The sequence below is a fragment of the Spirosoma harenae genome, assembly GCF_054776975.1.
This window is the reverse complement of sequence record NZ_BAAHBD010000004.1, coordinates 57,672-115,342: the sequence shown is the minus strand read 5'-3', so window position 1 is coordinate 115,342 and position 57,671 is coordinate 57,672. Positions and strand designations below refer to the sequence as shown.

Below are 57,671 nucleotides of genomic sequence, written 5' to 3'. Positions count from 1 at the left end.
CCGCGATCTTTTTCTGAAATTATAGTGATGTCTTTCTTATAAGCTTCCAGCACAGCCAAGGTTTGATCGGTTGAGCCACCGTCCATGACGATATATTCCAGCTTTGGATAGTGCTGGGATAAAACCGACTCAACTGTTTGCTGAATGAATTGGCCCTGATTGTAGGAAGGAGTAATAACCGTTATCGCCGGAAGTTCCATGCGAATTACAAAACAGGTTCAGAAGGAACAGAATCCGGTTGATCGACCGGTTTAGCCTCCGCTTTGAGTTTTTCAAGGTCTTTCCGCATGTATGCCATCTCCTGCGTAAGATCCCGAATCTGATTCTGCAATTTGGAGATAACCACGGATAAGTGAACCAGAAAGACTAATATGGCAAACAAAGCAGCCATAAAGACCAGCGAAGGCGGGTAAAACACGCCCAACATGGCCGAAATCTGCTCTAACCCATGTCGCCAGACCGAAAACAGAATCAGCACGAACGTGCAGAGTATCCATATAATCGAGTATTCTTCACGCAGCCGTCCCCGGATAATAAGCCGGAAGATCGTCAGCATGAACAACGTCGCGCCGATGATGCTGATAATCTGGATGGTAAACGGAATGGATTCCATATTAACAAGGGATAGGGCTTGGGTCTTTTCGACCCCGCAGCCGAATATAGACGAACAGTATTCCCAGCGTCACTTTCAGCATGTAATAGAGCGCCTGGGTCGATCCAATGGACGAAACACCTCCCTGCCGCTCCTTCATCTGCACAGGTACCTCCTTAATACGTAATTGATTCAATCCAAATTGTACAATCGCTTCTGGTTCAGGATATTCATCGGGATAATACTGATCGACAAGGCACAGTGTCTTACGATTAAATGCCCGATAACCCGACGTACTATCGTAAACCGTCTGACCAATTAACCAGCGATTCAGTCGACGGAAATAATTGATACCGATTCGTCGAATAGCTGTAGATTGAAAACCAGATTTTTCAATAAATCGTGAGCCAATCACTACATCCGCTTCATCAGCGAATAGAGGTTCCAGTATCTTAACTAATTCGTCAGCAGGATGTTGGCCATCTCCATCCATTTGTATGGCAATGTCGTAATTATTCCGATACGCATACCGATATCCGGCCTGCATAGCCCCCCCAATCCCTAAATTAATTGGCAGATTAAGATACTGACAATCATCTATTTGCTTAAGGCAAGCCAGCGTTCCATCCGTTGAGCAGTCATTAACGACCAATACATCCAGCGGCAATTCATACCGGTTTTTAACCCGACGAATATCCGCTACTACCGACGTAATAGACGCTTCCTCGTTATAGCAGGGAATAATGACCAGAATGCGTTTTTGTGTTGATCGTGTCATTAGTCGGTGCGTTCGTAAATTCGAATTGAACCCATATTATTAATCAATTTGGCACAGCGAACTTCAACAGCTTGCGGCTCCCGGTCAAAGATCAGGTATTTTACGTCCAGTTTCTTAAATCGAGGAGAGCACGGGTCCATTGCCACAACATAGCCATCCTCGAAATTCTGCTGGATAACAACACTATCTTTTCCGTCGATGTAGGTTTGATACACTGTATGGGCATAGCGATTGTAGGCAGAATCTCGTTTCGCCACCGGATCAAGAACTTTCATGATATTTCGAGCCGGTAACGTTTTCACGCCCGAGAGTAGATTAACTCCGGTAGCCGTTACCAGATAAGATATATACTGACTACCAAAAACAACCCATCGCTTATTCGGGTCACGTTTGTCGATGTCCTGAACCGTCTTGTAAAGCGCGTGTTCGGTGATTGGGGCCAGTCCAACTTCTACGGGATTGAACTTTAGATTAGGCAACAAAAACAGAGTAATCGCTCCGGCGAAAATGGCATCCCTATATTTAATGTCTAGATTCATCAGCAACAACGCGTTTATACCGGTGAAAAAGACGACGGGCATAAACATCTGATAGGATTTGAATAAGCCATCAGAGTCGTTTAGATTGACATAGGCCGTATAAGTAACGTAGCCAAGTACAACTGCTACGCCTAATGCTTTGGCCGGGAATCCTGTCAGTAACTTATTCTGATGCAGGTAAGCGAGATAAATAATCGCCAACATCACCTCCGCAATTCCCATCGGCACTTGCGTACGTCGTGTAGGACTCATGCTCATCAGCGTTCCTTCAGCCAGCCATTTTGGCCAACCATATTCAATCCAGGAAAACTGCGCCAGAATCCAGAGGGACAGCAAGGCCAGCATCCAGTCAACACGGCGTTTGGCAATAAAATAGACTAGCAAGCTCCCCGCGATGATTGGCGTGAAGGTCAAATAGTGCGATAACTCACAGATATTCAGCCAGCTTTTCGGATACTTATCAGGCGAAATCAGCCACGAATAATAATCGGAAAACCAGTTTGCAATGAAGCCTGTCCCCCCCGATTCTGACCGACGGCCTGGGTATACTGTGTGCATCATCGCGTCAATTGTAGGCTTCAAATCTTGGTAGGATGTGTAGAAAAGTGCTCCAACCAAAACGACAGCGCCTGCTCCGATTCCAACCGACGTTAATTGCCTGGCAGTGAACGTAAACTGCGATTTGTTCCGCAAGCAATAGGTGACAAACAGAATTAGAAATGTGTAGCCCAGCGGAACCTGATAGGGCGGATATACCAGAATCGCCGAGCTAAATAATGCCCAGGCTAATAATAACCCCCAACCGATTGTACCAATTATTTTTTGCTTGCCGAACAAGATATAAGCCCCACTCACAAATAAGAGCGAGAACATCCCGATTGCCGTATCACAGCCGCCGTTCCAGAACTGCGATGCGGATGATAAATAGAGCCATACGCTTCCGAAAACGGATAGTAAAAAGTTATTGCCTGTCAGCAGCATGAATAAGAGAAACGACAGGAGCAAAACGGAGAAATAGCAGAAATTCGATTGCCACGCAATAGCCTGTTCAGGCCCTAAAAAGAAATGGCCCCAGAGGAAAGGCTTAAAAATCATTAAGGCATGCTTCGCGGGAGCGCCTAACAAAGCGATATTTTCTCCGCCAAGTGTTTCGTTGGCAACTGGATAGCCTTTGTTAATGTTCGACAGCGTGTTCGGGACCCAAACCGCGTATTCATCCATTCGGATTTGCCGGGGCGTACCTGCTATAATTCCTCGTTTCAGGTCCGATCCGTCCGGAATAAGCTGATTCCAGATGGCAACGGATAGGGTATGAATTTTTAAAAGAGATAGTACTATAAAAAGACCCGCTACAATCCCGATATATAATTTAGTTGGCCGGTCGAATCGGATCAGTTCAAAACCTCTTTCTGAAGAACCTGCTTCCTGGCGTGACTCGGTAGGCGCAGTGGACTCAGGTCGCTGCTGAGACACCTTCTGAGGAGATGGCTCCAAGACATCCGTCGTAGGAACTTTCGGTTTAGCTACGGGTGAAGCAGGACGCTTTTTGCTCGACTTTGACATAAAATACAGGCAGATAGCTGCCAGCAAGAAATGGATATATGGGTTATAGAAGCACTAGGAATCAATCAAAATTAGGGATATCCCCTATCTGGTCCAAACAAGAGTTGTCAGATAACGATACGTTAAAGTCAACTCGTATGTGGCTCTTGACAAAAACCGGGCCGAAAATTTGGCTCTCGTTTAACTTTTAGGACCGGTTATTGCTAGGCTACCTTCCGAGCCATCATTTTTTCTAAATTTGATCGCTTGATACTTCCCATGATGCATCTTTTGAAGCGAATTCTTCCGCTACTATTAGGGCTGATTTTACTGGCTTATGTTCTTAAAGGAATATCGTTTGAAGACATTGGAACTCAGTTCAAACAAGCCGACTACTGGTGGATTCTACTAACGGGATTCCTAACGACGCTTACCTTCTTTGTGCGCGGTATGCGCTCCACCCAACCATTATTGGCTTTAGGGTATCACCCAACGACGTTCCGCGTAACCATTGCCCTGCTGGCCGGTACTATCGCCGGAATGATTGTTCCGGGATCGGGTGAACTAACTCGCTGCGCTACCTTACAACGTACAGATGGTATTGCTTTCTCCCATGCGGTAGGTGCTGTGCTTGCCGAACGTGTTCTCGATTTCTTTGTCCTGATTGGAGTCTGTTTATTGACCTTTACGCTCGAATATGTACGTCTGCAAACGTATTTCAGTGGCTACGCGCTCAATGTACCTTCAGGACTCGGGTGGATACTGCTTAGTGTAGGTGTATTGGCTGCTGGTCTGATCTACTGGTTTTTTATGCGTACGGATTGGTCGGCACCCAGATGGCAGCATCCTTTTATTCAGAAAGTTATTGGCTTTATCAGGGGGCTACGTCAGGGATTATTATCGCTAAAGAAATTACCGAATCCTGCACTATTTATATTCCTGACTGTTCTAAATCAGGTGATGGCCTGGCTAATGACGTATTCGCTCATGATGTCCCTCGAAAGTACGCGCGAACTACCGATCTTATCCGTATTAACTATCGAAACAGTTTCTTTAGTCGCCGGTGTGCTTATACCCACTCAGGGAGGCATTGGCAGTTATCACCTGCTCGTTAGTCGAGTATTGACGCTCTATGGTTTCTCAATACATAATGCAACCGTACTGGCTACATTTCTACATGCTGTAGGCTTTTTTTTCAATCTGCTCATCAGCAGTATTGGCTTCCTGATTGCTTCTTTACTAGTTACCCGCAAGCCTATAACCGTTCAAAAGTCAGCGACAGACGTATAAGTTTATCCTATTCTGTTGTAGCTTAGCTAGTTGAAACGATTAACCAAAACCACTGAATGACATCTCATCAACTCTTACTGGCCGCTGGCTTGTTTACGCTTCCGTATGCAGGCATGGCACAGGACAAATTCGCCAATACCATTACGGCATCTGATCTTGAAAAAAACCTTCGTGTGCTGGCCGCTGACGATATGGAAGGCCGCGAAACCGGAACTCGAGGACAACGTAAAGCAGCTGAATACATCGCGAATCAGTTTGCAGCAGAAGGATTAAAACCAATTGTCAAAACAGATGACGGCAAAGAAGCCTATCAACAGGTATTTACACTATATCGAAAAACCTGGGGTGATTTCTACGTCAATGCGGGAGGTAAACGCTTTGAAGCGCAGAAAGACTTCATGCCGAATGGCCTTTTTTACGTACCTGCCGAAACGTCGTACGAAACGATATTTGTCGGATACGGCATTGGCGAGTCGAATTATGATGATTATGCAGGGCGCGACGTAAAAGGCAAAGCCGTTGTCATGTTGGATGACGAGCCCGCAACAGCTGACGGCAAAAAATTGGTAAGCGGCAGTAGCGAAGCTTCGAAATGGGGAGGACCGAATGGCTGGCGCGCGAAAAGTACGTTAGCCAAAGAAAAAGGTGCCGCGCAAGTGTTTATCGTTTCAGCTGAATCGGCAGATGCGTTTAAGCAGTTGCTCGCTCAGCGTGGTGCTTTACAGGCGCGAATGAATCGACTGATGCTAAAGCCCGGTACTGAAAATGTAGGCTCCGTTGGTGTACTGCTGATTACAGCGGATATGGCCGCCAGCCTTTTGAACACATCGGCAGCTACGATTACCCAGACAAAAGAACAATTAGCGAAATCAGCAAAACCCGAAGCTTCATTACTGGCGGGAAAAGTAAGTCTTAAAGCGGATCGGATAGAAGAAAAAACGCAGTCGTCGAATGTGCTGGGTTTCCTGGAAGGCACTGACAAAAAAGATGAAGTTTTAGTCATTTCATCGCATTACGACCACATTGGTATTAGCCCCGACGGTCAGATTAACAACGGTGCCAACGACGACGGTTCGGGAACGGTTTCGGTGTTGGAAATTGCCCAGGCGTTTGCCAAAGCGAAAGCGGCTGGAAAAGGCCCTCGTCGATCCATCCTGTTTCTGACCGTATCGGGCGAAGAGAAGGGTCTTTTAGGCTCGCAGTATTACGCAGACATGAATCCCGTAATTCCTCTCGACAAAACGGTAGCTGATCTGAACATCGACATGGTGGGTCGCGTAGACGATCTGCACCAAGGGAAATCAGACAATTACATTTATGTGATTGGTTCGGACAAACTGTCGTCAGAATTACACAAAATCAGCGAAGAAACGAACAAGAAATACATCAATATGGAGCTGGATTACAAATACAATGATCCGCAGGACCCACAACGTATTTACTACCGCTCCGACCATTACAACTTCGCTAAACACCAGATTCCCATTATCTTCTATTTCAACGGTCTCCATGCGGATTACCACAAACCAACGGATGATATTGAAAAGATCGATTTCAAATTAGCCGAAAAATCTGCCCGTTTAGTCTTCTACACCGCCTGGGATATCGCCAACCGAGATCAAAAATTAGTAGTTGATAGCCACAAGCAGTAAGTAAACGTAATTATCGAAAAGCCCGGCTAATCGCATACATGATTAACCGGGCTTTTCGATGATTACACCTGACGTGAACGCTAATCAGCTCTGCTAACCAGCCTATCCGCGTCTTCTCGGCGAATGTTTCTTGTTAGCAGGTGAATAATAGCCCAGGCAGTAAGGTAGGTGAATCCGCAGATGGTGAATAGAATGTTATAGCCTCCGCCCAGATTTCCAGCCGCCTTATACGAATCAAGCAAACTACCGACGAGCATCGGGAAAAAGATACCACCAACGGCACCGGCCATACCGGCAATACCCGCAGCTGAACTGACGGCCTGTTTCGGGAATAAATCCGATGCCATCGTAAAGACATTGGTAGCCCAGGCCTGGTGAACCGCTACGGCCAAACTAATTAGTCCAACTGCCACCCAAACGTCTGTAACAAATTGAATCAGAATTACAGATAATTCAATAATCGCAAAGGCAAACAAGACCGTTTTGCGCGCTTTCAGCGTTGGCCAGCCTTTTTTGATGAGCCAGGAAGATAAATAACCACCGCCAATGCTACCAGCCGTAGTAGCCAAATAAACCAACATCAGCTCTACGCTCGGTTTCTTCAAATCCAGCTTGAACATCGATGAGAAATAGGATGGTAACCAAAACAAAAAGAACCAGTAAATCGGGTCGATTAGTCCTTTGCCCGTAATCAGTGCCCAGGTTTGCGGTAAGGCAAACAAACTCCCCCATTTTACCGACGTCTTTGCTTCTGGTTCTGCCTCTTGACCGCTCGTGATGTAGTTATATTCTTCGGTGGTTAATCGTTCTTGTTTTGCCGGAACATCGTAAAAAATAATCCAGAAAATCAGCCAAACGAAACCTAAGGCGCCCGTTATCCAGAATACTTCCTGCCAACCATAATTGCTTAAAATCCAGGGAACAATGAGCAAAGCAGCGACTACACCAACACTGGTTCCGGCATTGAAAAGGCCCGTGGCTAAAGCTCTCTCCTTTTTAGGAAACCATTCCGCAACGGTTTTTACAGCCGCCGGATAATTCCCGGCTTCACCTAACCCTAACCCAACTCGGGCAATACCAAAACCGACTGCACTCCGGGCGACAGCATGCAACATGCCAGCCACACTCCAAAAGACAATCGTAATGGAATAACCAGCCTTGGTTCCCACTCTATCGACGAACCAGCCGAGCAATAACAAACCAACTGCATAAGCCGCCTGAAAAGCCATAACGATCCGGGCAAAATTCGTCTCAGACCAGCCAAATTCGACTTCCAGAATGGGTTTTAATAAACCAATAATCTGACGGTCAAGGTAATTGATGGTTGTAGCTAGAAATAGTAGCACAACAATGATCCAGCGATAGTTACGGATTTTCAAAACGGTACGAGTTTAAGGATAAGGACGGATGATGACTTTAGCGAATAGCTTGGGGAAATTTCCCGTGTCCGTGTCCTCACAGACACCTTTCCGGTAGGAAAATCTCTGCTGACGCACGGGTGTCTGTGAGGACACGGACACGGGGAGGTTTTATAAAATTTATGTTAGGATAGCACCAGTACCTTTCAATTGACTGGCAAAGGCCTGAAAATGTGCTTTTAAGCCAGTCCAGTTTTTCTGATCAATGAATGTTTTATCGAATAGCTGACTGCCAATTCCTAACCCATTCGCTCCAGCATTTATGAATTGATGTAAATTTCCCAGGCTAATTCCGCCCGTGGGCAACAGTTTGATCTGGTTAAGTGGTGCTTTCAAATCTTTAATGTAGCCGGGCCCTAATGCTGTTGTCGGAAACACTTTCACCATCGAAGCACCCAGCGACCACGCTTTGTAAACTTCAGATGGCGTAAACGCACCTGGAAAGATTGGAACACCACTTTTCACGCAGGATTTAATCACTTTTTTGTTCAGAATGGGCGTCACAATAAATTGAGCGCCAGCCGCCAGGGCTTTCTCCAAATCCTCTTCGGTACAGACGGTTCCAGCACCAACATTCAGACTACCCCGATACTTCTCATTTGCATACTGGATTACCTGCTCTGCCCCCGCCGTATTCATGGTAATTTCGATAGTCGTCAGGCCAGCTTCCTGATAAATTGGGAGAATCTGGTGAATATCGTCAATGGATAAACCTCGGATGATACCGACGATGGGCATTTGGGTGAATAATTCCCAGGAGAAAGGCGTTTGATTCATTTCGCAGTTACTTTGGCAGTCTGATTCTGGAATAATATGATTTGGCCAATACTGGCCGCCTGATCAACCAGATCGGCTGGAATGGTGATGGTTCGATGCAGTAGAGCCAGTTCATCCAGGGCTAGTTCGTAGAAACCCGAAAGTTTTGTACCACTACATAAGACCAGGGATGCGTTCTCATTTTTCAGAAGCGGCTGTAATTCAGTACCAATCAGTAGGCCACTCAAATACAGTGCATTTTGCTTTTTAGAAAGTTTGTTAAACAGCTGATTCGTCCGAATCGTGAATAAGCTATTCAAAATCGCTGACGACATTGCCTGCTTTACACCCTGTTTGAACGCTATACTATCCTTGCGGGTAAAGTCGGCGAGATGCGTTGTATCGACAGAATCTTTCAGGATGCTTCGATGAGCCATCAGATCGAACAGTTCGCCCGTCATGTACGTATCAAAATTGACCAGCTGATCATTCTGAATGTACATGTGCTTGGAGTGCGTACCGGGAAAAATGCAGATAGCTTCTTTCGGTTTATCGCCCGTTCGATTGAGTAAGGCAATCAGTCCAATAAGCTGAGTTTCTTCTCCCCGCATTACGTCCTGCTGACTTTTGACCCCTGAAATCAGCATAATATCGTGGGGAAAATTAGCCTGTGACTCAAAGTGCCGAATGCTGGCCTGGCTCCCATCAATGGCGAACGGAAGAGTTGCATATGGAATCTCTTCCATACCAATGGATGATGACGCCATACCCGAAATCACGACTGGAATCGACGCTAGATCCATCGACAGTTTATGCGCCAGTTGATCGATCTGGACTTTCAGTTGCTGGCGAAAAAACTGGTCGCGCGAAATTCGCTGTGTCTCATTAATCGCCTTCCAATTCCCGAACGTCCCCGCAATACCAGCCTGAGATAATACTTCACCAACAGACTGATAGTCAGATGTACGCATCAGTCGCAATCGAAAAAAAGAGGTACCCCAGTCACAGCATAATAAATAAGTATTCATTAGGCTATTAGCTGATTGGGATGAAAAAAAAGCTTTACCATTCATATTAGTTGTTGGTTGAAGGTAAGGCAAATGCCACGTACGAACCGCCTGATTTTAAGCCATATCGAGTACCGCCACACGCAATGGCTACGTACTGCCGACCGCCGACCATATACGTTATCGGGGTCGCAAATCCACCAGCAGGGAGTTTATATTCCCAGACAATTTTGCCGGTTTTCCGGTCGAAAGCGCGCAGTTTTTCATCATATGTAGCGGCAATGAAAATAAGCCCGCCCGCCGTTACGACAGGACCACCGTGATTTTCGGTACCGGTTGCCGACAAGCCTTTTTGGGCCAATTCCGGATATTCACCAAGCGGCACTTGCCAAACGAAATTACCGGTATTCAGATCAATCGCGTTCAGGGTTCCCCAGGGCGTTTTGAGGGCCGGATAATTATCCTGATCGCGGAATTGCGTGTTGCCGTTGTTCAGAAATGGGGGCGAATAAGGGAAATTAGCATCTTTAGCAGCGACCGAACTGCCCGAACTATGCACATCGACTACAGCAGGGGCATTCGATGGTGCTGCTGTAGTCTCTTTTTTTAATAGAAAATTAACGATCGCTTCCCGGTCTTCTTTGGAAAGATGCCCAAATGACGGCATCCGTCCGCGACCTGTTGCCAACAAACTCAGAATCTGCTCGCCGGATAAACGATTGCCAACATCCGTCAAATCGGGGTATGCCTGATTAGCTGCATTAGCGGTTACTTTAGACTTATTTTTATCACTCATGCCGTGGCAAACTGAACAATTCGTATTGAACAAAGCTGTACCGCGTGTCATGGCAGCACCCTGATTCTGACGAACATCGCGCATTTTCAGCCACCAGAGCATATTATTTGAATTCACGTAAAAAATCCCACTTGGATCGGCTGCCGTTCCGCCCCATTCAGCACCGCCACCCATCCCGAAAAACAAGGTACCTTCCTCGCTAGGCGGCATGTATTTGCTACCGTGTCGGCTGTTTTTATAGCGTTCCAAAACGTAGGCATGCGCTTCAGGAGTCCGAGTCGTAATATTTGCTTCCGTCAATTCCTGCATAGCGAATGGTGCGGGTTTGGTCGGAACGGGTTGTGTTGGCCAGGGCTTTTCGCCGGGCAGAGCGGGACTCGTTGGTACTGGCACTTCCTTAACCGGAAAAAGTGGCTTACCCGTATCGCGGTCAAAGACAAACACGTATCCATCTTTGGTAGCCTGCGCAACCGCGTCAACCATCTTACCATTATGTTTTACTCGAATCAGGTTGGGCGGACAGGGTAAATCACGATCCCACATATCGTGGTGGACAGTCTGGAAATGCCAGACGCGCTTACCCGTTTGTGCATTGATGGCGATCACGCAGTTGGCAAAGAGGTTCTGACCAGCGCGGGCACCACCGTAAAAATCGACCGAAGGTGAACCCGTACCAGCATAGACGATGCCCCGTTTTTCGTCGATCACCATGCCGGCCCAGCAGTTCGCTCCGCCGATTTTTTTGTAGGCATCTTTCGGCCAGGTATCGTAGCCATATTCGCCGGGGAGTGGAATGGTTCGGAACACCCACGCTAACTGCCCTGTTCGCACGTTGAACGCGCGTATATAGCCCGGAGGGGCATCGCCCCCTTCGGATACGCTGGCGCCGGTAATAAGCAAATCTTTGTAAATAACCCCTGGCGTTGTCATGCGGATTGACAGATTCGCCATGTCGTGTCCCATCGTTTCGGCATCACCCAGTCCGTTGTGTAGATCAACTTCACCATTCGTTCCAAAATCGGCTACGGGCTTACCTGTTAGGGCATTAATCGCGTATAAGGTGGAGCCTACAGCGTAAAGAATACGTTTGTCCTGGCCATCTTCCCAATACACAACACCTCGTAGTGGATGAAACCGGGGGCGTTTATTAGGATCTAAAAAAGGATCAAATTGCCAAAGCTGCTTGCCTGTTGCAGCCTCAACAGCAAATAATTTCATGCGGGGGGACGTACCGTAGAGTACACCTTTAATGACAATCGGCTGGCACTGAATATCCATTCCACGCTGGGCTGGATTGGTATTATCGCCAGTCTCATAGCTCCAGGCCAGTTGCAGATTTTTGACATTTTGTGTGTTAATCTGCGATAAGGACGAGTAGCGATTTCCAGCATTATTCCCCCCGTAGGTTGGCCAGTCATTATCCGATTCGTACGTCGTAATGGGTTGTGTTTGCCAATTCAGAGGACAGTAAATTCCCAGCATCAACAGACCAAAGCTAGCTTTTAAAAAGGAATGCATGTGTTGGAAAAGCGTTATAGTTTAGGAAAAGTTATCATGTGAGTAGTCACGAATTGCCAGCTTATTTACTGGGCTTTGGTATAAAATTCATACGCTATTTTCCAACTCACTTCCTGACCGGGTGCTACTTGTAATTGGATATATGGTTCGGGGCAAGAGGTTGTCGAGCAAGCCCAATAGACTAATTTTTGCAGAGGTTTGTCGCCCGTAATATGGACGCCAGCGCCTGTTTTCTGATTTTCAATTCGAATGTCGTAATCCGTCGCCGTTGAGCCGAAGCCTTGTAAACCCGCACTGTAGACCTGTTCTTTTTTATCTAAATCGCGTGTATACGCTAGTTTATTCCCTTGTGCAATAATCGCACTACCAAATCCTTTTCCCTCGCCTTTTACCTCGAACGGAAACTGTACATTGACCGTCGGGCCGGTGGGTTGCTTATCGATGATGAAGAAGTTGTGATTATAGGTACTGGTTTCAATTGGCAATTTACCCGTGTTTTTCAGGCTGTGTTGTAGCACCAATTCGGGCTTACCTTTGGTAAGTTTTACTGTTTTCTGATAGACATAGCTATAGCCCGTTGCCGCGTCTGTCAGTTCGTGCGTAAAATCAACGTGATCTTTGTGCGATTTTACGGTCCATTTTCCGGGATTTGCAATCTCATAATACTTTCCAAAAGCATATGGTTTGTCCTCAGCTTTTTGAAGTACACCCACGCCGATTTTCACGAACGTATCCCCTACTTTGGCATCGGTATAACCCAATGGTGTAAATTCCTCAGCGGGGCCGCTGATGGCGTCGTGAAATTTCGGATCGTAGTTTTCAAACCAGGGTTCGATAAAACTATGGCCTTTATAATCCAAATTTTTAAACGATCCAGCCCAGTCGAAACGAGTACCGCGATAGTAGCCTTGATTTGCGTCGGGCAAATACAGACTGGTTTGCAGCATGCCATTCGACAGGTCAGCTTGTGGGAAATCGGCTAACGGAAGCGTAGCACTTCCAAACCCCAGCAGTACTGGCAGGGCAATCAGTGTTCTTTTCAGCGTGGTCATGATTAGGCTGGTTAAAGTTCTCTGAATTTTGTTGTCTATAGGACACTTATACACAACATCCTATAGACAACAAAACCCGTAGAATCTACTTTCACATCAACACCCTTTAATTCAAATTCGGATTAATCGACGTATCCGTATACGGCAATGTAAACCAATAATTTGCCTTCGTAATCGGCTTGATCGGCTGCAAATCATCTGGACTTTTGGCGGCATTAGCCGCTTCTACCCGCTCCAGACGGATCAGATCGAACCAGCGAGTACGCTCGCAGGCAAATTCCCAAGCCCGCTCCTGTACCACTTCGTCGGCAAACTGCGTTGCGGTCAAACCGTCAGCAGGTGATAACGCTTTGGTTCCGGTTGCCCAACCCCGTAGACGAATTGCATTCAGTGCATCATAAGCCGCTTGATCGGGACCACCTGTACCGCGTGCTTTGGCTTCGGCATAAATGGTCAGAACGTGTGGGTAGCGCATCATAACAGACGGCAACGAGATACTGGACGTAACGATGTTGCCCTTGATATACCATTTTTTGTAATATGGGTGCTTCGTCAGGCTTTGCTCCCAAGGGATTGTAGTCGCGCCCAGACCGAACGCAGTACGGAACGTGGCGTCTTTTCGAGGACCAGCCGGGAAGGCTTTGAAGAAATTAAGCTCGGCAAACATATCGTCCCAACCACCTTCTTCACCCGGCATCGTGGTGTTGCCATACGTTGCATTAGCTGTACCACTACCTCCCGTAAACCCGTTGATCTGGAAAACAGACTCTGGAATCATTGCGACTGCCGGATCATTTTCAAATACGGCCGCAAAGGTTGGCATCAACGAAAAACCATACGCAGCGCGATTGTCAATTACTTCTTTTGCTTTAGCCGCAGCCAGATCGTAGTTGGCCGTTAGCTTCAGCGGCCAGCCCGCCATTGTCAGATATACATCCGCTAGAAACGCCTTTGCCGAACCTGCATTTGGCCGACCTGGATCACGCCGGGTATTGGGAAGCATGGTTTCAGCTTTCTTCAAATCATCGACAATCAGCGCATACACTTCGGCTGGTGTCGATTTCTTGATCGTCAGCAGATCAGCCGAATATTCACCTGCCGTAACCAGCGGAATGTTACCGTAAAAGCGAGTCAGCCAATAGTAGGAAAATCCGCGAATGAAATACGCTTCTCCGGCAATGATGTCAATCGTTGCTTTGGTACCAACGGTTTTCTGGTAATTATTAATGACGTTGTTAGCTCCCTGAATCGCTTTATAACAACCCGTATAAACGGCCCCTGACCGCTGGTTCGTAGTCGAGACGTTGAACTGATCGAATTCACGCCAGTCAGCTTTGTTACTGGCTGGGTGAGTCGTTACGTCGTCGCTACCAATTGTTGCAGCATTGGCCGATGGATGTAGGAATCCGTATGTCCATTGGTTCCCCAATCCGCGATAGGCGCCGGTTAGAGCAGATTCAAGACCGTCCTGCGTGGAGAGTACGTTTCCGCCGTACAGCAGTCCGGTTGTGTTTTCATCGAGGTAACTTTTGCAGCCTGCGGTAAGCGTTGCCGCCAGGGCTACTATGACTAATTTTTTCATGCTCGGTAAGTTTTTAGAAGCCCAGATTGATACCCAGTGTGTATTGTTTGGCGTTTGGATAGGAACCGTAATCGATACCAATGGCCGTATCGGTAGATGAACCAACACGGGCTGATTCTGGATCTGGACCTTTGTATTTCGTGATCGTAAACAGGTTCGTAGCGCTGGCAAATACCCGAATGGTTGCTTTGTTATTGATGAAACCGTTTGGTACGTTATACGAAAGGCTTACGTTTTTCAACCGTACAAAGCTGCCGTTTTCCAGGAAGCGACTCGATTGTGTGAACGGCTGATACGTTCTTGTAAAGGCCGGTACGTCCGATGTTTCGTTGCCCGGACGGTAGTAATCCCGGATTTCCGACAGAATAAACTGCCGCGCATCACCCGAACCCGACAGAGCAGCCGCCCGCGTGTAGTTCAGCTTATCGACACCAAATACACCGTTGAAGAATACGTTCAGCGTCAAGCCTTTATACGTAAAGGTGTTGTTCCATCCTGCTGTTCCTTTCGGGAAAGCCCGACCAATAATCTGGAAGTCATCGGTCGTGATGGCGTTGTCGCCATTAAGATCCTGATAGTGCGGATCGCCCGGCACACGCCCCTGTTTGGCTGCGGCATCGGCTTCGCTTGGTTTCCAGGTACCGAGGTATTTTAGCCCCCAGTACGAACCCAATGGCTCACCCGGAATCAGCATAAACTCGTTGGTAGTCGACATACCAGCCCCTACGCCCGTTCCCTGACCAAGCCGTGGCAAACCACCCAGACTGATAACCTGGTTTTGGAGCGTCGAATAGTTGATGTTTGTTTCCCAACGGAATCCACCTTTGTCGAACGGCGTTGCACCAATCGAAAACTCAAACCCTTTGTTTTCAATTTCACCGACGTTACGTGCCTGTGTACCACCACCCGCATAACTCGGAATGGCTACGTTGAGAAGCAGATCGGTCGTGTTTTTCTTGAAATAATCGGCTTCGATACGTATCCGGCCATTCAGGAATTCCATCTCCAACCCTACGTCGACCTGTTTTGTGGTTTCCCATTTCAGATCGGGATTACCGGGATTGCCCAGGATTACACCCGCCGTTGCTGCCGTATTATTGAAGGCCGAAACGATACTTCCGTACGTCGATAACGTAGCGTATGGGTTAATGGCCTGACTACCCGTCATACCCCAGCTTCCCCGTAGTTTCAGATTACTGAACACGTTCATATTCTTGATAAACTCTTCTTCCGACAACCGCCATCCGAGCGCTACAGATGGGAATACACTATACCGGTTAGCCGGGCCAAACTTCGACGAACCATCTCGCCGAACAGCTGCCGTAACGAGGTATTTGTCTTTGAAACTATAGTTCACCCGTCCGAGTAGCGACAACAGCGTCCATTTCTGAAAGCCTGATGCTACCGTAGCGGCCGTATTACCACCAATGTTGTCGTAGCCCAACTGCGGGAATCGAAGACCCGAAGCGCTGGCCGTAAAGTTCTGATCGGTAAACTGTTGCGTTTCCAGTACAGCAACGGCGTTGATTGAGTGATCGCCAGCTTTAAGATCATAGCTCAGCGTGTTCGTGTTTTGCAACGTAAACTGTTCGGCCGAGTACCGGCTGGCAGTTGGGTTGTTGTTCGATAACCGTTTGCCGTTCAGGTTCAGGTTTTGCGCATTCAGGTAATTGACCGCGTACTGTAAATCAATCGATAGTCCCTTGATCGGAAGCTTATAGTTTAAACCGCCAATAAGGTTTAGGCCACTCCGGTTCTGATCGACCGACTGATCATACAGGTAATCCAACGGGTTCCGATACACCGAGCCGATTGGGTCGGTAAACGTAGGTTGACCATCTGAACCATAGGCAGGTGTTGTGGGTGCCCAGGCCAGCGCCTGAACGATAGCGCCACCATCGAGCGTGTTATGGTTTTGCGTTCGGGTACCCCACAGATTCAATCGAAACGAGAGTTTGTCGTTAATCTGGGTATTCAAATTAGTACGTAAGATGTACCGTTTGAAACCGCTGTTATTCACAATCCCGTTCTGATTCAGGTAGTTTCCTGAAACCATAAACGTAGTTTTGTCATTGCCACCCGATACCGTAATTTGGTGCTGTTGACCGCTTCCTTTTCTGAATACCAGGCTTTGCCAGTCGGTTCCGCCATTTTGCTTGAACTGTGTAATCTGATCGGCAGTAAAGGGCAGTCCTGAACCGACAGCCGTAGCTCGTGCATTTACGATTTCGGCAAATTCACCGGCGGGTAGTACGTCGTACCGTTTGATATTTTCCGACGTACTGAACTGGCCTTCGTAGTTTACTTTAAGCCCTTTGGAACCTTTCTTGGTCGTAATAATGACAACCCCATTCGCGCCCCGGCTTCCGTAAATAGAGGTAGAAGCGGCATCTTTCAATATCTGAATTGTCTCAATATCACTTGGGTTAACGAAATTAAAGTTGGCTCCCACGAATCCATCGACAATGTAAAGCGGATCGTTATTTCCCAAAACAGAGTTGGCTCCCCGAATCCGGATGCGCGCATCACCACCGGGAGCACCGTTTGTCTGTGTCACCTGCACACCAGCCGCGCGCCCCTGTAACACCTGGTCCAATCGAGTAACGGGCTGTTGCGCGAATTCTTTGGTAGAAATGGCCGTCAAGGCTCCAGTCACATCGGTTTTCCGTTGCGTACCGTAACCTACCACAACTACCTCACTCAATGTTTTTAAATCCTCCGCCAGTTGAACATTAATTACCGAGCGGCCACCCACCTCAATCGTCTGGCTCGTATAGCCAATGTTGGAATAAACCAGTGTTGCATTACTGGCTGCATTTAACGCATAATTCCCCGATGCATCGGTCGACGTTCCGGTCGTTGTGCCATTCACCTGAACATTGACACCGGGCAGTCCCTGATTATCAGGGCCGGTTACTTTGCCTGTAATCCTACTGCTTTGCGCAAAGGCAACGCTCGAACCGAGCAGCCATGCCAGCAGGAATAGTTTTACATAGTTTTTCATTTGTATTAGGTTTATAGATAAAGGGAAAAAAGGAACCGGGATTTATGGGATTGAACTGATTAAGCTGATTTTGTTAATTGATTGAGCGCTTCAGAGAAGCGAAAACAAAATCAGCTTTAATCCATAAATCAGTTAAATCCCGGTCACCAGTCGACTACGGAGCCGTCGAGGGCGTTGTATGATTCGGGGTTTTTCCAGTCGTGACCAATTTTGTCTTTCATCAGGGCTTCGTCCAGTTCGATGCCCAGACCCGGTCCCTTTGGAATCATCACGGTACCGTCCTGTTGCAGTTTGAATGGGTTCTTGATGTAGCCATCGCCCAACGTAACCTGCTCCTGAACCAGGAAATTAGGTACGCTAGCCGCCAGATGTAGTCCTGCTGCCAATGAGATTGGCCCCATTGGATTGTGGGGAGCTACTGGGACGTAATACGCTTCGGCCATACCGGCAATGATTCGTCCTTCGGTGATGCCTCCGGCATGGCAGAGATCAGGTTGAACGATACTGACCGCTCGTTTTTCCAGCAATTCGCGGAATCCCCATTTCGTAAAAATCCGTTCGCCAGCCGCAATAGGCAAGTGCGTACCACGCGCAATGTCGGCCAGAATATCTACGTTTTGTGCCTGAACAGGTTCTTCCACAAACATCGGTTTGTAAGGTTCTAGCTCTTTTATTAACAGCTTGGACGTTTGTGGAGGAATAGCCCCGTGAAAGTCGATGGCAATGTCCATGTCATCGCCACCGGCTTCGCGAAGAGATGCGAAATTGTCGATGGCGTATTTGATGAATTTCGGATTCTCAACGATGTTAGCTGGATTCTTCTTGGCTACGCCTGTTTTGATAACTGTATAGCCCTCAGCCTTCCGTTTCTTCATATCCTCGGCAGTACTCGCCCGACCATACACGCGTACCCGGTCGCGGGTGGGACCGCCGAATAGTTCGTAAACCGGTACGTTCAGGAGCTTGCCTTTAATGTCCCACAAGGCATGGTCAATACCGCTTAGCGCACTCGTCAGAATCGGCCCTCCCCGGTAGAAAGCATGGCGATAAATAGCTTGCCAGTGATGCACAACCTGACGCGGATCTTTGCCAATCAGATACGGTTCGAGTTCTTTGATGGCCGTCTGAATCGTCAATGCGCGACCTTCCAGTAAGGGTTCACCCAGGCCGTGAACGCCTACGTCGGTGTGAATTTTCAGGAAAATCCAGCGGGGCTTTACCAGAAAGGTTTCCAGTTTCGTAATCTTCACTTTGCTGTAATCGCGGAAGGGTGCCGGATTACTGGCATACGAGGTTTCGGGTAGAATCATGGTGCTCAGACCAGCCACACCCAGTACAGACTGTATGGCGCTACGTCGGGATACGCCTGTTTTTTTCATACGTTTTACTAGTTAAGGATTAACTTAATCGTTTAAGCAGCGATTAAAAAAAAGGGTTAAGGACAAGTTTACGGTGGGCATTCCAACCTATGAAAGTTCTTGTGGTGTCGGGTTTTGAACCCGACACCAAAGTGAGACTAGACTCTCAATCAAGGACGAATAATGGTTCCGTCCATTTTACGTACCTGCCAGTTCGATTTTGTGGTAATCGGATATTTGGCGGCTTCTTTTTCGTTGATATCGACACCAAGTCCTGGCACTTCATTTACCGACATATAGCCTTTGTCCATCGTTGGACAGCCGCTGAACACTTCTTTCATTTTGTCAGAAAACTGCACGGCTTCCTGAATACCGAAATTCCAGACAGCCAGATCGATGTGGGCGTGTGCTGCGTGTCCTACCGGCGAAACATCACCGGGGCCATGCCAGGCTGTACGGACATTAAACCATTCACCTAAGCGAGCTACTTTCATTGCAGGGGTGATACCACCGATTTGCGACACGTGAATTCGGATGTAATCGAACCACTGGTTCACCATCGGTTCTTTAAATTCATTGATATTGTTGAACAGCTCGCCCATCGCAATCGGTACGGAGGTAGCCTGTCGTAGCTGTGCGAACCATTTCATATTTTCGGGTGAGAACGGATCTTCAATAAAGAATGGACGATAATCTTCCAACTTCTTGATCATGTTGATAGCCTCAATCGGCTGCACTCGTTCGTGAATGTCGTGAAGCAATTCGATCTCTTCACCGCACTGTTTACGAACAACATCAAACATCTTGGGCACGGATTTCAGATAGCCCTGCACGTTCATATATGCGTCGCCTTCGTAACCAAAATTAGCCGTTTTGAAGTCGGGTTTATCGGTAGTAGCCCCGACAGCTCCGTAACCTCCCTGCTGGATACGAATGTATTTATAGCCTTGTTCCATGAATTTTTTCACGCTCTCGGCAGCGGCTTCGGGCGTGTTTCCGCCAGCGTGAGTATAACATGGAATCGCAAAGCGGACTTTGCCGCCCAGCAATTGATAAACAGGCATTTTTGCACGCTTGCCTTTGATATCCCACAGTGCCTGATCAAGACCAGAAAGGGCATTGTTCAGCACCGGGCCATTACGCCAATACGAACTAACGTAGGCCGATTGCCACATATCTTCGATATTATCGACGTCTTTGCCGACGCAAAACTCATTCAGATACGTGTTAATGGCCACGACAACAGTCGCAGCCCGTTGAGTAAACGTTGCACAACCTAGTCCGTATAGACCGGGCTCAGTAGTCTCTACTTTCACCACGATCAGGTTAGACCCTTGTGGGGCAGTAGCAATGGCTTTGACGCTCTTAATTTTTACAGCGGGTGCCCCAACGGCATATTGAGGTTTACCCTGCATTTCACGTGCTTCGGCAGTAGATGGTCCGCCAAAGAGACCAAGAAGTCCGGCCGACGAGCCAAAACCCAGCATTTTCAATGTTTCACGACGGCTCTGATCAGGTTTATTCATACGGTTAAAGAGATTGGAGTTTTTTGTCATTCCGACGAAGGAGGAATCTTACTGTATCCTTACTTATGAGTTAAGAAGCCGTAACATTCCTCCTTCGTCGGAATGACAAAGAAAAATGGAGAATTGATTCTACTTTTTATCCCACCACACACGAGTGTCGAGGGTATTAGGTCCCATCCGGGTAATGGCTTCGTTCATTTTCCCGGAATTGACAATAATCTCGCTATCGGGATAAGGCATTCGACGGATGAAATCGCCTTTCACTTCGGAACCTGGATACGGATTTTTCTTCAGGGCGGGGAAACCGCTACGTCGGAAATTGGCCCAGGCTTCGTTGCCATCCAGGAAACTAGCTACCCAGTACTGTGTATTGATCAGATCCAGTCCATTGGCCGCACTGAACGGATGCGCATCCAGATATGCTTTAATTGAGGCTTCAGGAATGGTTGTGCCGTAGGACGCCATTTGCTCCAGATTTGCCCGAATACCTCTTGCATAATAGTCAGCGGCCGTACCTGTTACCCAACCTCTGGTAGCTGCTTCGGCCAGTAGCAATAAGGTTTGGGCATATGTAATGTGGAATTCAGGCGCATCCAGCTTCAGCACCGTATTGAGGTTTACCTGTGTGTAATCCCACAAACTCACTACGTTATTGGCCGCAAACGTGGACGAAATCGAAACGTCGTTATAGCCCATTGGCATACCAATCTGAACCGCTGGCTCCGACGATGCCCGTGCCGCAACCTGCTCCTGACCACCTTTAGCCCCTACGTATCGAACCGCAAAAATGGGCAACCGTGGATCGTTGTTTGATTTTAAATAATCAACGAAAGGGGCAGCCAGATAGAAGTTCGTTTTTTCGCGAGCTTGTAAGTGATTCGCAATGTAGTTGTTATACAAAGACGTATGGCGAAGAATCGAATTGTCGGCGTTGGATTGAAATACGCCACCCGTTACGGCTTTTTTCACATACGATTCGGCCGTAGCTGCGTCTACTTTGGTCAGGCGCATGGCAGCGCGTAACATAAACGAGTAGCCAAGCTTTTTCCATTTCGCGACATCGCCACCGTATAAAATATCCGTCACAACGGCGGGCTGAGCGGTGGTCAGAGCGGCTGATGCTTCGTCCAGTTCCTTCAGAATATCTTTGTAAATATCCTGTTGCGCATCGTACTTGGGCGTGATGATCTCAGTTGTATAGCCCTGTCCAGCTTCTGAATAAGGAATATCGCCGTACGTATCCGTCAGAATCATGAACACATAAGCACGCCAGATTCGGGCGGCCTGATACGTATTAATCTGCAACGGGTCAGCTTTAGTTTGGTCAATCACAGATACAATCTGCTTCACGACGTTGCGGTACATATTCTGCCAGACCAACGGCGTATTGCTGTTGTTGACCTGATCGTAGTTCCCGCCCGATAGCGAACTACCGTAAGGCGTAATGATCTGTTGCACAATGCCAAAGTTGTAGCACAACATGCCCAGCGTACCAAATCCATCGAGGTAATTGGTATTGATAATGGCCTTATTCAGCACCATTGACGGGGCCAACGATGTGGGGTCGACTTTGTTGGTATTGACCTCGGTAAAGCCCTGATCACAGCCTGTAAGCAGACTTAGCGAGAGCGTCAACGTAAGAATATATTTGAGGTATTTTTTCATGATTTTCAAGTGTTTGCGGTTTCACCGAAAACTTAGTTAGAATCGAACATTGAGGTTGAAGCCCATCGTACGGGTTGGGGGTAGCCCTGGCCAGAAATCAAGCCCTACGGAGTTGTCCGACGAAACCATAGCTTCTTCGGGGTCCATATTTTCGGTCCACTTCTTGATAACCAACACGTTGTTAGCGACAGCACTCAGTTTCAGCCCTTTAATGAATAATCGCTCGGGAAGCAACTTGGTAAAGTCGTAGCCTAGTGTGATTTGGCGCAGTTTCCAGAAGCCAGCATTATTCACAAAATCCTCGTGAATACCCAGCGGGTTGAGCGATTCGTAATAAGGCTGTACAGCGGCTCTGGTTTGGTTGACTTCACCGTTTGGATTCACGCCATTGCCAATTACATAGCCTACATCCCGACCTGGCAGTGTACGTTTCGACAGACCGTGACGCAGGTAGTTGATGTTACGTCCGGAAATCAGTTTGTGACCCAGTTTGAAATCGATCAGTGCCGACAGCGTTACGCCTTTGTAGGTGAACGTATTGGTAATTCCACCGAAATAGGAAGGCAGCGCATTACCTACGTTTACCAGTGTGTTGTTCCGTAGTGGGTTACCACTGTTGGCGTCGAATACTTGCCGGCCCTGTGCATCGCGCAGATACATGAAGGTGTATAATTGGCCGATCGGTTTACCGACCACCTGATTCAGCACCCGACCGCTACCTCCGCTCACCGTAATGACCGTATCATTAGGCGATAAACCCAGTTGCAGTACTTTCGATGTATTATAAGATACGTTGGCATTCAAATCCCAACGGAAGTCCTTCGTGACAACCGGCGAGAAATTGAGGGCTACTTCGAGACCCTGATTCATACTGCGCCCTACATTAATCAGCTTGCTTGTATACGAAGAGGCATCCGAAACCTGGGCCGCCAGAATCTGGTCGTTGGTCGTTTTTCGGTAATAGGTGAAATCCAAGCCAAGCTTGTTATTAAACAACTTCAGTTCTAACCCAACTTCAGCTTCCTGAATACGTAGCGGACGCAGGTTTTTGTTTGGCACCGTCGATGCGTTAATACCACCTACTGGCACGAGTTGACCCGCTGGATTCGGGAACGAGTTGTTGTCGACCTGATAATATAGGGCGTTGGAATACGGGTTTACGTTGTCGGAACCAACCTGTGCGTAAGCCGCCCGTATTTTACCGAATGAGATCCATTCCGGCAAGTTTTCGAAGGCTTGCGAGAATACGAAGCTACCCGTTACAGATGGATACAGAATGCTTCGGTTCGATTCGGCCAGTGTTGAGAACCAGTCGTTTCGGGCTGTAGCGGTCAGGAACAGATAATCGTTATACGAGATCGTAGCCGAACCGAAAAGCGAGTTGATTTTTTTCTCCGACAGTGCATAAATCGGGTTTTTGACGCGCCCGTTGGCTACGGTATATAGACCCGGCTGTACGAAATCCTGTACCGTTACACTATTGTAATCGTTTCGGGCATAACGAGCATTGCCCCCCAGCGTTACATCAACACCGATTTTGCCGAAGGTTTTGTTAGCCCCTATGATAAAGTCGAGGTTCCGTTCTGTATTCTGGCGAACGTCTTGTGTATACGAACCGTTCACATAACCCGTAGGCGCTTTGGCAATCGGAGCGTAACCATTTGGAATGTTATAATCCTGATTCCGAATGTAATAATCCTGCGCGATACGTCCCTGAATATATAACCAGTCGGTTAATTGGTAGCGAAGAGCGAGATTACCAAAAATCCGGTCGCGCAGAATATTCTCGAAGTGATAATTCATCGAGTAATACGGATTGTTCCGTACCAGGAAGCGGGAGAATACGAACTCATCGCCATTGGGCAGGGTCTGGTTTTCGCGTAGAGCCTGAAATGGCATGGAGTTCGCCAGCGTGAAAACTACCGTTGATACCGAAAAATCCTGCGCGTTCAATTGGGGTGGATTGACGTTATTTTCCTTCGAGTAGTTGATGTTTCCCGAAGCGGTTAGTTTACTACCGATATTCTGCGAAAAACCCAGGTTAATCACCTTCCGGTTGAAGGTATTATTTTCCATAATACCTTTATTGTCCGTATTGCTGAACGAAAGGCTAAATCCGCCATTCTGGCCATTATTGGCTACTGTTACCGTGTTCGTAAAGTTTGTTCCTGTGCGATAAAACTGTTTTACCCGATTGAAAACGGGTTCATAAGGCCAGGTTTCATTGTCGAACAACGTCTGTGTCATCCCCGGCTGAAATTTCTCGCCAAAGCTCCATACACCCGATGTCGGGTTAGCTGTTGTGGGTCGTTTGCCGCCCTCACCCTGACCATATTCGTATTGAAAATCAGTGAAATCCAGCGCCGTTTCGGTCGTCAAATTAGTATTATAGGTAACACCAATTCCTTTACCAACACCTTTGCTTTTCGTGGTAATCATCACAACGCCGTCTTTCGCGCGGGAACCGTAGAGAGCCGCAGCCGTTCCCCCTTTCAGGACAGTCATCGTTTCAATATCGTCGGGGTTGATACTGCTCAATCCATCGCCACCGTCAGAGTTGTTCATAGCCCGTGAACCAAAATCACCACCTAATGAGTAATTGGAGTTGTCGATGGGAACCCCGTTGACAACGATCAGCGGGTTGTTTTGTCCGCTAAACGACGACTGACCACGAATCCGGATTTTTGCCGTTCCCGCAGGGCCGGAGCCCATTGTGGTGATGTTGACCCCAGCCATTTTGCCCTGCAAACCACTCACGAAGTTATTGGTGCGGTTTACCGAAATCTGGTCAGCGTTAACCGTAGCGGTGGCATAACCGAGCGTTTTAGCTTCCCGCTTGATACCAAGCGCCGTAACAACAACCTCGTCAATCGCTTTCGCATCTTCGGCCAGTTTTACATTAATCACCGACCGATTATTCACCGGAACCGTCTGGCTGATGTAGCTGATATAGGAGAAAACCAGCGAAGCATTGGCAGCAGCATTGATCGAATAATTACCTTCTGCATCGGTGGTGGTACCGACTGACGTACCTCCTACAACTACGTTTACGCCAGGAAGTCCCTGGTCATTGTTACCGGTTATCTTACCGGTCACTCTGTTATTCTGCGCAAAGCCATAACCCTGGCCAAGCAGCAGTAATAACAGGATAAATTTTACACGTCTCTTCATGATTTAGGAATAAATTATAGTTAACTAAAAGGGCAATTTGAAAAAGCAGACACAGGAAAAGCACTTCGTTTAAACCCCCAAATTTCTTGAAGGGGACTTACTGTCTCCCCTCTCCCGTTTTGGGCGGTCCGCCGTTGCGGGAGGGGTTGGGGTGAGGGAGAATGAGCAATTCTAGGGGTTAACCTCACCCCAACCCCTCTCCTACAACAGGAGAGGGGCTAGAATCAATAGCACTACCAGTTATGGATAGACCCATCCGGAGCTTTCAAAATCGGATGCGGGAATTTGGTATTTTCTTTTACTTCGAAGAGGAACGTTGCTTTCTTCGGGTCGAACTTCACGCCTAGACCCGGTTCCGGATTAAGGTACAGTTTGCCGTTTTTGAAATTGACAAAATCTTCATTGAAATAAGCCGGGCGTTCGGGTTCACCACCACCCAATTCCATCAGGCAGCGCATAGGACTGCTGGAACCCAAAACATGCACCAGTGTAGCCGTAGCTAGTGGTCCGGTAAAGTGCGGAATCATACCGACGTAATGCGTTTCGCACATCGACGCCAGCTTTTTGAATTCCGAAATACCGCCCGTATTTGGTAGCGTAAAGCGCGTATAATCAATCAGATGCTGTTCGATGAATGTATTGCTATCCCAGCGATCACCAAACTGCTCACCTACGGCAATCGGTACGTTCGTCATCTGACGCACCGTTTTATACACGTCAGGATTTTCAGATCGGACAATGTCTTCGACGAAATACGGCTCCAGATTTTCGAGGGCTTTGCAGATTTTGATGCCTTCTGTTGTGTCAAATCGGGTATGTAGGTCGATTGCCCATTTACCACCACCGCCAACAGCGGCATCAATTCGTTTGCACAACTCAATGGTTTTCTTAGCGTTATCGTAAAAATCGAATGGCTGATCGCCGTTGCCGCCAGTCGGGCCAATCCGATACGCTCGTAAACCCGCTTCAATACAGTCGCGGGCGCGTTCTTCCTCAGTTTTGGCTTTGGAAGCCCGGAAGCCCGTCGCATAGCATTCAACATAATCGCGGGTGGCACCACCTAATAATTCATAAACTGGAACACCTAAGGCTTTGCCTTTAAGGTCCCACAAAGCCATGTCCAGAGCGCCTTGTGCGTGTAGTTTTTCACGGCCCGGCGGATAGAACATACCTCGGTACAAGTTCTGCCAGATATGCTCGATACGGAACGGGTTTTCGCCAATCATCATCTGGGCTAATTGCTCGACCATATCTTTTGAGCCGCCTTCGCCAATCCCGATAATTCCGCCGTCGGTTTCAATTTCAACGATGCCTCTTGCCTGGTTGAAAAGCGGTTTGGTATAACCGGGCGCTGCATAGTACCGAATTTTGGTAATCTTGAGTTTCGGAGGAGCTGCTAGTGTATCAAGAGCCGGAAATCCAGTTAAAGCAACAGCGGACCCCGCTGCCAGTGATTGTAGAAAACGTCTTCGTTGCATACAAGCAAGGAGATTAAAGTGATTAATTTTCGTTGCTTAAACGTTTAAGCAGTTGGTTAAAAAAATCTATATAATCAGTTACTCTTTTTTGCGTGACGATTCTCGAGCCATTAATTGTGCATCGATTGTGAATTGCTGAGGGGATCTCTCGAAATCCTTCAATCGAGTCATCAGCATTTCAACGGCTTTTTTACCCAGTATATCAATCGGTTGGCGCATAAACGAGATCGGGCAGTAGTACAGATCAAATACTTCAGCCTGTCCAAAACTGACTACCCCCAGATCATCCGGAACGCGCAATCGTAATTCGTTTATGTACTTCAATCCGTTTACAGCCAGTCCGTAAGTCGAGAAAATAATGGCGTCAATTGGTGATTCAGCTGATACTAATTCGTCGATGGCCGTTCGGACTTCGGTTTCAATAGCCTCAAAAGGAATCCTTTTCAACCAGTTTTCTTCTGCCGTAATTCCTCGGTCACGTAATGCTTCCTGATAGCCACGAATCCGCTCTTTAACGTGAAACATGGCCGACTGATACGCTATAAATCCAATTCGTCGATAACCGTTGTCAATCAGATGAATACCGGCTTCATAAGAAGCCCTGGCATTGTTGGTAACGACAAAATCGGTTTCAAACTCCGGGAAATGACGATCCAGCAGGACAAACGGCATTCGAATGCTTTGCAGGTGCGTCACCAAACGCTCGGAGTTTTCAGATGATACGATGATAAATCCATCCACCTGACGATTAATGAGCACATTCATCAGATCCCAGGCTTTTTCGGCATCTTCATCCGAACTACCAATGATTACTGTATAGCCGTTTCGACGCGATTCATCTTCTACTTCACGGGCAATGTTGGCAAAAAATGGGTTGGATATATCGGCAATGATCAACCCAATCGTATACGTTCGGCCATCCCGCAGACTTTTCGCCAGCAGATTTGGCTGATAATTCAATTCCTTGGCAATGGCCTTTATCTTCTGAGCTATTTCCAGCCCTACACGTCCCTCCTTCTCTTTTCCACTCATGACATACGAAACAAGAGCTGTAGAAACTCCGGCTTCTTTAGCAATATCACTAAGTGAAACTTTCCTGGACTTCATATAACAGAACGTAGGATCAAAAGTAGTGCTTAATCGATTAATCGCAAGAAAAATATAGTTTTTTTATGAAAAAATTATTCTAATTACAGATATAGTAAAAAACGAAAATCTCCGAGATACCTTTTTTTAGGCGCTCGGAGATTTTCTATAGTACTGTTTTGATTAATTCTTCCCGCCCGACACCTTGCCCGGTTTTGGCGCTACGCCCGGCTGCGAAATCTCGAAATTTTCCTTTTGCTTGGCATCGGCGACCATCTTCCGGACATCGGCCAGTAGTTTCTTCGCGTCATATACGACCCCGTCTTTAACCGTATACGTAACACCGCCTACCCGCTCAACTTCATTTTTATCGTTCAAATGAATAGCACCCGTACCGTAAAGTACTTTCAGGTTAGCCAATGGATTCTGGTCAACAATCACAAAATCAGCCAGTTTGCCCACTTCAACGGAGCCAATCTGATCGGCCATGCCTAAAGCTTCGGCGCCTTTCAGTGTGGCTGCCCGGATAACTTCGAGCGGATGAAAACCCGCTTCGCGCAGAAGCTCGAGTTCGCGGATGTAGGCAAATCCGTAGAGCTGATAAATAAAACCCGAGTCAGAACCCGTCGTGACGCGGCCACCCCGATTTTTGTATTCGTTGATAAATTCCATCCAAAGCTGGTAATTTTTCTTCCAGGCTACTTCTTGCTCAGTTCCCCAATTGTGCCAGTACGACCCATGCGAAATTCGGCTAGGACCGTAGAAACGCCAGAGACTCGGCATCGTATAATCATCATGCCATTCAGCGCGTCGGGCCAGCATCAATTCGCGGTTGGCTTCGTAAATATTGAAGGTTGGATCGAGCGTAAAATCCAGTGAAATGAGTTCATCCATCACTTTGTTCCAGCGCTCACTTCCGGGTTTGGCGGCTTGTTGCCACAGATTACCAGCTTCTTCAAAGCGGTTTTGCTCATTGCTGTAGTTATAGCTAGCCGGATAGTTCTGTACCGTTTTATCCGCGAACAACGCTTCGGGCAAGCCATACCAGTGTTCAAGCGATGTCAAGCTAGCCTTAGCAGTTGCCAGTGCATTCATTCGAGCTACTTCTAGTTGTGCGTGATGGCAGGCTGAGCGTAAACCGAGTTTTTTGTTTTCTTCCAAAGCTGCCTTAAAAATATCGGGTTCGGCTCCGAAAAACTTAATCCCATCCGCACCGCGTTTGGCGTTCAGTTGTACCCAGGCACGCGCCTGGTCGGGGGTACTGATTGGCTCTTTTGCACCTTGCCCAAAGACCGTATACGCCTTAATGCGCGGAGCCGTAATTTCATTTTTTTCGCTTTTGGCGCGGTGCTCCAGTACCCAATCAAGTCCGTTTCCGCACGATGGATCACGAATGGTTGTAATACCGTGACCAAGCCAGAGTTTAAATACATATTCAGCATTAGCACCCTGCGCCTGACCGCCAATATGGCCGTGCATGTCGATAAAACCCGGCATCAGGTACATGCCTTCGCAATTCAATTCCTTATCACCCGGATTCGCCTTTGGCCGACTTTTCGCATCAATTGGAACGCCCGGAAAACCAACCTGTTTGATCTGTGCAATCCGGTTTTTCTCGACAACAATGTCGACTGGACCTATTGGCGGAGCGCCCGTACTATTCACCAGCGTAACACCGCGAATAATGAGTTTGCCGAATGGACCATCACCCTCGTGGCGTGCCGGTGCTTTTTCTACCTGTGCATGAAGTCTGGGAAGAATAGAGAGTAAAAAGTAAACAATTAGGAGAAGTCGCGAGTAAGGTTGTATCATGAGGCAAATCGTTTTTGGTAAACAGTTGTAAGATAAGCGAATCTGCCGGATTTTTGCAATCTATTGCGGCCTGCACGCCCCCGTAAAGGCCATACCCCCATCCATGCGTCAGATCATTATTAATAATTTCCTGCTGATTGTACTGGGCCTTGCTGTCATACTGGCCTTTGCCATGAAAGCGACGGTATTTCAGAAACCACCGGATACGAAACCCAAGCCTGTCGAAGTGCTCCCGACGGATTTTACAAATTATTGGTTTACCAATAAAGCTGAACTAAATAGCTATCGGCTCGAGCAAGCCAAAAATGGCGCTTTACATACCGGCGAAGCCATGTTGATTTTCCAGAAAGAAGATTTTCGGGCCGATAAGCAAGTAAAAGCCGATAAAGAAGATGGCTCGATTCCGGTTTTACGAACGGCTCTCTCCAAACGGTTTGCGACGGGTCTTTACGAATACGCTCTTTCGGCCTCTGTTTTTACCCCGATGGCTAACTCACTTTTTCCGAATACACTGAAAGTCAGCATGTCGGGGCAGGAATGGGATGGGCATACGTATCAACAGATTAATTACCGCGACAATGCCTATCAGGTTATCGGCAAGTCATTTTTGGAGAAAGAAATAGACGAAGAGTATACCATTGGTAAAGCTTTATTGGAAGATGAACTCTGGAATCGAATTCGACTAAATCCGGACAAATTGCCCAAAGGCGAAACGCAACTTATTTCAGGTACGATAACCGCCCGGCTGCGTCATAAACGTGTTGAACTACTGCCCGCGAAAGCAACATTGGCCAATTACGAAGGGGTTTTATATCCGGGAAAGTTTCTCAAATCATATACGCTTGAATACCCAACCGACGACCGAACATTGATCATTATTTTTGAAGGTCAGTTCCCACATAAAATTGTCGGCTGGGAAGAAACCTACGATACAAAAGATAACCTTCTGACCTCCAGGGCAGTTTTAAAGAAAACGATCCAGTCTGATTACTGGAATCACAAAACTCCTGCCGACAGTACGTTGCGCAAGGAATTCATTCACTAAAAACGATTCGATCTATCTGGTCTGACTGGAGATGGTCGAATTTTTGTTCACTGACTTATGAATCGGATTATCACGTTTTGCTTATTCTCTTGTTTTCTGGTGTCCTGTTTTGGTGATGGTGATAAAGCTAAAACCAGCACAGAAGATCCCATTTTCACGCTCATTTTTCTGGACAAAACTCGTAGCGTGAATGTCGACAAAGCGTTTGTTGCTCAGAAATACCAGCAGGCTTTAACGGATATTATTGACCAGAACATCCGGCAGAAGGGCGATAAACTGGAAGTTTATTTTATTCACGAAAACACGTCCAAAGCCCGCGCCTTAAATGTGACGGTACGTACCGAAATGGAGGATGTTTCAGCCGCCAGCCCGACGGATCGCGAAGCCGCCGAAACAGAATTTAATCTGTCAATATCGCGCGAAAAAGCGCAGATTCGTCAACGGGTTTTACAGCAATTGGTTGCGCAGAATGTGGGCTCATCGAATCAGGAAACGGATATTTGGGCCAGCTTGCCAGTTATTGCCAAGGCCAATGAATCGGGCGCAACAGTAAAGGTGTATTACCTCAGCGATATGATTGAAAGCGTGAAAGGCGCTAGCCGACGCGATTTTCAGGTAACGCCCCCCAAAGACAATTCGCAGGCCGACGAATGGGCCAAAGCCGACGCCGAACAACTCAAAAAATATACGATTGGCAGTCCAGATATTAACATGATTCTGCCCTTCGAGCCAAACGCATCCGTTAAGGAGAACAATCCTGCCGTGACGCAATACTGGCAAACGCTCTTTTCAACCTTAGGCGTCGGCAATGTAGCTGAAGAATAGTCTTAGTAGGAAAGGCAGGGATTCTGATTTCCAAGGTCTGTGTCCTCACAGACCCATGACCGGATGGCAGTGCTGGCTGACGCACAGGGGTCTGTGAGGACACAGACCTTGGAAAGGTGTACAATATTCTACCCGATTGTCGCAGTTGAAGAGTAAGCCTGTTCAGGAGGATAAAGACTCTGAATCAACCGTTGCCGGAATATCGAAATGGTAGCCTTCCGAAAAGCCGGAGAAGTCGTTTTTTAAGCAATAGGACGTTAACGATAAGCCGTCGCCTTCACGTCTTACACTTAAATAGTGAAACAGCGGTTTATAATCGGCGGCTAAATCGGGCAGGCGACTGGGTGATGTATTTAGCGGCTGGCGTAAGCCGCCCCCCCCACCGATGACCAGAAACGTTTTTCCATCGAATTCGTAACGTTCAAAAGCGTGAGAATGACCAGTAATGAACAACCGGGCCTTTTGCGAACGGATATAAGGCGGAACGAATCGTTGCTGAACCAACTTCGATGAACCGACTAGTTTGCTATTGGAGTATGGCGCGTGATGACAAGTAACTATGACTACTTTCACTTCTGGATCAGCATCTAATTCCTGGAGGGTCTGTTCATACCAGGTTTGCTGCTTGACTAAGTCGGCAATTGAAAGTATTCCGAAATTGGAATTCAGCATCACTACCGCGATGGCGTCGGTTATTTTGACGTAGCCGGTATGAATGTGATCGGGAAATCGCTGCTGAAAATTACGAGCGCCTTTTCGGGGGCGACCCATTACGTCGTGGTTGCCCATAATGGCGTAAACAGCCGTTTGCACCTCGGTACATTTCAACAGAAACTGATCGATAATCTGCCACTTTTTGGTTTTATAACCCAGCGAAACAATGTCGCCCAGCCAGTACAGTACGGCAGGACGAATTCGTAGAATTTCACTAAAAATCACCTGTGTAGCTTTCGTATTCTGATGCGCCCGCAAAACGAGTCGTTCAACCCACATAGGAGCTTGCGTATCGCTTAGAAAAAGTATTCCGCGCTTATTCGTGTCGTTTTCCATAACGTATTTCATTTACCAGGAAAATGCCCGCCATACCAACTGAAGTTCAGCAGTAAAAGCGGCATTTTCGGCGGCTACTGCGTCGTACCATTTTAGCTCACCAGCAATCCGAAACCGACGCCCGATCGGATAGGTGTACGAACCAGCCGCCATCCATCCCAAACTGTTTGTATTCGTTGAAACAGTGCCGACATAATCCAGCCGCGAGTGGTTTAGATAAACACCTGTGCCAGCCGTTAAAGCCAATCGACGGGCCAAACTCCGTTCAGTTCCTGTTAACCAACCCAAAGGCATCGAAAAAACTACCAGAACCGGAACGGCTGATACGTATACATGAACAGGCTCGCCCGATACCTGACCACGGTAACTATACATCGTTGTCCAGCCTGTTTCTAAGCCCATACGAAGACGATGATCAGGATACCACATAACACGCAACGTGGCCGGTGCGCCAAACCGACTAACACGGGTTTGTTCCAGCGTAGCCGGTATGCCAAGGTGCGTTGAATAGTACGATACTCCGCTACCAGCCGAAACCACCAATGTATACGGCCCCCGTTGATTGTCGCTCGAATCCACCGGAATCTGCAATCGACGCTGTCGGCGAGTAGGTTGCGGACTGAACTGGGCCTGTACCGTCATACTAAATAGACAAATCAGGAAGCCAATTGTTTGTAGGCGGAAGCTCATGTCATTGTTGTTCGATATAATGATAGTACGCTACAACCGGCGAATAGTTGGACAAAATGCCATCAAATTGGTTCTGACCGATAAATTCTCGTATGAACTCGGGTTCATCAAGCGTCCAGACAAATACCGTTAAGCCTTCGGATTTCATAGCCAACACTTCATCCGTTTGCGGACCGAGTGTCCAGCGGGGTGCCCAGATTCGTGCGCCAATACTGCGCGTGATCGCCGTATCCAGTTCGCACAGAACGGGCGTATTTTCTTTATCTTCCAACGCCTGATACGACGCTAACGCATCCGTACTGGGAATGCCGATAATAATTCGCAGATCGCGCCGGGCCTGGATTGCCTTTTGACGGTATTTTCGCTGAATGGCCTGTACTTTATCCATCGGGCCGATGTATTTGGTATCGAGCCAGACAAAACTCAATGATGTATTATTGACTACTGTTTCAAGGGCCTCTTCCAGCGTGGGAATTTTCTCGCCATTAACAAGCCGGACTAAGGTATTGAGCTGCTGATAGGTATAATCTTCAACGGGTCCGGTTAGCCCACTCTTTTGTACCAGTCGCAAATTCAATGTATTGTCATGATAAAGAATCGGAACGCCATCTTTGGTATATCGGACGTCTATTTCGATACCGGTCGCTCCTAATCGTGACGCTAGCTTAATGATCTCTACCGAATTTTCGGAAGCGGGTAACAGGTCGGAAGTTCGCCCGCCACTCCGATGCGCCATAATTGCGAATGGTCGCGGGTTAAGCCGTCGATTATAGGTAAGCGTGATGGGTTGTTTGGGTTCTTCTCTTCCACTTCCGTATACGCCATCCATCACCAGCGTATCGCCCGATGCTAACCGACCACTATACGACTGTAATTTCCCATCCCGCTTTGCCCGAACGACTAATTTTACTATTCCTGTTTTATCGTTAACTAATTTACGCCAATACCCATTCAGGACTAAACTATCGGCTTTAGGATCACCTTCCAGGTTAAAATAAGCAGCATCTGTACCCGTAAAAACAGATAAATAGTGGGTAGTGTCAGCCCCATTTAACGTATACGTCCACTTTAAGGCTACCTGTCCACCAAATTCGCTGGCCCCGTTCGATACAGTATAAACCCCTTCCATAGCCGCCCGAATTGGTGCCGTAAAATTCCCTGATCCGGCTGGGTTCAGAAACGTATAGGGAACAGGCGCTTCGTAGACTTTTCGACAACTGATACTGGCGATCAGCAGCAAACCTAGTATGGTATATATAGTCGGTTTCACAGGATAAAGCCAAAAATAAGTTGTGGATATAATAGGTTTCGATCAAACGTATCGAAGAGCGACCAGAGTTGCCAGTTGAAATTGGAATAAGCCGCCCGAAAGCCAATCGACACATGACGCTGGTGATATAGGGGTTGCTCCAGCATAAACGAAAAAGCAACGCCATTAATCTCTCGCTTATTATAGATGACGGCTAACGACCCTACCTGAGAACGATAATACAGATCAATAATGGTTTCAAACCTTGCCGATATACGTAAATCTCGGGTCAGTTTATACCCGACCGACACACTCGGAAAGGTTTCGACTCCATAAGCCTGCGTATTGAATACATCTTTGATTTGCAAGGCGCCAAGCCATCCGGTTACATCATAACCAGCGGAGAAGAAAAGTCGGTTCGTCAGTGGCGTTGCCCAGCGGAGACCTATGCCCAGATTACTTTGTACAAACTGTGTCTGAAAACGGCCAGACAAAAACAGCTTTTTCGTTAATCCTCGCTGAATATTAAAATCGATAGCTGGTACACTTACCCGAATTTCTTCCGTCAGTTCAGGTGGCGTTGTTGTAAAGACGACACCTACAGATTTACGCCATGTATTTGGCCTAGGAGCCTGTGGGAAATAAATGCCTGGTTGCAGGGGCCAGGGCTCAACAGATTGCCCGATGGCATATGGTGCAATACCAAGTAACAGTAGCATGACGACCCAACCGACGCGTTGGGTCAGCCTCATTTCAGTACATGTATTTAGAATGGTGGTCACCTAAAAAACGGTAAAAGCATTAGAAGGACTAAACCGTAAGGCGTGAGATTTGTTACAGACCAATCGAAAGTTTAATCTGGGTATTGGTTAAAATGGAATAATCAGCACCCAGGGATAAGAGTTGCACACCTACGGAATATCTTTGATAATCATACCGTTACTTTATAAATAGGCTATCTGTATGGGAATAGTTGCAACAGAAGCAACTAGTTACGTAAGCCAGTCGCCTGTTCTGCTTTTATACTCCCTAATATAGTCTTTGGGCGTCATGCCAGTCGTTTTTCTGAAAACCCGATTAAAATTTGTCGGGCTGTTGAAACCGGTCGAATAGGCAATAGTTGAAATTCCGTCGTAATTGTTGTTAATTATTTTTTTACAAGCTTCATTAATTCGTATTTCATTCAGAAATGTATTATATGTTTTTCTGGTATGTTTTTTGAAATATTTACAGAAAGCGTGGGGAGTAATATTGGCAATTTCTGCAATTTTATTCAGTGTAATATTTTCGGCGTAATGCTCTAATGTATATTGAAAAACATCATTCATTCGTATTCCTTCACCAGCGCCTACTATATTATTTGAAAAGCCAGAACTTAGCGATTTCCAGCCCTTCACACGTTTTGAGAAAAATTGAAATAATTTTAGCGTAAGTAATAGTCGATTGAGTTTCGATTTATTTTTTAGTTTGAAAAGTATTTTCGACACGAAAGGTTCGTATTGCGCAGGTAATTGTAGTCCTGTATGAGTTTTATCCAGAAAATTTCGAATCGATTCTATTTCTGGTAAATTAAAAAATGTGTTAGGAATTCGGTCTTTATCAAAATATAAATGAATTGCGTGAGAATTATCTTTTTGCGTGTTTGTGAAGTGTGAAGAATCAGATTTAAAAATATGCGGTTGATTGGCGCCTAACATATAAATATCGCCTGGTTTAAACGGTTGACTATAATTACCAGCAATTAATGTTCCGGTCCCTTTGATAATCATAGTTAGTTGCAATTGCTTATGGCGGTGATAGTAGTTGTAGAAGTAGGGTAAAATATCTTCATCTACAATTACCGAGTCCTCTTTAGGAACGGGAGGAGTGTATTGCAACACTTTCATAAGAAAAGAGTATATAATCTGGGCGATACAGAACAAAAATAAAGTTCACCCTAAGGACTTACAAATAAAATAGGCCTATTTTCTACCAAGTCTATAATTTGTACTCTATGAACGGCTACAGAAAAGACTAAAAGGAAACTAATGGTTCATACAATAATTATCCATGTTTAGACAAAAATTACCAAAACCGATTCTAATTTCAGCCGTTATATAATTTTGAGAAAAAGAATATGCAAACTGAATCAACACTCTCATTCGACAATACAGCGCAAGCCTTCGTTTATAAATCTGACAAGCAATTAAAAAAAACGGAGCTATTATTTCAATTAATGAATCAGCAATGGCTGATGAAATTAGGAATTCCGCTTGGCTTATTGGCCGTAAAATGGAAACTGCCTGTCAATTGGCTAATTAAGTCAACAATTTTTGAACAATTTGTGGGTGGTGAAACATTGGAAGAAACAACTTCGCTCATCAACGAATTGAAAAAATATAATATCGATGCCATTCTAGACTACGGTGCAGAAGGTAAAGAAAGCGAAACAGATTTCGACAACACAAAACAGGAATTTATTCGCGTAATCAATCACTCAGCAACTTTTTCAAATGTCCCGCTAATTGGTATAAAGCTAACAGCCCTCGCTCGGTTTGCTTTACTGGAAAAGTTAAATGACTCAATTACGATTTCGACTGAAAAGCTGACAATCAATACAAGTAAATTGGACGAAACCGAAAAACAGGAATGGAAAAATGTAGTTCAACGCGTCGTTGATTTATGCGAGTTAGCAACGAAAAAAAATATTGGTATTCTGATCGATGCGGAAGAATCCTGGATACAGAACACGATTGATGCGCTGACGATGGATGTGATGGCACGCTACAATCAGAAAAAAGTAGTCGTTTATAACACCATTCAGCTTTATCGGCATGATCGCCTTGATTTTATGAAGCAATCTTACGCGATTGCTGAACAGGGAAAATTCTTGCTCGGTGCTAAAATTGTCCGGGGTGCTTACATGGAAAAAGAGCGTAAGCGATCAGCCGAGTTAGCCGAACAGACGGTTATTCAGCCCGATAAAATTGCAAGTGATCAGGCGTTTAATGACGCGATTCGCTTCTGTATCAACCACATTGATCAAATTTCCTTGATTGTTGCTTCCCACAATGAATATAGTGCTAAACTGACGGTTCAATTGCTTCTGGAAGCGGACCTTCCGCTAAATCATCCGCATATTCAGTTTTCACAATTGTATGGTATGAGCGACAACATCACATTTAACCTAGCCAAAGCGGGTTGTCATGTCAGTAAATACCTGCCCTACGGCCCTATTGCGGATGTTATTCCATATTTGATGCGACGAGCACAAGAGAACAGCTCCGTTGCGGGACAAACCAGCAGGGAGCTGTCTCTAATTGAGCAGGAAATTAAGAGGAGAGGTTTGTAAAGTTTTTGTTGTTATTTTTTTGTCATGTTGACCGGTCCGCCGGTGCGGCATGACAAAAAAACTAAATTACAATCCCGATACTTCACCGGGTTTAATATCGAGTTGATTGACGGACGCCATCAAATTTTTCAGATCAGCGTCTTTATTTGCCTGTTTATACAGACCAGCCAAATCAATGTAACTTTCAATATTATATGGATTAGCGTCGAGCGATTTTTTCAACATCGTAATTGCTTCGTCTGCTTTTCCAGCCAGTTTAGCTAATAAACCACCCGATTGCATAGCCGACGACAGATAAAGCGGAGTCCCTTGCGTGGGCAACGTTTTATAGAGTGCTTCAGCATCGGGCAGTCGCTTGGCAACCGCTAACAGACGCACTAATCGTTGCTTATACGTTGGATCTAGGTCTGATTTTTCGGCCAGTACTTTATCGAGATAAAAATTAAGCGAATCCTGCTTGCCCAATTTCGCATAGTTTTCGGCGATGCGCAGATCGAAATCGGTGCGTGGATTTTTACCGGCTTCCAGTATACGCTGCACCTCTTTCATAGTGGTGATGGCTTCTTTATTTCGCCCAACCGCTCCCAAAGCGTCTGCATATAAGGCTCTTAGCTGATAGTTTTGCGGACGCTGACCTACTAATCTGGTCAATCCATCGATTTGATTCGCGTAACCTAACATAGCTCGCTGTGCCAGTGCGAACGCTTTTTCATCATCGCGTCGGTCGCGTAGGTAAGTCGATACGTCGGGGCCGGTTTTAGCGTAATCCTCTGCGGCTTTGATGGCCTGGCTAATCTGACCATTCTGGAAATACACATCGCGGAGTTGAGCAGCAGCGTATGCACGCGTCTGATAATCTTTTTCCAACGCCAGCGATTTTTGTAGCCAGGCCGTCTGCTTATTAATCGACTCCGTCGACTGATTTCCCGGACCCGATTTGTCTTCCTCCCATTTTGCGTAAGCGGTATAAACGGGCGCATAATTCGGATCGATTTCTTCGGCAGATTTAATGTAAGCGAGGGCTTTATCGAATTCCTTTTGCTGTTGTTTCAATCGCGCATAGGCCAAATGTGCAGGTTGGTATTTAGCATCGTAAACCAGCGCTGTATCGAGATATTTAGCTGCTTTCGCCGGATCAGACTTGATAACCTTATTGCTAAGATTGATATAAACCTGCGCCCAATTCGATGCCATTACCGACTGGTTACCAGCCAGATAAGCGCGTTCTTTCTTGACTAGCGCATCCAGAAATTTATACATTTCCGGGTCTTTACTTTTCAGTTCAGCCGTAATGTTCATCGATTTAAAATCGAGCGGATGCACTTTAACTCGTTCAAAATAAGCTGGATAGGTTTGCGCAAAATATTCCGATTCGTTATTCTGCGAATAATAGTCCAGCGTCAGGTGGTTCTTCATCGCGTGGTAATACCGCTCTCTGATTTTTCGGTTTTCGGCATCAGTCAGCACCCGACCATGAAACAGGTGGACGTATTCGTGCAGTACCACGTTTCGCTCTTCATAAGCGCCCCGCTCTACATACTCAATATCTGCAGCGCCACTCCCTACCCCGCGAATATCCATCCACTGGCGATTATCGAACGTTGTGGTATAACGGAATTGAGGGGATCGCATTGTCAGGGCCAGATCAATGTGAAGGGGCGAAACGGCAAATGAATTTCCCTGCTTTGACAGGAACGGGAAGTAGACAACGCTGGTATACATCTGATTCCAGACCATCGCTTTCGCCCGCTCGCCGGGGAAATAGCTCAAGTCAGGAAAGACGTTGGAGAAGTTCTCCGGATCTTTAATTTTCGTGGTTTTGAGTACTGTTGTAATCGAATCGTAAGTCATCAAATAAGGAATCCGTTTGGATTTAATGACGGCTGACAAGCCATTATGCGCGGGGCCGTAATGCTTTTTCTTGTCGAGAATAGCTCGGAATGTCACTTCGGCCGAATCCAGATTGGCTTTTCGATTGGGTGTTTCGAAATCGCTGTAATAGAGCGAACCGCGATGCATGGCGGGCAACACGGACGCGGGATAGTCTTTCTCTAGCTTATAAGTAAACGCAACAGCGTCTGCTAATCGGTTGGTATGAAATAACTTATCAGCTTCCTTTAATTTATCTCGAATTTCCTTCTCATTTTTATCGGCATAGTCAGCATACGTCAGGTTGGTATGGCCATTTCCCCAGTGCCAATGTGTTTGAAAATGAAGCGGGTTAATATCCAAGGCCAGTTGCCATTGAGCCGCCATGTCTTTTAGTTGTGTTGCATCGATTCGTCGCCAGATGGCATAGCCATAACTGAATCGGGCATCGGCATTAAACGGATCGAGTGTTAACGATTTTTCGAGCGGAGCTTCGGCTTGTTCCGGGTGCTGATCCCAGAAGAAAACGTTGGCTTCCAGCATATAAGCACCCGCCAATTTGGGATTCTTCTGTTGAAGCTTTTTGGCAACGGCCAACGCTTCTGGATATTTCTTCTGAAGCAACAACGCCCTGCCCAATACTAGTGATGTTTCGTCATCGGCCGGATTGCTAGCCAGTAAGGCTTTGCATTGCTTTTCTGCATTCTGAAGATCCCAGGCTTCAATAGCTAGAAGTGCTTTCAACCGCTTTGCCCAGGCATTGTTTTTATCAGCAGTCAAAGCAGCATTTACGGCTTTTTCTGACGCCTTAAAATCATTAATGAGCCACTCATACTCCGCCCATAAAATCGACTTTTCAGCAGCCGTAAGATCCTTTCCCGCTTTAATGGCATTGATAGCTTCCGGCCAGAGGCCAAGATCCAGCATGCGTTTAATCAGGATCGCTTTCCCGTTGGCACTTTGCCTGAATTCGCTCAGAAGTGCAGCACGAGCTTTATCCAGATTCGCCTTTGCTGCCTGTGTATCATTCACGGATTGAGCCATTAAGGAACTTGCCGTGGCTATCAATACAAGGGTTAGAATATATAATTTCCTCATACGAGTCTAAGGGAAATGTAGTTTCGAGGAGTAGGAGAAATTTATTAGCCCATTGCCACTTCCCACTTCCCAGGTCTGTGTCCTCACAGACCCCTGACCGGATGGCAGCGCTGGCTGACGCACAGGGGTCTGTGAGGACACAGACCTAGGAAGTGGCGACAACTAAATTAAAATCAATAAACAGTGAGCTGACAATAAAATAATTACTAATTAGTCTGGCATCTACTACTCAACGGTAGAAAAGGTCGTTGTTGATGAAGTATAATTGCTGTCGAGCAGCAGATACCAGACTAATGAGCAGTTACTTGCGCGTATCCCAGAACACCCGCTCCAGCATCGTGGTTTTTTGTTTGGCGTTCGGATTATTGCTTACTTCCGACTGTGCATAAAATAACGAATGCGGGACCTCGTCGTAAATGGCAAACGGCGTTTTTAAAGGTGTTAGTGCGGGATAACCCGTTCGGCGATAATCCGTCCAGGGTTCCATTAGCACAGCCTGGTTGGCCACGTATTTCTCGTTGATGATCTGCTCCAGCATTTGTACCTGCGTACCTTTCAGTGTACCGTTTGCGGTTACATAGGTGGTTACATCGGCCGCAGAAACACCGGCATCCGTCATAGATGCGCGTATACCCGTCTCGAAAAAGGTTTGTGCATTTCCTGGCGCTCCATACATCAACGCAGCTTCGGCCCGGATGAAATTGTACTCGGCAAACGTCAGCAAGCGAGCTGGCGAATTGCCTCCATACGTAATAGCTCCATCTTTCAGACTACCGTCGGTATTCACCAGCGATACGTTGACCGCCGAAGGAGTTCCATATAAGTATCGGTAGCTGCGCGAATAGGCTGCCGATGGATCAGGATCAAGTGCGCTGGCGCCTTTATACGTAGCTTTCGTCACATCAGCTGTATATGGGAACGGAACGAAATAGGCAGATCGGCGCGGATCGTTCTTTGAATTCATTAGATTGACGATGAACCGATTTGGGAAAAACTGGTTTTTAAACTGACCATTTTCCATGCTATAGATCGGATTCTGACGCTGCGATTCGCTTAGGAAACCCATCTGAAAATTGTCGGTGGTGCTCTCCATAAATTTCGCTCCGCTATTGATCAGGGCAGTAATTTGTGCCGTCGTAAATGCGGCATCTTTTGCTGAATAGTGCAGTAAGATTCTCAATTTCAGCGTATTGGCAAACTTGATCCATTGTGCCTGCGAAGCGGCCCAGGTCGACCCGGCATAAATCGTTGTGTTCGTATTAGGCGATACAGCCGACGTCGTTGCGCTAACATCTTTAATACCGTCATCAATTAGGCGAATCAAATCTTTATAGATCGCTTCGTCATCGTCGAATTTGGGGTAGAAATTGGCGCTGTGTTTACCCGCTTCCGTATACGGCACATCACCCCAGGCATCGACAAGAATTTGGAAAACATAGGCTTTCAGAATTTTTCCGACACCCGCGTAGTGGGGACTTCCTTCGGTGGTGGCTTGGGCTATCATCAACTCCAGATCACTCACAACCGTGGAATAAATCGTCACCCACTGGTTGTTTACGTCGGAGTTGTTGATGTTGTATCGCTCGTATTCCTTAAAGGTTGCAAAGCCGGTATTTGGCCCCTGTCCGCTGAATTGTTGGGATAATAAGCTGGCATACCGGAACAGATCACTAGCGCCCATGTAGCCAATATTTACGGTTACCGAAGGCAATAATTGCGCTACCTGAACGGATTGTATGTTGTTTGGATCAGCGTTTACATCCAGAAATTTCGTGCAGGAACTAGAACCGAAGGCAAGTCCTGTGGCGAGTATGCTTGTATAGAGTAACTTTTTCATGATGTCAATTTTTTCAGGATAGTACAGAGGGCTTAAAACGTAGCGCGTAAGCTGCCACCAATCGTGCGGGCCGTTGGCGTAATCCCAAATTCCAATCCGCGGGCATTGCTGACACCCAACAGGTTTTGTTCTGGATCAAGATCTGGATAATTCGGCGCGTAAATGAACAGGTTTCGTCCGTAAACCGACAATTGTAGATTCTTGATGAATTTCGACGGGCCAAACCAGGTAGTTGGGAATTTGTAAGACAGGTTGGCTTCGCGAAGCTTCAGGTAAGTCGCATCAAGTACGTATCCTTCCCAGGCAACGTATTTGCCTTGCAGGCTGAAATACTGCTGCGCCGTAACATTGGTTGTATTGGGTGAGCCATCTTCTTTTACCCCGTCAAAAAGGTAGGGTTTGTTAATGGTTCCGTCAGCGTTAAAGCGAGGGAATTCCGCCGTTTGGGCCGATACACCGTTAATCCGTAAATCGCCAATTGTACGCGACAACTGATCGCCTTTGTATTTGAAATCAAACAGGAAATTCAGGCTGAACCCTTTGTAATTGAAGGTGTTATTGAAACCAGCCGTGAATTTCGGGTTGGGATTACCTACAGCCTGTACGTTCGTAGTGACTTTTGGCAAACCGTTCGCCAGAATAATCATACGGCCTTGTGCATCACGCTGATACGCATTCGACCAAATCTGGCCGTATTGTTGTCCAGGCACCAATTGAATGTTCGGCGAGGTAAATCCACCAATCGAAATGTTGCTAACGCCAGGAGCCAATTCTTCAACAATCGACTGGAAGCTGGTAAAGTTAAGCGACGTTTCCCAGCTAAAATTCTCTTTTTCAATCGGTGTACCCGAAATCAGGAACTCAATCCCTTTCGTGGATAATTTACCCGCATTGGTCACGAGGCTGGTGAATCCGGAAGTCGATGGAACAGGTACCGAGAAAATCAGGTTTCGGCTGTCGCGACGATAAATCGATCCGTCAAACGTAAGTCGTCCGTTAAAAAGAGCCAGTTCAAGACCCAACTCGATCTCACGGGTAAATTCTGGCGTCAGGTTCGGATTTCCGGTTCCGTTATTATAGGTATAACCCGCCAATCCATTGAATGGAAAGCTAACGGCCGTTGACCCAAGACCGTCGCCCGCGCTGGCTTTACCATAATACGTATTGATCGCGTATGGGCTCGCTCCTTTACCAACTTCACCCATATTAGCCCGAATTTTTGCCGAGGACAGCACCTTCGTTTTCAGCATTGGAAACGCTTCCGTTGGCACGAAACTAACGGCAACCGCTGGATAGAAAATAGATTGTTTGCCCGGAGCGAGTGTTGAGGAGAAGTCATTTCTGGCTTTTGCATTGACCGATAACCAGCTTTTATAATCCAGGACAATATCGCCGAAGAAACCGTATAAACGCTGTTTCGTAACGCCCGATGTCGGGTTAAAGGTCAGGAAGTTTTTAACGTTGTCGAAACCGGCAATCACAATTCCTGTACCAATGTCCTGCAAAAAACTGCTGTAGTTCGAAACGATCTCATTCCCAACCGTAGCCATCAACTGAATATCGTTATTGATTTTCCGATTGGCGGTCAGCGTAAAATAAGAGTTTAGGTTTCGCGTAATATCGGTACGATCCAGTACCCCACCGGCCCCTGCTGACGATGTGTTGGCATTGCTTCGTACGCCTTTGTCATCAAAGCCTTTGGTAACGAACGTAAACATATCCGTCCCAATCTTTAAATCGGCCTGTAACCAGCTCAGAACGTCGTATTTCAGGTTGATATTCCCGAAAAGCCGATCCGTTTCCTGATGGTTTTTGATGTGTTCGATGGACCAATACGGTTGATCTTCAGCCGCAAACCAAAGCTGACCTCCAACTGCATCCTGATACGGCGAATTAGTCAGATCATAACTCCGTGGTGCATAAATTCCACGCCAGAGTGGGTTAGAACCCTGATTTCCCGACTGTGTCCGATCGGAGATTGTATTCGTGTAGGTAAACGAAGTTCCTATTCTGAATTTATCGGTCAGTTGCGTACTCGCATTGACTGTCAAGTTGTTACGGTTCAGCTTATTGTTTGGTACCAGCGCAGTTTCAATCGAGTTACCGTACGACACCCGATAATCGAATTTATCCGTAGCGCCCGAGAAACCGATGCTATTTTGCGACGAAATCGAATTCTGAAGAATGTCGCGGATATTATCTGGGTACGCTTGTAACTGCTCCTGTTTACCAAACCAGTTCGTCACTGTCTGCCCCTGAATGAGCGGCCCCCACGATCCGGCTACGTTGTTGGCATAGTTACCATTGCTGCCCTGCGCGTATTGATTTTGAAATTCAGGGAATCGGCTAATCGTCCCAACAGCAGTATTGGTCGAAAACGTGACTTGTCGACTGGTACTTTTCTTCCCTTTTTTGGTGGTAATCAGAATAGCGCCGGAAGCCGCCCGAGAACCGTACAGTACGGTTGCTGCAGCGCCTTTCAGGATATTTACGTTTTCAATGTCCTGTGGGTTGATGTCAGAAATACGGCTGGAGTTGACAACACCAGTATTCACGGAATTGCCACCGCCTGAGTTATCGAGCGGAATCCCATCCACCACGTAAAGTGGCTGGTTGCTACCCGTAAAGGTTGAAAATCCACGAATCGTTACGTTCGACCCGGCGAAACCACCGCCCGCACCGGTAACCTGTACCCCAGCCACTTTACCAGCCAGAGAGTTCGTGATTTCGGTCGTAGGCGCTTTAGTGATTTGCTCGGCTTTTACTTCGCTCAGGCCGTAACCCAGCGTTTTCCGGTCACGAGCAATACCAAAGGAGGTCACGACGATTTCGCTCAACTGCTGGGCATCCGATTCAAGCGCAATCTCTAATTTCTGACGGCCATTGAGCTTGATTTCCTGGGCAATGTATCCGATGTAGCTGACAACCAGCGTAGCATCTTCCGGTACTTTAATTCGAAAAGTTCCTTTCGAATCAGTGATGGTACCCACGTTTGCGCTTCCTTTTAATATGACCGATGCACCCGGTAGTGGAGTCCCGTCATCTTTAAACGTAACGGTTCCTGTAACGTCTACGTCAATAATCGCCGAGCTCGGTGAAGCTGCGTAAGTTAAGCATTGGGTTGTTACCAGAAAGCAGACTAGCAACAGAGAATTACATAATGCAGTTAAACGTTGTTTCATAGTGTAAGCTTTGCTTTAGTGGATTATGTACGCTGATTGAATAAAGAGGCAATTACTATCACTAATTATATACTTAAATTCTGATACTGGAAATAGATTGGTGTAGTTCCGTCACGGCTCGTTCGTGTAATACCCAGTTGCTTCGTATCAGTTGATCGCAATTTATTCGTGGGTGAGGATAGTTTGAAGAGAACAAGTAGGTAAGTCTTATTATACTTCTCCTACCCTGTCAATTAGTAAAATAAGCGAAAAGAATAGATAGGTTTAGGAGGCCAAAACCGGATAATAAGTGAATGATTAATATTTATTTAGAAACGGACAATTTTTGTCAAAAACAGAATTAATAATTGAAATCTCTCTCAAACCGGGAATATAATCTCCCGTATTTAATCAATTGCCATGATTTTATTTGGCTCCAAAACGAAACTCAACAGCACAATAAACTATCTCAATATAATACAGATTCCTTTTTCATTAGGTCTTGGCTATGCCACAGCTAGCTATTACCCAACTCATTTGGCTAAGTTGCGCATGGCGAGCAAACCCAGCACAGGACCCGGAATGAGGATATAAAATAACCAGCCTGAGATACCCATTTGTAAAACCAGCCAGGCCATTAACTGGATAGACAGAACGGTTATCAAAAAGCCAAAGCAGGTAACAAGTGTTAACAGACTACCCCTATTGTCGATCTCCGTACGACTGGCGACCAGCGTTGAAAACTGCGGAGAATCACCAGCGACAGATACCCCCCAAATCAGCAGAAAAATGCCAAACAGAACTGGAGGAGCAGATAGAGCTAGTGGTGTCAACAGAATACAAAGACCCGATATAAGTAATAGCGAACGGGCTACACGTGCGCTACCTGCTTGCAAGGCCCAAAAACCTCCGCCAATACATCCCAGAGCTCCTGCAGCAATTGCCCCAAACGACCAGATTGATGTATTTAAAGTAGTGTCTGGGTGAAGCAGTTCGTAGTAACCGATCAAGGCAGGTAAAAATGCCCAAAGTGTATAGAGCTCCCACATATGGCCAAAGTACCCTAACATGGCGGGTCGAAAAGCAGACGGCTTCGCCAACGAGATCAAAACCTGAAATCGGAAAAAGCTACCTCGTTGTTGTGGGGGCGTTGCAGGGACAAATAAGAACAACAGTATACCACCAGTAATCGCTAATAAACTGACCGACAGCAACAGCGTCCGATAAGGCAAACTGGTTCCTAATCCCCGAATTAAATGCGGGAAAGCGGTTCCGAGTACTAAAGCACCAACCAGAAATCCCATTGCTTTGCCTAAAACAGGCTTAAACTGATCAGCGGCAATCTTCATGCCGACGGGGTAGACGCCCGCCAGAAAGAAACCTGTTAGAAAGCGACTGGCCAGCACTGTTCCCGCATTAATAGGCAGCACTAACCAAAGCAGATTAACAGCAGCCGCCAGCACGACCGATACCAGAAATACGTGCGTCGCCCGGAAACGGTCGGCGATACCCAATAAGGCATAGAGTAAGGTACCCGTAATAAAACCAATTTGTACGGCAGAGGTAATCCAGCTTGTAAACTCGATTGTTTTGAGCAACCGCTGTATTTCCGGAAGAATGGCATTACCAGCAAACCAGAGGGATGTACCCGCAAATTGGGCAAATACAACAATCAGTAATTGACGATTGCTTGGTGAGGAAGAGGTCATCCCCAAAGATAGATATTCAAGTGAATCGTGTCTTCATTATCAATTCGTGAATTATTCAGGAAAAAAGCAACTACATCTACGGGCACCGAGTTATCAAAAAGAAGCCTTCATACATTGCTACAAACTCGCTGCTTATCCACGATGTAGGTGAATGGTCTTGGAAAAGTGGATAATAGTTTTCAGGTTTCATGTGCTAGATCATTGTACATAAAACGTGAAACTGCAAACTTGAAACAAATTTGTGAATCATGACAAAAGCCATTTTTATCGCTTCAGTAGAACCGTATACGGGCAAGTCGCTACTAGCGCTTGGACTGGTCAATAATCTGCTGGGGAAAACGCAGAAAGTTGGGTATTTCAAACCCATCATTACGCAGCAACTACCTGGTCGAAAAGAAATTCACATCGAAGCCATTCTGGATTATTTTGCCCTGCCGATCAGTTACGACGATACGTATGCGTTCACAAGGCAGGAAGCCCTGCAACACATGGAGTCGGAAGGAAGGGGCGAGATGATCAATACGATTATCAGCAAATATAAAAAGCTCGAAGAAAGCTGTGACTTCACACTCATTGAGGGAAGCGATTTTCTAGGCGAAGGCACGGCGTTTGAGTTTGAGTTGAATGTGGCTATTGCCAAAAATCTGGGCGCACCTGTTCTCATTGTCATTACAGGCGAAGGAAAATCGACTGCGCAGATTGTTAGCACGGCTAATAGCGCACTTCAGGGATTCGAGAGCCGTGAAGTTCAGGTATTAGGACTCGTTGCCAACCGGGTCAAGCCTGAGCAGGTAGACGATGTACGGGAATTATTACAGATGCAATTACCTACCGATGTAATGCTTACGGTGATTCCCTGGGAAAAGCAACTACAAAGCCCGACTATGAAAGAAATCCGGGATGCGCTGGATGCGAAGGTATTGATCGGTGAAAGTCTGCTCACGAATCAGGTCGATAATTTCGTGACAGGAGCCATGATGCTGCCGAACTTCCTGAATTACATTAAAGAAAATGTCCTGATCGTAACCCCCGGCGACCGGGGCGATATTATTATCGGCGCCATACAAGCCAATCTTTCGTCTAATTACCCCAAAGTAGCTGGCATTGTCTTAACAGCCGGAACTGAACCCGATGAGCCAATCACTCGATTGATTTCAGGCCTCCAGGCAGTTATTCCGATTCTGAGTGTTCAACAAGGTACGTTTGGAACGACTACAGCTATTGGTAATATTCACTCCCGCATCACGGCCGATAATCGAAAAAAAATCGAACTGGCTATCAATGTCTTTGAAAGCTATGTAGACACGAAAGTGCTGGACGAAAAAATCATTACGTTCCAGTCGGAAGGGGTTACGCCACACATGTTTCAGTATCAACTCGTTAAAGCGGCTAAAAGTCAGAAAAAACATATTGTACTGCCCGAAGGGAACGACGACCGGATTCTGAAAGCCGCTGTCCGATTGGTTGCTCAAAATATTGTAAACCTGACCATCCTGGGCGATGAAGCCGAAATTTCGGTTTCCTTAAAGCGATTAGGCTTAACGCTCGATCCAAGTGCCATAACCATTGTCAATCCGGCCACGTCAGAGAACTATGATGCCTATGCCGAAACGCTCTACGAACTGCGAAAAACCAAAAATGTAAACCTGGACATGGCGCGGGATATGATGCTCGATGTCTCGTACTTTGGTACGATGATGGTTTACAAAGGCCATGCCGATGGTATGGTTTCCGGTGCAGTACATACTACGCAACATACCATCCGGCCAGCACTCCAGTTCATCAAAACCAAACCCGGCGTTTCGCTGGTATCGTCCGTATTTTTCATGTGCCTGCCCGAGCGCGTATCCGTCTTCGGCGACTGCGCAGTTAACCCAAATCCAACGGCTTCTCAATTGGCTGAAATTGCCATTTCATCCGCCGAAAGCAGTGCTCGATTCGGTATTGAGCCGCGTATTGCTATGCTTTCTTACTCATCAGGAACATCGGGCGAAGGGGAAGATGTAGAAAAAGTCCGGCAGGCAACAGCCATCGTCCGGGAAAAACGGCCGGATTTAAAAATTGAAGGCCCTATTCAATACGATGCTGCCGTAGACCCGTTAGTAGGTCATCAGAAATTGCCGGATTCGGAAGTAGCAGGCCGGGCCAGCGTATTGATTTTTCCAGATTTGAATACGGGCAATAATACATACAAAGCCGTGCAGCGGGAAACAGGTGCCTTGGCAATTGGCCCAATGTTGCAGGGACTTAATAAGCCAATCAATGATTTAAGCCGAGGCTGTACAGTTGATGACATATTTAATACAGTCGTTATCACAGCCATTCAATGCCAGGACGCCAACTAATTGACTCTTTTACCAGATGTATATTCTTGTCATTAACGCCGGTAGCAGTTCATTAAAATACCAGCTATTTGATATGCCTTCCGAGAAGCCTCTTGTCACCGGGTTGATCGAACGGATCGGTAGCGATCATTCATCCATCCGACATAAAGTATTGACCCAGGAACCAGCGACAATCATTGAGCGCGAAGAACCTATTTCTAATCATACTGTTGGTTTTCAGCGATTAGTCGCGCTATTGTCGGACCCCGAAATTGGTGTTATTAATACCGTTGAAGAGATTATAGCTCTTGGTCATCGGGTTGTACATGGAGGTGAACAATTCACAACGGCAACGCGGATCACCGAGAAAATCAAAGAGAAAATCCGCTCTTATTTTCCGTTAGCTCCGCTGCATACCATCAATTATGATTGCATCGAGATTGCCGAGAAAACCTTTCCCAAGGCTGAGCAGATCGCGGTATTTGATACGGCCTTTCATCACACCCTTCCTGATTACGCATTTCGCTATGCCATTCCGGAAGATTTATACCGGGAAGAAGGTATTCGAGTGTATGGATTTCATGGTACCAGTCATAAATATGTAAGCGAAAAAGCAATAGCCTGGCTGGAAAACCCAGATGCCAAACTCATCAGTATTCACCTGGGTAACGGATGCAGCATGGCTGCTATTCAGAACGGCAAATCGATCGATACGAGCATGGGATTTAGCCCATTAGCCGGTTTAGTTATGGGAACGCGTTCGGGCGATATTGATCCGTCGGTCATATTCCATTTGATTCGAAACGGCTACAGTCCCGATGATGTGAATAACCTGCTCAACAAAAAATCGGGAATGGTTGGCTTCACCGGATTCAGCGATATGCGCGATATTCGGAAACAACTGGATGACGGAGATGCAGCAGCCGCACTGGCTTATGAAATCTATGCGTACAGAGTTAAAAAGTACATTGGTGCGTATGCAGCTGTCTTGAATGGACTGGATGCAATACTTTTCACAGCAGGTGTAGGTGAAAATGACAGCGGTATGCGCGAGAAAATTTGCCAGAATCTGGACTTTCTAAATATTCACCTCGACCCGGCTAAAAACAACGCTTCGTCCAGCGGCATTCGAGCCATTAGCCCCGACGATTCACCAGTCAAAGTGTTAGTGGTGCCGACCAATGAGGAACTTGAAATTGCCAATCAGAGCTATGCGTTGTTGAATTACCCTCACCCCTAGCCCCTCTCCCAAAACGGGAGAGGTAAATCGTATCAAAGTGGCTCCCCTCTCCCGTTTTGGGAGAGGGGTTGGGGGTGAGGGTAATTTCGATCACAACGATTTCCGCACGATCAAGTGAAACGGGTTTTCGATGTGCTCGACACTTCCATTCAAAATAAGTTGAGCAGCAGTTCGGCCCATCCGTGCAAAATCGGTTGACATCACAGTGATACCATCCAGCAAGATTTCCTTGATAGACGTATCATTATACGATAGAATACCCACTTCCTGACCAACTGTATAGGACGTTTTCTTAATCTTCTTAATCAATTCAACTAAGTCTTCCTCCATCAAATTAATGTAGGCCTGACTGGGCTCAATTACTTCATCCTCAATATTCTGGATAACTTTTGTCTGAAAGCCGTGTTCGTAGCAGAACTTATAATAACCATTCAGAATAGCCTTTGGATGATAGGTATAGGATGGAAAAAGAATACTAAGTGTAGAGTACTTTTTTAATAACGATAATGCTTCGGTCAGTGCCTGGTAGAGGTCTTTTTCAAAGTTCTGAAATACTGCCGCGTAACTTCCGGTTACCCCTTCCAGAAACTTGTCTAGAACTACTAGTTTGTGCTTAGGTAATCGGTTGATCAGTTCATCGGCCTTTTCATCGCCATCGAAAAAATGACCAATAATGACGTAATGCGTATGATTATGCGCCTGACGCCGAATTAAATCCCGAAAGAGCCGGAAATCATTGTTATAAATAAATAAATCGATGGCTACATCCGGCCCCAGCGTCTCGACAAACGAGTCGTAGATAATCTTTTTGTGTGTGCTTAGTTTGTTGAACAAAAGAAAAATCTTCAGATTCTTCCCCGTTGGTGTATAGTTGATGTAAAACCCTTTCCCTTTAACGGCGCCAATAATTTCTTTCTCCTTTAGAAGCTCATAAGCGCGTTCAACAGTCCCTTTCGACACATCAAATTCCGCCACAATCTCATGGATTGATGGGAGTTTATTGCCCGGTAAAATATCCCGACTCTCGATTCCTTCTACCACCGAATTATAAATCTGCTGGTATTTAGGCGTATTCGAATAATCGTCGATTTTAATATGGGAGAGCATTTTAAGAAGCTGGTTTACTAATTAACCACATTTTAAACAAAAGTGCCTGAACGCCGACAATAGGATTCGTTAATCTGCAACTCTTTTCATAAAGCGTATGGGATAGTAGATATATTGAAATTAAATAAAAAAACGATCAAATAATCTTAAATATAGGTAAGTGTAGGTAAGTTGTCCAGTACATAGTATTAATATTTGGTTAACGGATTGGCTTTTTACAATCCACCTTTTATCCTAACTCTTCCATAAATGCTATGAAAAAACTTTATCAGCTAGCCACGCTAGGGCTGGTGGCGGGTTGTATAACCAGCTATGCTCAGCAACCGAGAATCAATCTGCAAGCTGCGAACAGGCAACCACTAGCCCGTTACATTCCCCAGCGCGAGAACACGATCGTAAATACTATTCTCGCCGATATTAATGTATCGGGCCGGGTAACGGATGATAAAGGCGTTACACTTCCTGGTGTAAGTGTCGTTATCAAAGGCTCAACCCAAGGTACAAATACGGATAGCAATGGCTCGTTTAAAATAACGGTTCCGAATGGCAATACAGTCCTGGTTTTTAGTTTCGTAGGCTACATAAAACAGGAGATAAACGTCGGTAATCAAACCAACCTGAACGTCAGCTTGCTACCCGATGATCAGACGCTGAATGAAGTGGTTGTGGTAGGGTATGGTTCGCAACGGAAGCAGGATATTACGTCAGCCGTGTCGGTTATCAACATGCGCGACATTGGCGAACAACCCGCTAACAACCCAAACCAGATTCTACAGGGACGGGCACCGGGTGTGGTGGTAAAACAGAAAAGTGGTACACCGGGTGGTGTGTTTGAGGTTCGCGTCCGGGGTATTGGCTCGTTAGGAGCTGGTAGCAACCCACTCTATGTGGTCGACGGTTTTGTGGTCGGCACGTCGGTCGGACAGAATTTGAATCCCAATGATATTGAGAACGTTACCGTCCTGAAAGATGCCGCTTCAACGGCTATTTATGGAGCGCGCGGTTCAAACGGAGTTGTGCTGATAACCACCCGACAGGCCAAAGAAGGCAAGGTAAATATCAATCTATCTCTCGATTATGGGGTACAAAGTGTACCGAAGTCTCGCCGGGTGACCATGTTAAACGGGGTTGAATTCGCTCAGTTCAAGAAAGACATTTTCATGGATCAGATTCGGATACTTCAGGGTCGCGAACCCCTGGAATCTGAAGTACCGATTGGCTACCGTTTTCCGGAGCAGACCAAGTACTCGACCGATTGGTTCGATCTGATCATGAATAAAAATGCCCCTTATTCTGACCTGAATTTATCCGTTTCGTCCGGTACTGGGCCGCTCAAAGCGATGCTGTCAGTTGGGTATTACAAGGAAAATGGGACTATCAAAAAAACAGACTATGATCGGATCTCTGTTCGCTCCAATTTGGGTGGGCAGGTCAATAAGTTCATCAACGTCGGCCTGAATATTAACGGAACCTATACCCGACAGAATCTGGCGAACACAGACGGACGAAGTGCGCTGGTTGGAGGAGCCTTACTGATGGACCCGCGGGCAACACCCTATAATGCAGATGGTTCGCTTATTCCCTACATCAATGGTGTCGATGGCGTATTTGGTTTCCCGAATCCATTGTATGTACTGGAGAATGTCTACAGAAGACGAAATATTTCGGACTTATTGACCAATGCTTTCGTCGAAGTGTCGTTCCTGAGAAATTTTAAATTTAGAACCTCGGCCAACGTAAAACTGAATAACAATACCTATAAAGAATACGTACCATCAACCATTGGACTATCAGTAGCCTCCGGTACGGCTGGTGCCCCCCCTCGAATTGCAACGGAAACCGACAACACGGAAGAGTTGACCAACTACTCGCTGGATCAGTTACTAACCTATAAACCTCAATTAGGCACGAATCACAGCCTGGATGTATTAGTAGGATATACGGCCCAGCAGGAAAAAGTGCGGGGCTTTACGGGTACAGGGAATACGTTTCCTGATGATCTGGTACCGTTCCTCGGATCGGCTTCTATTCGCTCCTCAACGTCTTACGAGTACGGCTGGTCGCTGTTAGCGTTCATTAGCCGGATAAATTATTCTTATAAAGACAAGTACCTTTTTTCTGCCTCGTTCCGACGAGAAGGTAGTTCGCGATTCGGCGCCAACAATAAGTACGGTGACTTCCCGGCGGCTTCTGTCGGCTGGCGGATTACCGAAGAATCGTTTATGCCCAAAACGTCCTGGTTAACCGATTTAAAACTTCGGGCAAGCTATGGCGTAACGGGTAATAATGATTTCCAGACCATCGGTAACTATCCTAGTCTGGCTTTTGTAAGCGCCAATAACTACATATTAGGTAATGCCTTTTCTGCCGGTAAAGTGGTAAGCGCGTTCGCGAACCCAAACTTGAAATGGGAAAAATCAAACCAGCTCGATATTGGTCTTGATCTGGGCCTTCTCAATAACAAGCTGGTATTCAACATCGAGTATTACAACAAAATAACCAACGACATGCTGTTGCCAGTTTCGATTCCATCGGTTTCGGGCTTTACAACGGCGTTGGATAATATCGGTAAAGTGAAAAACGAAGGCGTAGAAATCGGTGGGGAATACCGTACCAGTTTCGGGAAATTCAACTTCAGGACGAATGCTAATATCAGCTTCAACCGCAACAAAATCCTGGCGATCAAAGGCGCGAACGACGCTCTGTATTACGGAAGTTTCTACGGCGGCTACAATGTGCAGAAAGTTGGTCGTCCGGTAGGGATGATTTACGGCTACAAAAAACTCGGCATTTTCAATACACAGGCCGAAATCGATGCAGCTCCTAAGCAGGATGGTGTTATTCCGGGCGGTATGAAGTTTCTGGATGCTAACGGCGACGGGGTGATCTCCTACGATACCCAAGACATGATCGAAATTGGCAACCCGAATCCGACCTTTACCTGGGCCTGGACATTCGCCGGGGATTACAAAAACTTCGATTTCAATGTCATGTTCCTCGGTACACAAGGCTTCGACATCTACCGGAACATCGAAGCCTCTACGATGAACATGGACGGTGTGTTCAACGTGCTGGATAAGGCAAAAGATCGCTGGCGGTCGGCCACGAATCAGGGCACGAATCCAACCGATGTTCATGCACAGGGCGGCACCAGCTATTTCAAATGGTCGCGGGAAAGCAGTGATCGGTATGTCTACGATGGTAGTTACACCTGGTTAAAGACGGTCACGATCGGATACACATTTCCTAAATTCAAATCTGTGTTAAGCAATGCCCGTATTTTCCTGACTGGCAACAACTTATTCATCTTCACTAAATACCCAGGCAACAACCCAGATGCGGGTGTACGGAGCACGACCGAGCCGAATAATGACGATGAATCATATCCGGTTCCAAGAACGGTAGCGGCAGGGATCAATCTTAACTTCTAATCGGCACAGACAATGAAAAAAATAACGATTTTATGTACCCTTTTTCTTTGCCTGACTCAAGTTGCCTGCAAAGATGATTTTCTGGTTTCGACCGACCCAACGCGGATTGGCACTGACCTGTTTTATAAAACCGAAGTCCAGTTTCAGCAAGCGCTGAGCGGTGTGTATGGATCTTTACAGACGATTACGAACGCGGCTTATATTTTCCAGGAATTTCCATCAGACAATACAACGCTCGACTTCAACCCACTCGACCGTGGGGGAGCGGCTGGCTGGGAAGCGTTTGAATTCTCAACCGTCAATCAGGGAAATGGCGAGATTGCCAACGTATGGAATCTGTATTATTCGGCTCTCTACAATGACAACTATACACTGGAAAAACTGGCGGCTAGCACACTCGATGCTGCCGTCAAAGCGCCAATCGAGGGGCAATTAAAGTTCCTGCGTGCCTACATGTATTTCCATCTGGTTCAATATTTCGGCGATGTGGTACTCGTTACCTCGACGCTGCAAAACCCGAATCAGGCGTTTGATTTAGTCCGCTCTCCCCAAGCCGATGTCTGGAAACAGATTGAAAAAGATCTAACCGAAGCCGCAGCGGCACTACCCGCAACCTATCCGGCGGCTCAGCTGGGCCGGGTTACGAAAGGAGCAGCATTGGGCTTATTGGGAAAAGTTTACCTGACCCAGAAAAAATACGCCGATGCCGTTACGACGCTGAAGCAGATGACAGGCTATTCACTGAATCCACTTTATGCCGATAACTTTAATCCAGCGAAGAAAAATGGGCCAGAATCCATTTTCGAAATCCAGTATCAGGGTGGAAACGACCTCGGCGAGTGGAGCACCTTTGCCTATACGTTTGCGCCAAGGCTATCGGCAGGTGCCGTAACGGGCTTTGCCAACACAACTCCTGGCGGACGGAACATCCCAACCAACGACATCATTGCCGCTTATGAAACCGGCGATTTGCGGAAAGATGTTTCATTAAAAACCAGTTATACGCTCAATGGCACAGTGGTTAACATTCCTTATGTTATTAAATTTACGTATCCGCATACCATTACCGGACGTACGGATAATAACTGGCCTGTGTTGAGGTATGCCGACGTATTACTGATGATGGCCGAAGCAATCAATGAGACATCTGGCCCAACGGCCGAAGCGCTGGGTTATCTGAATCAGATTCGCAAACGTGCTGGCCTGGCCGATTTAGCCATAACCGACAAAGCTGCTTTTAAAACGGCGGTTTTGAAAGAACGACGGGTTGAACTGGCATTTGAAAATCACCGCTGGTTTGATTTGAAACGAACCATGACACCTGCCGAGTTAGCCACCTTTATGAATGCCCATGGCGCAAAGGAAAAAGCAAAACCAACGGTCGATCGGGGCGGAATCGCATTTAATGCGCTCGACTACGTTTACAGCGATTACGAGTACTTTTTCCCGATTCCAGCCCCCCAAATTCTGATCAATAATAAACTAACACAGAACGCAGGATACCAGTAAAATGAATAAATAATTCATAATCAGGCACCTTTCAGCACGAATCAGCGTTCTAAAACACGGATTCGTGCTGAAAATTCATTAGAAAGTAATACGTATATTGATAACAAATTCTTTTCAATTCGTAGTGACAATCGTAGCAGAATCATTTTGGCTTTGGCAGTTTTTAGGGCGTTTACACCCTCTCTTTGTCCACTTCCCAGTCGGTTTACTTTGCATCGCTTTATTGCTGGAAGGGTACGACTGGTACCGTAAATCAACTCAATTTAGAGCGGGCGTGACCGCTATGCTCTGGATTGGCACCATCAGCGCCGTACTCGCCGTTATTCTCGGCCTGATTCTCAAAAATGGGGAAGATTACGAAGGTAGTACCGTTACAATTCACCAGTGGTCAGGCATAGCCACGATGGCGCTGGCAATCCTTACGGTACTAGCATTACGTTCCAATCGTATCTCGCTCTATCGAAGCCTGCTTATCATCACGGTGCTTGGCGTTACCCTGGCGGGACACTATGGTGCTTTGCTAACCCACGGCGAAGACTACCTGACAAGTGTATTACCTGGTAATAAATCGAAA

The 57,671-nt window shown here is 46.6% G+C and carries 38 protein-coding genes (2 of these 38 cut by a window edge); 10 read left to right on the top strand and 28 right to left on the bottom strand.

The features are described 5' to 3' along the window. The 4 genes in view from ACYVE4_RS02755 to ACYVE4_RS02740 are tightly spaced (at most 5 nt apart) and all read right to left on the bottom strand, a layout consistent with a single transcriptional unit that may run on beyond the window. On the bottom strand, window positions 1-200 hold the 5' portion of the coding sequence (locus tag ACYVE4_RS02755; RefSeq protein WP_460995378.1) for a glycosyltransferase family 2 protein. 568 nt of this gene lie to the left of the window's left edge; the window shows 200 of its 768 coding nt (coding positions 1-200); the start codon lies at window positions 198-200; its stop codon lies off the left edge, out of view. A 5-nt stretch (window positions 201-205) separates the two neighbouring features. Continuing rightward, a complete protein-coding gene (locus ACYVE4_RS02750) occupies window positions 206-613 on the bottom strand; it encodes a DUF2304 domain-containing protein (protein ID WP_460995377.1) in 408 nt (135 codons plus the stop codon). A 1-nt stretch (window position 614) separates the two neighbouring features. Beyond that, window positions 615-1,370, bottom strand: coding sequence for a glycosyltransferase family 2 protein (locus ACYVE4_RS02745; RefSeq protein WP_460995376.1), 756 nt, complete (start codon window positions 1,368-1,370; stop codon window positions 615-617). Then, the gene (locus ACYVE4_RS02740; protein WP_460995375.1) at window positions 1,370-3,472 is read right to left on the bottom strand and encodes a DUF7657 domain-containing protein; all 2,103 of its coding nucleotides are present in this window, start codon (window positions 3,470-3,472) and stop codon (window positions 1,370-1,372) included. Before ACYVE4_RS02740 ends, ACYVE4_RS02745 begins: the two co-directional genes overlap by 1 nt. A 258-nt stretch (window positions 3,473-3,730) precedes the next feature. Between ACYVE4_RS02740 and ACYVE4_RS02735 the strand changes: the two genes are divergently transcribed. Further along, complete coding sequence (locus ACYVE4_RS02735; protein ID WP_460995374.1) at window positions 3,731-4,741, top strand: lysylphosphatidylglycerol synthase transmembrane domain-containing protein; 1,011 nt, start codon at window positions 3,731-3,733, stop codon at window positions 4,739-4,741. 56 nt (window positions 4,742-4,797) lie between these two features. Continuing rightward, window positions 4,798-6,393 carry a M28 family peptidase gene (locus ACYVE4_RS02730; RefSeq protein WP_460995373.1) on the top strand — a complete coding sequence of 532 codons (1,596 nt, stop codon included), beginning with the start codon at window positions 4,798-4,800 and terminating at the stop codon, window positions 6,391-6,393. A gap of 80 nt (window positions 6,394-6,473) precedes the next feature. Here ACYVE4_RS02730 and ACYVE4_RS02725 read toward each other — a convergent pair whose 3' ends face one another. The 14 genes from ACYVE4_RS02725 to ACYVE4_RS02660 all read right to left on the bottom strand — a co-directional run bounded on the left by ACYVE4_RS02725 (window position 6,474) and on the right by ACYVE4_RS02660 (window position 29,622). Next, on the bottom strand, window positions 6,474-7,772 hold the full coding sequence (locus tag ACYVE4_RS02725) for an MFS transporter (RefSeq protein WP_460995372.1): 1,299 nt from the start codon (window positions 7,770-7,772) through the stop codon (window positions 6,474-6,476). A 159-nt stretch (window positions 7,773-7,931) separates the two neighbouring features. Beyond that, complete coding sequence (locus ACYVE4_RS02720; RefSeq protein WP_460995371.1) at window positions 7,932-8,588, bottom strand: bifunctional 4-hydroxy-2-oxoglutarate aldolase/2-dehydro-3-deoxy-phosphogluconate aldolase; 657 nt, start codon at window positions 8,586-8,588, stop codon at window positions 7,932-7,934. Next, window positions 8,585-9,595: a 2-dehydro-3-deoxygalactonokinase gene (locus tag ACYVE4_RS02715; protein WP_460995370.1), complete on the bottom strand. Its 1,011-nt coding sequence runs from the start codon at window positions 9,593-9,595 to the stop codon at window positions 8,585-8,587. Before ACYVE4_RS02715 ends, ACYVE4_RS02720 begins: the two co-directional genes overlap by 4 nt. Before the next feature lie 46 nt (window positions 9,596-9,641). After that, the gene (locus ACYVE4_RS02710) at window positions 9,642-11,888 is read right to left on the bottom strand and encodes an outer membrane protein assembly factor BamB family protein (RefSeq protein WP_460995369.1); all 2,247 of its coding nucleotides are present in this window, start codon (window positions 11,886-11,888) and stop codon (window positions 9,642-9,644) included. A gap of 65 nt (window positions 11,889-11,953) precedes the next feature. Then, window positions 11,954-12,940, bottom strand: coding sequence for a hypothetical protein (locus tag ACYVE4_RS02705; RefSeq protein ID WP_460995368.1), 987 nt, complete (start codon window positions 12,938-12,940; stop codon window positions 11,954-11,956). 106 nt (window positions 12,941-13,046) lie between these two features. Next, entirely contained in the window at window positions 13,047-14,522 is a 1,476-nt protein-coding gene (locus ACYVE4_RS02700) for a RagB/SusD family nutrient uptake outer membrane protein (RefSeq protein ID WP_460995367.1), read from the bottom strand. A 13-nt stretch (window positions 14,523-14,535) separates the two neighbouring features. Continuing rightward, window positions 14,536-17,526: a SusC/RagA family TonB-linked outer membrane protein gene (locus ACYVE4_RS02695; RefSeq protein WP_460995366.1), complete on the bottom strand. Its 2,991-nt coding sequence runs from the start codon at window positions 17,524-17,526 to the stop codon at window positions 14,536-14,538. A 143-nt stretch (window positions 17,527-17,669) separates the two neighbouring features. After that, the gene (dgoD, locus tag ACYVE4_RS02690) at window positions 17,670-18,905 is read right to left on the bottom strand and encodes a galactonate dehydratase (protein WP_460995365.1); all 1,236 of its coding nucleotides are present in this window, start codon (window positions 18,903-18,905) and stop codon (window positions 17,670-17,672) included. A gap of 149 nt (window positions 18,906-19,054) precedes the next feature. Then, entirely contained in the window at window positions 19,055-20,410 is a 1,356-nt protein-coding gene (locus ACYVE4_RS02685) for an enolase C-terminal domain-like protein (RefSeq protein WP_460995364.1), read from the bottom strand. Between the two features lie 129 nt (window positions 20,411-20,539). Next, window positions 20,540-22,075, bottom strand: a complete 1,536-nt coding sequence (locus ACYVE4_RS02680; RefSeq protein WP_460995363.1) for a SusD/RagB family nutrient-binding outer membrane lipoprotein — start codon at window positions 22,073-22,075, stop codon at window positions 20,540-20,542. A 36-nt stretch (window positions 22,076-22,111) separates the two neighbouring features. Next, window positions 22,112-25,246, bottom strand: coding sequence for a SusC/RagA family TonB-linked outer membrane protein (locus tag ACYVE4_RS02675; protein WP_460995362.1), 3,135 nt, complete (start codon window positions 25,244-25,246; stop codon window positions 22,112-22,114). A gap of 233 nt (window positions 25,247-25,479) precedes the next feature. Beyond that, window positions 25,480-26,724, bottom strand: a complete 1,245-nt coding sequence (locus ACYVE4_RS02670; protein WP_460995361.1) for a mandelate racemase/muconate lactonizing enzyme family protein — start codon at window positions 26,722-26,724, stop codon at window positions 25,480-25,482. 78 nt (window positions 26,725-26,802) lie between these two features. Further along, complete coding sequence (locus tag ACYVE4_RS02665) at window positions 26,803-27,831, bottom strand: LacI family DNA-binding transcriptional regulator (RefSeq protein ID WP_460995360.1); 1,029 nt, start codon at window positions 27,829-27,831, stop codon at window positions 26,803-26,805. A 162-nt stretch (window positions 27,832-27,993) separates the two neighbouring features. Beyond that, on the bottom strand, window positions 27,994-29,622 hold the full coding sequence (locus tag ACYVE4_RS02660; protein ID WP_460995359.1) for an amidohydrolase family protein: 1,629 nt from the start codon (window positions 29,620-29,622) through the stop codon (window positions 27,994-27,996). Window positions 29,623-29,725: 103 nt separating this feature from the next. Here ACYVE4_RS02660 and ACYVE4_RS02655 point away from each other — a divergent pair, with 103 nt between their 5' ends. Both ACYVE4_RS02655 and ACYVE4_RS02650 read left to right on the top strand, forming a co-directional pair. Beyond that, window positions 29,726-30,667, top strand: coding sequence for a hypothetical protein (locus ACYVE4_RS02655; RefSeq protein WP_460995358.1), 942 nt, complete (start codon window positions 29,726-29,728; stop codon window positions 30,665-30,667). 57 nt (window positions 30,668-30,724) lie between these two features. Then, window positions 30,725-31,492 carry a hypothetical protein gene (locus tag ACYVE4_RS02650; protein ID WP_460995357.1) on the top strand — a complete coding sequence of 256 codons (768 nt, stop codon included), beginning with the start codon at window positions 30,725-30,727 and terminating at the stop codon, window positions 31,490-31,492. Between the two features lie 162 nt (window positions 31,493-31,654). Here ACYVE4_RS02650 and ACYVE4_RS02645 read toward each other — a convergent pair whose 3' ends face one another. From ACYVE4_RS02645 to ACYVE4_RS02625, 5 genes are all read right to left on the bottom strand, one after another. After that, window positions 31,655-32,542 carry a metallophosphoesterase family protein gene (locus tag ACYVE4_RS02645; RefSeq protein WP_460995356.1) on the bottom strand — a complete coding sequence of 296 codons (888 nt, stop codon included), beginning with the start codon at window positions 32,540-32,542 and terminating at the stop codon, window positions 31,655-31,657. Between the two features lie 12 nt (window positions 32,543-32,554). Beyond that, window positions 32,555-33,232 (bottom strand): hypothetical protein, encoded by a 678-nt coding sequence (locus ACYVE4_RS02640; protein ID WP_460995355.1) that lies wholly within the window; start codon window positions 33,230-33,232, stop codon window positions 32,555-32,557. Window position 33,233: 1 nt separating this feature from the next. After that, window positions 33,234-34,502, bottom strand: coding sequence for a glycerophosphodiester phosphodiesterase (locus ACYVE4_RS02635; protein WP_460995354.1), 1,269 nt, complete (start codon window positions 34,500-34,502; stop codon window positions 33,234-33,236). Then, window positions 34,499-35,233, bottom strand: a complete 735-nt coding sequence (locus ACYVE4_RS02630; protein ID WP_460995353.1) for a hypothetical protein — start codon at window positions 35,231-35,233, stop codon at window positions 34,499-34,501. The genes ACYVE4_RS02635 and ACYVE4_RS02630 overlap by 4 nt, the downstream gene beginning before the upstream one ends. Before the next feature lie 240 nt (window positions 35,234-35,473). Then, the gene (locus ACYVE4_RS02625) at window positions 35,474-36,367 is read right to left on the bottom strand and encodes an AraC family transcriptional regulator (RefSeq protein ID WP_460995352.1); all 894 of its coding nucleotides are present in this window, start codon (window positions 36,365-36,367) and stop codon (window positions 35,474-35,476) included. A 230-nt stretch (window positions 36,368-36,597) separates the two neighbouring features. On the opposite strand from ACYVE4_RS02625, the gene ACYVE4_RS02620 reads away from it, so the two are divergent. Further along, window positions 36,598-37,812, top strand: a complete 1,215-nt coding sequence (locus ACYVE4_RS02620) for a proline dehydrogenase family protein (protein WP_460995351.1) — start codon at window positions 36,598-36,600, stop codon at window positions 37,810-37,812. A 66-nt stretch (window positions 37,813-37,878) separates the two neighbouring features. On the opposite strand, the gene ACYVE4_RS02615 is transcribed toward ACYVE4_RS02620, so the two are convergent. From ACYVE4_RS02615 to ACYVE4_RS02600, 4 genes are all read right to left on the bottom strand, one after another. Continuing rightward, window positions 37,879-40,779 carry a tetratricopeptide repeat protein gene (locus ACYVE4_RS02615; RefSeq protein WP_460995350.1) on the bottom strand — a complete coding sequence of 967 codons (2,901 nt, stop codon included), beginning with the start codon at window positions 40,777-40,779 and terminating at the stop codon, window positions 37,879-37,881. A 301-nt stretch (window positions 40,780-41,080) separates the two neighbouring features. Further along, window positions 41,081-42,616 (bottom strand): SusD/RagB family nutrient-binding outer membrane lipoprotein, encoded by a 1,536-nt coding sequence (locus tag ACYVE4_RS02610; RefSeq protein WP_460995349.1) that lies wholly within the window; start codon window positions 42,614-42,616, stop codon window positions 41,081-41,083. Between the two features lie 32 nt (window positions 42,617-42,648). Next, window positions 42,649-45,798 (bottom strand): SusC/RagA family TonB-linked outer membrane protein, encoded by a 3,150-nt coding sequence (locus ACYVE4_RS02605; RefSeq protein ID WP_460995348.1) that lies wholly within the window; start codon window positions 45,796-45,798, stop codon window positions 42,649-42,651. A gap of 512 nt (window positions 45,799-46,310) precedes the next feature. Then, window positions 46,311-47,486 carry an MFS transporter gene (locus ACYVE4_RS02600; RefSeq protein ID WP_460995347.1) on the bottom strand — a complete coding sequence of 392 codons (1,176 nt, stop codon included), beginning with the start codon at window positions 47,484-47,486 and terminating at the stop codon, window positions 46,311-46,313. 248 nt (window positions 47,487-47,734) lie between these two features. Here ACYVE4_RS02600 and pta point away from each other — a divergent pair, with 248 nt between their 5' ends. Together pta and ACYVE4_RS02590 are read left to right on the top strand one after the other, a co-directional pair. Then, the gene (gene pta, locus ACYVE4_RS02595) at window positions 47,735-49,831 is read left to right on the top strand and encodes a phosphate acetyltransferase (protein ID WP_460995346.1); all 2,097 of its coding nucleotides are present in this window, start codon (window positions 47,735-47,737) and stop codon (window positions 49,829-49,831) included. A gap of 16 nt (window positions 49,832-49,847) precedes the next feature. Next, entirely contained in the window at window positions 49,848-51,050 is a 1,203-nt protein-coding gene (locus tag ACYVE4_RS02590; RefSeq protein ID WP_460995345.1) for an acetate/propionate family kinase, read from the top strand. Between the two features lie 90 nt (window positions 51,051-51,140). Here the strand turns inward: ACYVE4_RS02590 and ACYVE4_RS02585 are convergent, their stop codons facing one another. After that, window positions 51,141-52,157, bottom strand: a complete 1,017-nt coding sequence (locus ACYVE4_RS02585; protein ID WP_460995344.1) for a GntR family transcriptional regulator — start codon at window positions 52,155-52,157, stop codon at window positions 51,141-51,143. A gap of 254 nt (window positions 52,158-52,411) precedes the next feature. On the opposite strand from ACYVE4_RS02585, the gene ACYVE4_RS02580 reads away from it, so the two are divergent. From ACYVE4_RS02580 to ACYVE4_RS02570, 3 genes are all read left to right on the top strand, one after another. Then, window positions 52,412-55,588 (top strand): SusC/RagA family TonB-linked outer membrane protein, encoded by a 3,177-nt coding sequence (locus ACYVE4_RS02580; protein ID WP_460995343.1) that lies wholly within the window; start codon window positions 52,412-52,414, stop codon window positions 55,586-55,588. A 12-nt stretch (window positions 55,589-55,600) separates the two neighbouring features. Next, window positions 55,601-57,097 (top strand): RagB/SusD family nutrient uptake outer membrane protein, encoded by a 1,497-nt coding sequence (locus ACYVE4_RS02575; RefSeq protein ID WP_460995342.1) that lies wholly within the window; start codon window positions 55,601-55,603, stop codon window positions 57,095-57,097. A 124-nt stretch (window positions 57,098-57,221) separates the two neighbouring features. Further along, window positions 57,222-57,671 carry the beginning of a DUF1549 domain-containing protein gene (locus ACYVE4_RS02570; protein ID WP_460995341.1) on the top strand. Its footprint extends 1,908 nt past the window's final position, so only the first 450 of its 2,358 coding nucleotides appear in the window; it begins with the start codon at window positions 57,222-57,224; its stop codon lies off the right edge, out of view.

Bases quoted from the DNA above. Each gene is read 5' to 3' on its own strand.
- ACYVE4_RS02735 (WP_460995374.1), top strand. From the start codon at position 3,731: ATGATGCATCTTTTGAAGCGAATTCTTCCGCTACTATTAGGGCTGATT.
- ACYVE4_RS02615 (WP_460995350.1), bottom strand. From the start codon at position 40,779: ATGAGGAAATTATATATTCTAACCCTTGTATTGATAGCCACGGCAAGT.
- ACYVE4_RS02600 (WP_460995347.1), bottom strand. From the start codon at position 47,486: ATGACCTCTTCCTCACCAAGCAATCGTCAATTACTGATTGTTGTATTT.
- ACYVE4_RS02625 (WP_460995352.1), bottom strand. From the start codon at position 36,367: ATGAAAGTGTTGCAATACACTCCTCCCGTTCCTAAAGAGGACTCGGTA.
- ACYVE4_RS02645 (WP_460995356.1), bottom strand. From the start codon at position 32,542: ATGGAAAACGACACGAATAAGCGCGGAATACTTTTTCTAAGCGATACG.
- ACYVE4_RS02720 (WP_460995371.1), bottom strand. From the start codon at position 8,588: ATGAATCAAACGCCTTTCTCCTGGGAATTATTCACCCAAATGCCCATC.
- ACYVE4_RS02750 (WP_460995377.1), bottom strand. From the start codon at position 613: ATGGAATCCATTCCGTTTACCATCCAGATTATCAGCATCATCGGCGCG.
- ACYVE4_RS02590 (WP_460995345.1), top strand. From the start codon at position 49,848: ATGTATATTCTTGTCATTAACGCCGGTAGCAGTTCATTAAAATACCAG.
- ACYVE4_RS02730 (WP_460995373.1), top strand. From the start codon at position 4,798: ATGACATCTCATCAACTCTTACTGGCCGCTGGCTTGTTTACGCTTCCG.
- ACYVE4_RS02715 (WP_460995370.1), bottom strand. From the start codon at position 9,595: ATGAATACTTATTTATTATGCTGTGACTGGGGTACCTCTTTTTTTCGA.
- ACYVE4_RS02705 (WP_460995368.1), bottom strand. From the start codon at position 12,940: ATGACCACGCTGAAAAGAACACTGATTGCCCTGCCAGTACTGCTGGGG.
- ACYVE4_RS02685 (WP_460995364.1), bottom strand. From the start codon at position 20,410: ATGAATAAACCTGATCAGAGCCGTCGTGAAACATTGAAAATGCTGGGT.
- ACYVE4_RS02710 (WP_460995369.1), bottom strand. From the start codon at position 11,888: ATGCATTCCTTTTTAAAAGCTAGCTTTGGTCTGTTGATGCTGGGAATT.
- ACYVE4_RS02740 (WP_460995375.1), bottom strand. From the start codon at position 3,472: ATGTCAAAGTCGAGCAAAAAGCGTCCTGCTTCACCCGTAGCTAAACCG.
- ACYVE4_RS02580 (WP_460995343.1), top strand. From the start codon at position 52,412: ATGAAAAAACTTTATCAGCTAGCCACGCTAGGGCTGGTGGCGGGTTGT.
- ACYVE4_RS02670 (WP_460995361.1), bottom strand. From the start codon at position 26,724: ATGCAACGAAGACGTTTTCTACAATCACTGGCAGCGGGGTCCGCTGTT.
- ACYVE4_RS02660 (WP_460995359.1), bottom strand. From the start codon at position 29,622: ATGATACAACCTTACTCGCGACTTCTCCTAATTGTTTACTTTTTACTC.
- ACYVE4_RS02665 (WP_460995360.1), bottom strand. From the start codon at position 27,831: ATGAAGTCCAGGAAAGTTTCACTTAGTGATATTGCTAAAGAAGCCGGA.
- ACYVE4_RS02695 (WP_460995366.1), bottom strand. From the start codon at position 17,526: ATGAAAAACTATGTAAAACTATTCCTGCTGGCATGGCTGCTCGGTTCG.
- ACYVE4_RS02655 (WP_460995358.1), top strand. From the start codon at position 29,726: ATGCGTCAGATCATTATTAATAATTTCCTGCTGATTGTACTGGGCCTT.
- ACYVE4_RS02620 (WP_460995351.1), top strand. From the start codon at position 36,598: ATGCAAACTGAATCAACACTCTCATTCGACAATACAGCGCAAGCCTTC.
- ACYVE4_RS02700 (WP_460995367.1), bottom strand. From the start codon at position 14,522: ATGAAAAAATTAGTCATAGTAGCCCTGGCGGCAACGCTTACCGCAGGC.
- ACYVE4_RS02650 (WP_460995357.1), top strand. From the start codon at position 30,725: ATGAATCGGATTATCACGTTTTGCTTATTCTCTTGTTTTCTGGTGTCC.
- ACYVE4_RS02610 (WP_460995349.1), bottom strand. From the start codon at position 42,616: ATGAAAAAGTTACTCTATACAAGCATACTCGCCACAGGACTTGCCTTC.
- ACYVE4_RS02680 (WP_460995363.1), bottom strand. From the start codon at position 22,075: ATGAAAAAATACCTCAAATATATTCTTACGTTGACGCTCTCGCTAAGT.
- ACYVE4_RS02675 (WP_460995362.1), bottom strand. From the start codon at position 25,246: ATGAAGAGACGTGTAAAATTTATCCTGTTATTACTGCTGCTTGGCCAG.
- ACYVE4_RS02640 (WP_460995355.1), bottom strand. From the start codon at position 33,232: ATGAGCTTCCGCCTACAAACAATTGGCTTCCTGATTTGTCTATTTAGT.
- ACYVE4_RS02575 (WP_460995342.1), top strand. From the start codon at position 55,601: ATGAAAAAAATAACGATTTTATGTACCCTTTTTCTTTGCCTGACTCAA.
- ACYVE4_RS02585 (WP_460995344.1), bottom strand. From the start codon at position 52,157: ATGCTCTCCCATATTAAAATCGACGATTATTCGAATACGCCTAAATAC.
- ACYVE4_RS02745 (WP_460995376.1), bottom strand. From the start codon at position 1,370: ATGACACGATCAACACAAAAACGCATTCTGGTCATTATTCCCTGCTAT.
- pta (WP_460995346.1), top strand. From the start codon at position 47,735: ATGACAAAAGCCATTTTTATCGCTTCAGTAGAACCGTATACGGGCAAG.
- ACYVE4_RS02605 (WP_460995348.1), bottom strand. From the start codon at position 45,798: ATGAAACAACGTTTAACTGCATTATGTAATTCTCTGTTGCTAGTCTGC.
- dgoD (WP_460995365.1), bottom strand. From the start codon at position 18,905: ATGAAAAAAACAGGCGTATCCCGACGTAGCGCCATACAGTCTGTACTG.
- ACYVE4_RS02630 (WP_460995353.1), bottom strand. From the start codon at position 35,233: ATGAGGCTGACCCAACGCGTCGGTTGGGTCGTCATGCTACTGTTACTT.